Annotated in this window: 56 protein-coding genes and 2 pseudogenes (1 of these 58 cut by a window edge); 23 read left to right on the forward strand and 35 right to left on the reverse strand. The window is 68.5% G+C overall.

Features of this window, described 5'->3' with window-relative positions:
* A pseudogene (locus AB0C30_RS57060) lies at positions 1–327 on the forward strand (hypothetical protein); the annotation flags it as partial.
* Positions 328–887: 560 nt separating this feature from the next.
* Here AB0C30_RS57060 and AB0C30_RS57065 read toward each other — a convergent pair.
* The 4 genes from AB0C30_RS57065 to AB0C30_RS57080 all read right to left on the reverse strand — a co-directional run bounded on the left by AB0C30_RS57065 (position 888) and on the right by AB0C30_RS57080 (position 4,629).
* Positions 888–1,814 carry a nucleoside hydrolase gene (locus AB0C30_RS57065; protein WP_357961245.1) on the reverse strand — a complete coding sequence of 309 codons (927 nt, stop codon included), beginning with the start codon at positions 1,812–1,814 and terminating at the stop codon, positions 888–890.
* Between the two features lie 241 nt (positions 1,815–2,055).
* Positions 2,056–3,018, reverse strand: coding sequence for a zinc-binding dehydrogenase (locus AB0C30_RS57070; RefSeq protein WP_357961249.1), 963 nt, complete (start codon positions 3,016–3,018; stop codon positions 2,056–2,058).
* Between the two features lie 44 nt (positions 3,019–3,062).
* Positions 3,063–3,893, reverse strand: a complete 831-nt coding sequence (locus AB0C30_RS57075) for a helix-turn-helix transcriptional regulator (RefSeq protein WP_357961251.1) — start codon at positions 3,891–3,893, stop codon at positions 3,063–3,065.
* Positions 3,883–4,629: a TetR family transcriptional regulator gene (locus tag AB0C30_RS57080; protein WP_357961254.1), complete on the reverse strand. Its 747-nt coding sequence runs from the start codon at positions 4,627–4,629 to the stop codon at positions 3,883–3,885. Before AB0C30_RS57080 ends, AB0C30_RS57075 begins: the two co-directional genes overlap by 11 nt.
* A gap of 81 nt (positions 4,630–4,710) precedes the next feature.
* Between AB0C30_RS57080 and AB0C30_RS57085 the strand changes: the two genes are divergently transcribed.
* On the forward strand, positions 4,711–5,640 hold the full coding sequence (locus AB0C30_RS57085) for an oxidoreductase (protein ID WP_357961257.1): 930 nt from the start codon (positions 4,711–4,713) through the stop codon (positions 5,638–5,640).
* A gap of 64 nt (positions 5,641–5,704) precedes the next feature.
* On the opposite strand, the gene AB0C30_RS57090 is transcribed toward AB0C30_RS57085, so the two are convergent.
* From AB0C30_RS57090 to AB0C30_RS57100, 3 genes are all read right to left on the reverse strand, one after another.
* Positions 5,705–6,001 carry a hypothetical protein gene (locus AB0C30_RS57090; RefSeq protein ID WP_357961260.1) on the reverse strand — a complete coding sequence of 99 codons (297 nt, stop codon included), beginning with the start codon at positions 5,999–6,001 and terminating at the stop codon, positions 5,705–5,707.
* Between the two features lie 175 nt (positions 6,002–6,176).
* Positions 6,177–6,374 carry a hypothetical protein gene (locus AB0C30_RS57095; protein WP_357961263.1) on the reverse strand — a complete coding sequence of 66 codons (198 nt, stop codon included), beginning with the start codon at positions 6,372–6,374 and terminating at the stop codon, positions 6,177–6,179.
* Positions 6,375–6,481: 107 nt separating this feature from the next.
* Positions 6,482–7,036, reverse strand: a complete 555-nt coding sequence (locus AB0C30_RS57100) for an isochorismatase family cysteine hydrolase (RefSeq protein WP_357961265.1) — start codon at positions 7,034–7,036, stop codon at positions 6,482–6,484.
* Between the two features lie 117 nt (positions 7,037–7,153).
* On the opposite strand from AB0C30_RS57100, the gene AB0C30_RS57105 reads away from it, so the two are divergent.
* The gene (locus AB0C30_RS57105; protein WP_357961268.1) at positions 7,154–7,711 is read left to right on the forward strand and encodes a DinB family protein; all 558 of its coding nucleotides are present in this window, start codon (positions 7,154–7,156) and stop codon (positions 7,709–7,711) included.
* A gap of 132 nt (positions 7,712–7,843) precedes the next feature.
* Here the strand turns inward: AB0C30_RS57105 and ald are convergent, their stop codons facing one another.
* A complete protein-coding gene (gene ald, locus AB0C30_RS57110) occupies positions 7,844–8,965 on the reverse strand; it encodes an alanine dehydrogenase (protein ID WP_357961271.1) in 1,122 nt (373 codons plus the stop codon).
* 208 nt (positions 8,966–9,173) lie between these two features.
* Between ald and AB0C30_RS57115 the strand changes: the two genes are divergently transcribed.
* Entirely contained in the window at positions 9,174–10,148 is a 975-nt protein-coding gene (locus tag AB0C30_RS57115) for an excalibur calcium-binding domain-containing protein (protein ID WP_357961274.1), read from the forward strand.
* Between the two features lie 15 nt (positions 10,149–10,163).
* Here the strand turns inward: AB0C30_RS57115 and AB0C30_RS57120 are convergent, their stop codons facing one another.
* The 3 genes from AB0C30_RS57120 to AB0C30_RS57130 form a co-directional block, all read right to left on the reverse strand.
* Complete coding sequence (locus AB0C30_RS57120) at positions 10,164–11,549, reverse strand: NCS2 family permease (RefSeq protein WP_357961277.1); 1,386 nt, start codon at positions 11,547–11,549, stop codon at positions 10,164–10,166.
* 107 nt (positions 11,550–11,656) lie between these two features.
* Entirely contained in the window at positions 11,657–11,887 is a 231-nt protein-coding gene (locus tag AB0C30_RS57125) for an EF-hand domain-containing protein (protein ID WP_357961280.1), read from the reverse strand.
* Positions 11,871–14,084 (reverse strand): molybdopterin cofactor-binding domain-containing protein, encoded by a 2,214-nt coding sequence (locus AB0C30_RS57130; protein WP_357961283.1) that lies wholly within the window; start codon positions 14,082–14,084, stop codon positions 11,871–11,873. The genes AB0C30_RS57125 and AB0C30_RS57130 overlap by 17 nt, the downstream gene beginning before the upstream one ends.
* A gap of 93 nt (positions 14,085–14,177) precedes the next feature.
* Here AB0C30_RS57130 and AB0C30_RS57135 point away from each other — a divergent pair, with 93 nt between their 5' ends.
* The 5 genes from AB0C30_RS57135 to AB0C30_RS57155 all read left to right on the forward strand — a co-directional run bounded on the left by AB0C30_RS57135 (position 14,178) and on the right by AB0C30_RS57155 (position 20,463).
* The gene (locus AB0C30_RS57135) at positions 14,178–15,659 is read left to right on the forward strand and encodes a helix-turn-helix domain-containing protein (protein ID WP_357961285.1); all 1,482 of its coding nucleotides are present in this window, start codon (positions 14,178–14,180) and stop codon (positions 15,657–15,659) included.
* A gap of 263 nt (positions 15,660–15,922) precedes the next feature.
* On the forward strand, positions 15,923–17,206 hold the full coding sequence (locus AB0C30_RS57140; RefSeq protein WP_357961288.1) for a helix-turn-helix domain-containing protein: 1,284 nt from the start codon (positions 15,923–15,925) through the stop codon (positions 17,204–17,206).
* Positions 17,207–17,250: 44 nt separating this feature from the next.
* Positions 17,251–17,892: a copper resistance CopC family protein gene (locus AB0C30_RS57145; RefSeq protein ID WP_357961291.1), complete on the forward strand. Its 642-nt coding sequence runs from the start codon at positions 17,251–17,253 to the stop codon at positions 17,890–17,892.
* On the forward strand, positions 17,889–19,865 hold the full coding sequence (locus AB0C30_RS57150; RefSeq protein ID WP_357961293.1) for a cytochrome c oxidase assembly protein: 1,977 nt from the start codon (positions 17,889–17,891) through the stop codon (positions 19,863–19,865). The genes AB0C30_RS57145 and AB0C30_RS57150 overlap by 4 nt, the downstream gene beginning before the upstream one ends.
* A gap of 208 nt (positions 19,866–20,073) precedes the next feature.
* A complete protein-coding gene (locus tag AB0C30_RS57155) occupies positions 20,074–20,463 on the forward strand; it encodes a hypothetical protein (protein WP_357961296.1) in 390 nt (129 codons plus the stop codon).
* On the opposite strand, the gene map is transcribed toward AB0C30_RS57155, so the two are convergent.
* A complete protein-coding gene (gene map / locus AB0C30_RS57160; RefSeq protein WP_357961299.1) occupies positions 20,450–21,298 on the reverse strand; it encodes a type I methionyl aminopeptidase in 849 nt (282 codons plus the stop codon). The genes AB0C30_RS57155 and map overlap by 14 nt on opposite strands.
* A gap of 32 nt (positions 21,299–21,330) precedes the next feature.
* Between map and AB0C30_RS57165 the strand changes: the two genes are divergently transcribed.
* Positions 21,331–21,507 carry a hypothetical protein gene (locus AB0C30_RS57165; RefSeq protein WP_357961302.1) on the forward strand — a complete coding sequence of 59 codons (177 nt, stop codon included), beginning with the start codon at positions 21,331–21,333 and terminating at the stop codon, positions 21,505–21,507.
* Between the two features lie 30 nt (positions 21,508–21,537).
* Here the strand turns inward: AB0C30_RS57165 and AB0C30_RS57170 are convergent, their stop codons facing one another.
* Positions 21,538–22,869, reverse strand: a complete 1,332-nt coding sequence (locus AB0C30_RS57170) for a S41 family peptidase (RefSeq protein ID WP_357961305.1) — start codon at positions 22,867–22,869, stop codon at positions 21,538–21,540.
* A gap of 88 nt (positions 22,870–22,957) precedes the next feature.
* Between AB0C30_RS57170 and AB0C30_RS57175 the strand changes: the two genes are divergently transcribed.
* The 3 genes from AB0C30_RS57175 to AB0C30_RS57185 all read left to right on the forward strand — a co-directional run bounded on the left by AB0C30_RS57175 (position 22,958) and on the right by AB0C30_RS57185 (position 25,377).
* A complete protein-coding gene (locus tag AB0C30_RS57175) occupies positions 22,958–23,611 on the forward strand; it encodes a response regulator transcription factor (RefSeq protein ID WP_357961308.1) in 654 nt (217 codons plus the stop codon).
* Entirely contained in the window at positions 23,608–24,669 is a 1,062-nt protein-coding gene (locus AB0C30_RS57180) for an ATP-binding protein (protein WP_357961311.1), read from the forward strand. Before AB0C30_RS57175 ends, AB0C30_RS57180 begins: the two co-directional genes overlap by 4 nt.
* Positions 24,670–25,026: 357 nt before the next feature.
* Positions 25,027–25,377: a hypothetical protein gene (locus AB0C30_RS57185; protein ID WP_357961314.1), complete on the forward strand. Its 351-nt coding sequence runs from the start codon at positions 25,027–25,029 to the stop codon at positions 25,375–25,377.
* Positions 25,378–25,511: 134 nt separating this feature from the next.
* On the opposite strand, the gene AB0C30_RS57190 is transcribed toward AB0C30_RS57185, so the two are convergent.
* A complete protein-coding gene (locus AB0C30_RS57190; protein ID WP_357961317.1) occupies positions 25,512–26,156 on the reverse strand; it encodes a cyclase family protein in 645 nt (214 codons plus the stop codon).
* A complete protein-coding gene (locus tag AB0C30_RS57195; RefSeq protein ID WP_357961319.1) occupies positions 26,153–26,404 on the reverse strand; it encodes a hypothetical protein in 252 nt (83 codons plus the stop codon). Before AB0C30_RS57195 ends, AB0C30_RS57190 begins: the two co-directional genes overlap by 4 nt.
* 73 nt (positions 26,405–26,477) lie before the next feature.
* Here AB0C30_RS57195 and AB0C30_RS57200 point away from each other — a divergent pair, with 73 nt between their 5' ends.
* The gene (locus tag AB0C30_RS57200) at positions 26,478–27,431 is read left to right on the forward strand and encodes a LysR family transcriptional regulator (RefSeq protein WP_357961322.1); all 954 of its coding nucleotides are present in this window, start codon (positions 26,478–26,480) and stop codon (positions 27,429–27,431) included.
* Positions 27,432–27,474: 43 nt separating this feature from the next.
* On the opposite strand, the gene AB0C30_RS57205 is transcribed toward AB0C30_RS57200, so the two are convergent.
* The 9 genes and pseudogenes from AB0C30_RS57205 to AB0C30_RS57245 all read right to left on the reverse strand — a co-directional run bounded on the left by AB0C30_RS57205 (position 27,475) and on the right by AB0C30_RS57245 (position 35,730).
* Complete coding sequence (locus AB0C30_RS57205) at positions 27,475–28,692, reverse strand: cytochrome P450 (RefSeq protein WP_357961325.1); 1,218 nt, start codon at positions 28,690–28,692, stop codon at positions 27,475–27,477.
* Entirely contained in the window at positions 28,596–29,921 is a 1,326-nt protein-coding gene (locus AB0C30_RS57210; protein WP_357961328.1) for a cytochrome P450, read from the reverse strand. Before AB0C30_RS57210 ends, AB0C30_RS57205 begins: the two co-directional genes overlap by 97 nt.
* Positions 29,918–30,496 (reverse strand): ATP/GTP-binding protein, encoded by a 579-nt coding sequence (locus tag AB0C30_RS57215; protein ID WP_357961331.1) that lies wholly within the window; start codon positions 30,494–30,496, stop codon positions 29,918–29,920. The genes AB0C30_RS57210 and AB0C30_RS57215 overlap by 4 nt, the downstream gene beginning before the upstream one ends.
* Positions 30,477–30,824 carry a DUF742 domain-containing protein gene (locus tag AB0C30_RS57220; protein WP_357961334.1) on the reverse strand — a complete coding sequence of 116 codons (348 nt, stop codon included), beginning with the start codon at positions 30,822–30,824 and terminating at the stop codon, positions 30,477–30,479. Before AB0C30_RS57220 ends, AB0C30_RS57215 begins: the two co-directional genes overlap by 20 nt.
* On the reverse strand, positions 30,821–31,231 hold the full coding sequence (locus tag AB0C30_RS57225) for a roadblock/LC7 domain-containing protein (RefSeq protein WP_357961336.1): 411 nt from the start codon (positions 31,229–31,231) through the stop codon (positions 30,821–30,823). Before AB0C30_RS57225 ends, AB0C30_RS57220 begins: the two co-directional genes overlap by 4 nt.
* A gap of 55 nt (positions 31,232–31,286) precedes the next feature.
* On the reverse strand, positions 31,287–32,855 hold the full coding sequence (locus tag AB0C30_RS57230; RefSeq protein WP_357961339.1) for a hypothetical protein: 1,569 nt from the start codon (positions 32,853–32,855) through the stop codon (positions 31,287–31,289).
* A 318-nt stretch (positions 32,856–33,173) separates the two neighbouring features.
* On the reverse strand, positions 33,174–34,406 hold the full coding sequence (locus AB0C30_RS57235; RefSeq protein WP_357961399.1) for a crosslink repair DNA glycosylase YcaQ family protein: 1,233 nt from the start codon (positions 34,404–34,406) through the stop codon (positions 33,174–33,176).
* Positions 34,322–34,858: pseudogene (locus tag AB0C30_RS57240) on the reverse strand (epoxide hydrolase); the annotation flags it as partial. The gene AB0C30_RS57235 and the pseudogene AB0C30_RS57240, both read right to left, overlap by 85 nt.
* Before the next feature lie 38 nt (positions 34,859–34,896).
* A complete protein-coding gene (locus tag AB0C30_RS57245) occupies positions 34,897–35,730 on the reverse strand; it encodes an NAD(P)H-binding protein (protein WP_357961341.1) in 834 nt (277 codons plus the stop codon).
* Positions 35,731–35,838: 108 nt separating this feature from the next.
* Here AB0C30_RS57245 and AB0C30_RS57250 point away from each other — a divergent pair, with 108 nt between their 5' ends.
* A complete protein-coding gene (locus AB0C30_RS57250; RefSeq protein WP_357961343.1) occupies positions 35,839–36,777 on the forward strand; it encodes a YafY family protein in 939 nt (312 codons plus the stop codon).
* Positions 36,778–36,780: 3 nt separating this feature from the next.
* On the opposite strand, the gene AB0C30_RS57255 is transcribed toward AB0C30_RS57250, so the two are convergent.
* Positions 36,781–37,359: a hypothetical protein gene (locus AB0C30_RS57255; protein ID WP_357961346.1), complete on the reverse strand. Its 579-nt coding sequence runs from the start codon at positions 37,357–37,359 to the stop codon at positions 36,781–36,783.
* A 211-nt stretch (positions 37,360–37,570) separates the two neighbouring features.
* Between AB0C30_RS57255 and AB0C30_RS57260 the strand changes: the two genes are divergently transcribed.
* Complete coding sequence (locus tag AB0C30_RS57260; RefSeq protein WP_357961349.1) at positions 37,571–38,716, forward strand: lipase family protein; 1,146 nt, start codon at positions 37,571–37,573, stop codon at positions 38,714–38,716.
* 79 nt (positions 38,717–38,795) lie between these two features.
* Positions 38,796–39,014, forward strand: coding sequence for a hypothetical protein (locus AB0C30_RS57265; protein ID WP_357961352.1), 219 nt, complete (start codon positions 38,796–38,798; stop codon positions 39,012–39,014).
* Positions 39,015–39,090: 76 nt separating this feature from the next.
* On the opposite strand, the gene AB0C30_RS57270 is transcribed toward AB0C30_RS57265, so the two are convergent.
* Positions 39,091–40,074: an MBL fold metallo-hydrolase gene (locus tag AB0C30_RS57270; RefSeq protein WP_357961355.1), complete on the reverse strand. Its 984-nt coding sequence runs from the start codon at positions 40,072–40,074 to the stop codon at positions 39,091–39,093.
* Positions 40,075–40,261: 187 nt separating this feature from the next.
* The gene (locus tag AB0C30_RS57275) at positions 40,262–40,843 is read right to left on the reverse strand and encodes a TetR/AcrR family transcriptional regulator (protein WP_357961358.1); all 582 of its coding nucleotides are present in this window, start codon (positions 40,841–40,843) and stop codon (positions 40,262–40,264) included.
* A 158-nt stretch (positions 40,844–41,001) separates the two neighbouring features.
* Between AB0C30_RS57275 and AB0C30_RS57280 the strand changes: the two genes are divergently transcribed.
* A complete protein-coding gene (locus tag AB0C30_RS57280; RefSeq protein WP_357961402.1) occupies positions 41,002–42,132 on the forward strand; it encodes an MFS transporter in 1,131 nt (376 codons plus the stop codon).
* A gap of 679 nt (positions 42,133–42,811) precedes the next feature.
* A complete protein-coding gene (locus tag AB0C30_RS57285) occupies positions 42,812–43,246 on the forward strand; it encodes a VOC family protein (RefSeq protein WP_357961360.1) in 435 nt (144 codons plus the stop codon).
* Positions 43,247–43,380: 134 nt separating this feature from the next.
* Here AB0C30_RS57285 and AB0C30_RS57290 read toward each other — a convergent pair whose 3' ends face one another.
* The 4 genes from AB0C30_RS57290 to AB0C30_RS57305 form a co-directional block, all read right to left on the reverse strand.
* A complete protein-coding gene (locus tag AB0C30_RS57290) occupies positions 43,381–43,827 on the reverse strand; it encodes a hypothetical protein (RefSeq protein ID WP_357961363.1) in 447 nt (148 codons plus the stop codon).
* Positions 43,828–43,947: 120 nt separating this feature from the next.
* Positions 43,948–44,451 carry a hypothetical protein gene (locus AB0C30_RS57295; protein ID WP_357961404.1) on the reverse strand — a complete coding sequence of 168 codons (504 nt, stop codon included), beginning with the start codon at positions 44,449–44,451 and terminating at the stop codon, positions 43,948–43,950.
* Complete coding sequence (locus AB0C30_RS57300) at positions 44,339–44,617, reverse strand: tyrosine-type recombinase/integrase (protein ID WP_357961366.1); 279 nt, start codon at positions 44,615–44,617, stop codon at positions 44,339–44,341. Before AB0C30_RS57300 ends, AB0C30_RS57295 begins: the two co-directional genes overlap by 113 nt.
* On the reverse strand, positions 44,601–45,056 hold the full coding sequence (locus AB0C30_RS57305; RefSeq protein ID WP_357961369.1) for a hypothetical protein: 456 nt from the start codon (positions 45,054–45,056) through the stop codon (positions 44,601–44,603). The genes AB0C30_RS57300 and AB0C30_RS57305 overlap by 17 nt, the downstream gene beginning before the upstream one ends.
* Positions 45,057–45,155: 99 nt before the next feature.
* Here AB0C30_RS57305 and AB0C30_RS57310 point away from each other — a divergent pair, with 99 nt between their 5' ends.
* A complete protein-coding gene (locus AB0C30_RS57310) occupies positions 45,156–45,377 on the forward strand; it encodes a hypothetical protein (RefSeq protein ID WP_357961372.1) in 222 nt (73 codons plus the stop codon).
* A gap of 82 nt (positions 45,378–45,459) precedes the next feature.
* On the opposite strand, the gene AB0C30_RS57315 is transcribed toward AB0C30_RS57310, so the two are convergent.
* Together AB0C30_RS57315 and AB0C30_RS57320 are read right to left on the reverse strand one after the other, a co-directional pair.
* Complete coding sequence (locus tag AB0C30_RS57315; protein ID WP_357961375.1) at positions 45,460–46,692, reverse strand: hypothetical protein; 1,233 nt, start codon at positions 46,690–46,692, stop codon at positions 45,460–45,462.
* 161 nt (positions 46,693–46,853) lie between these two features.
* Complete coding sequence (locus AB0C30_RS57320) at positions 46,854–47,675, reverse strand: oxidoreductase (RefSeq protein ID WP_357961377.1); 822 nt, start codon at positions 47,673–47,675, stop codon at positions 46,854–46,856.
* 188 nt (positions 47,676–47,863) lie between these two features.
* Between AB0C30_RS57320 and AB0C30_RS57325 the strand changes: the two genes are divergently transcribed.
* Both AB0C30_RS57325 and AB0C30_RS57330 read left to right on the forward strand, forming a co-directional pair.
* Entirely contained in the window at positions 47,864–48,571 is a 708-nt protein-coding gene (locus AB0C30_RS57325) for a helix-turn-helix domain-containing protein (RefSeq protein ID WP_357961380.1), read from the forward strand.
* Between the two features lie 105 nt (positions 48,572–48,676).
* The gene (locus AB0C30_RS57330; RefSeq protein ID WP_357961383.1) at positions 48,677–49,741 is read left to right on the forward strand and encodes a metallophosphoesterase; all 1,065 of its coding nucleotides are present in this window, start codon (positions 48,677–48,679) and stop codon (positions 49,739–49,741) included.
* A gap of 98 nt (positions 49,742–49,839) precedes the next feature.
* Here the strand turns inward: AB0C30_RS57330 and AB0C30_RS57335 are convergent, their stop codons facing one another.
* Both AB0C30_RS57335 and AB0C30_RS57340 read right to left on the reverse strand, forming a co-directional pair.
* The gene (locus AB0C30_RS57335) at positions 49,840–50,103 is read right to left on the reverse strand and encodes a hypothetical protein (protein ID WP_357961386.1); all 264 of its coding nucleotides are present in this window, start codon (positions 50,101–50,103) and stop codon (positions 49,840–49,842) included.
* Between the two features lie 103 nt (positions 50,104–50,206).
* Positions 50,207–50,635, reverse strand: a complete 429-nt coding sequence (locus AB0C30_RS57340) for a hypothetical protein (protein WP_357961389.1) — start codon at positions 50,633–50,635, stop codon at positions 50,207–50,209.
* Positions 50,636–51,540: 905 nt separating this feature from the next.
* Between AB0C30_RS57340 and AB0C30_RS57345 the strand changes: the two genes are divergently transcribed.
* A protein-coding gene (locus tag AB0C30_RS57345; RefSeq protein WP_357961391.1) for a polymorphic toxin-type HINT domain-containing protein crosses the window boundary here: on the forward strand, positions 51,541–56,053 show its 5' portion. It continues 2,075 nt past the right edge of the window; the window shows 4,513 of its 6,588 coding nt (coding positions 1–4,513); the start codon lies at positions 51,541–51,543; its stop codon lies beyond the right edge, outside the window.

A 56,053-nucleotide genomic window follows, 5' to 3' on the forward strand; every position in this document is an offset into this window, starting at 1 on the left:
ATCCGCCACCTCATGGAGGAGATCATGAAGTCCGCGTCCACCAAATGGCCGGTCTACAGCCCCTTCGCCCGCGAACACTACGGCCGCGGCAAAGCCGAAGGCAAGGCAGAAGGCAAGGCGGAGGGCAAGGCCGAAGGTAAGGCAGAGGGCAAGGCGGAAGAGGCTGGTAGGTCGGTGCTGCTCGTGTTGGCTGCCCGTGGCTTCGACGTTCCCAACGACATCCACGCCCGGATCGTCACCTGTACGGACCTCGCCCAACTCGAAACCTGGCTCGCCCGAGCGGTCACCGCACAGACCCTCCAAGGGTTGTTCGACGAAGTGGGCTGAGTGCCGGGCCGCCTGGTCGGTGCCGGCTCGATCACCTGCCTCCCTGCGATGACCTTGACCGGATCCCGGGCTCTGGGCCAGCGGCTGCTTCGGCAGGCCTACCGACTCCCGCAAGGTGCGGCATGGAGTGGCCAGGGCGTTCGGCGTGCTCATCCGCTACAGCCATAAAGCCACCGCTCGACGCTGCCACTACCAACGGATCCCAGCCATGATCGCGAAGTGTCACTGAAGTAGTAGTGCTCATCCGCGACAGCGAAAACAGGGCTCTCTTTCTGTGGCGAGCACGGTATTCTCGCGCGCCAATATCACGGGCCGCTCGTTGACGGCCTCCGCACTCGCGGACGCGGCGAAATATGCGACCGGTGACTCGGCGGACACTTCCGGCGAAACCAAACGTTGGTCGGGCTTATCTCTCGCTGGTACATGCGTCACCGTCGAGGTCGTCCAGTGCTTGACGCGACCGGACATGATCCGGCAGCCCAGTAGTTTCACTCCGCCCACCCCGATGAACGGCACGTGCACCCATAGCACGTCGCCTTGCTTGATCGAGCGGGTTCGGTCTACTGCTGTTGCGCCCTTTCGACAGCATCGATCCAGGTCTCGTTGAAGGTCCGGTCGTCCAGGTCGGTGAGCACCTGCGTCCGCCGCCCGTTCGGGTCGCTCGTGAAGCACAACTGCTCTGCTTCGAGGACGGTCCGCAGGCGTTGTTCTTGGACGATGGCCCCGCCCCAGCCGAGCGCCACGGCGCACGCGACCGGGTCCCAGTGGATGTTGATCAAGTCATCGGGCAGTCCCGCATGGGCGCGGCCGAGTTCCGTCATACCGCCATCTATGGCGTAGGCCCTGCATTGGCGGGCGATTAGTTCGCCCAGGGGGCCAGAGGCGGCCACGCGGGGCAGGTGAGCGGCCCGCAGGTGCGCTTTGACGGCGATGGGGAGGGTGACCAGGGTGAGCTGGGCGTGCTCGGCCAGCAGCTGGGCGGCTTGGGTGTCGCACTGTGTGTTCCAGTCCATCTCCGGGCCCCACGCGGGCAGTCCGGGGGCGAGGGTGTGCAGCCATCCGCCCATGGCCACCACCTGCACCCCGTCTAGACGACCGGGCCGGGCCTTGTGCAGCAGAGCCAGGTTGGTGAAGGGCCCGATGGCTGCGATGGTGGCGCCGAGATCGATGCTGCGCTCAAGCAGGTCGATGGCTGCTTCCGGTGGTGCGGGACGGGGGGCTACGGGAACGCCCCAGTACCGCTCGTGATCGAGTAGGGCGCCCACAGGCCCGCCCGTGGTGAGCGATCTTCCTGCGCCGGCGACGACCGGGATGTCCAGGCGCCCGACCAGCTGGAGACAGTGCGCGACGTAACCGGCCCGCCGGCCATCAGGGTCAGCGGTCGTGGTGATGCCGACGATCTCCACGCCGGGCCAGCCCAGAACCATCGCCAGGGCGCAGAGGTCGTCGGGATCCCCGCCCAGGTCGGTGTCGATGTGCAAGCGCATGTCAAGAATCCTGTCGTCCGTCGTGCCTGCCTGCCACGGCTTTTCCGATCGGTCGTCATGGAGACCCGCGAGTGGCTGGAGCACCGCCAGCGGCCGAACCGGCAGGCCACGCATGTGCAGCGGGTCTGTCCCGTGGGGCCGAAAGCCGTGGGGTGGGGGTACAAGCGGGGACGTACAACGGGCGTCGGAGCGCATCCACAGAGAACCGCCTCCGACCTGCTCATGTTCTTTGAGTTAGGCGTCAGATTCGTTCGACTTCGAGCACGAGCTTGCCGGTCGTACGGCCGGACTCGATGCGGCGGTGCGCCTGTGCGGCCTGCTCCAGCCGTAGTGACTCCACCTGCACCCGAAGCTCCCCGCTAGCGGCCGCCGCGACAGCCCGATTCAGCGCCCGACCCGCCTCTGCCGGGAAAGCGGCGGAGAACGCGGCCAGGTTGAACCCGGAGACCGTCTTGTTGGTGAACCACAGTTCGTCGGCCGAGATCCCGACGTCCTCGGCGCCGGAGGCGTTGCCCATCACCACCATCCGGCCCATCGGCGCGAGCAGGTCCAGGCTGGTGCGTCGGGCCGCACCGCCGACCATGTCCACCACGATGTCGAACCGACCGGCCTCGGCCACCTGCTCGCGCAGGACGACCTCGTCATAGCCGAACGCCTTGGCGGTCTCGATCTTGGCGGGGCTGCCCACGGTGCCCACCACGCGGCCCGCGCCCAGCAACCGGGCGGCCTGGCCGAGCTGGCTGCCCACGCCTCCGGCGGCGGCGTGCACGAGCACGGTTTCGCCTGGTTCGATGCGGGCTACCCGGTCGAGTACGAGGAACGCGGTGGTGCTGTTGGAGGGCAGCGCCGCCGCGATGCCCAGCCCCAGGTCGTAGTCGTCCAACGGGGCCACCAGGTCGGCGGAGGTGGTCACCACCTCCGCGTAGCCGCCGCTGTCGACGATCGTCAGCGCGGCGACCGACTGGCCCACCCGCAGCCCCTCGACGCCGGGGCCGAGCGCCCGGATGCGGCCGGACACCTCGATGCCGGGCACGAAGGGCAGTGGTACGTCCACCACGCCCTGCCGGTAGAGGATCTCGGCGAAGTTGGCGCCCGCGTAGGCCACGTCGATGGAGACCTGCCCCGGCCCGGGCTCGGGGAGCTCGACCTCGTCGAGGCGGAGGACATCAGCACTGCCGAATTCGGGAATCGTGATTGCCTTCATGCCCTCCATCGTGGTGGGACGGCTTCCGGCAAGGCAGTGTCAGCTCATCCTGGGTGTGCCACCACCAGGCTTTCTACTTTCTCCTTGGTGTCGGTGTCGGGATGCGGTGTGTGCAGTACCACGTTGAGGTCCGTACGATCCGGCAGCCGGAACAGCGAATACTCGAAGGTGAGGTTCCCGGCTTCGGGGTGGGTGATCGCCTTGATCCCCTGGGAGCGGGAGCGTACGTCCGGCCGGGCCCACAACTCGGCGAACTCCGCACTGGCGCTGCACAGCTCTTCGGCGATCTGACCGAACACCGGATCGTCGTGATAGCGGGCGGCGCTGGCGCGGAAGTCGGCCACCATGTCCGGGGCGAACTCGTGCCATTCGGTGAACCTGCCCCGGTAGATCGGATGGGTGAAGAACGCCACCATGCAGTTCCGGACATTGTCATCGAATCCGAACACCCACCTGGCCGCGTCGTTCATCGCCACCAGGTTGTAGTGCCGATCCAGTACGTGCGCCGGATTGGGCATCCATGCCTCCAGCACCGCGCGCAACTGCTCGCTCACCGGCGCACCCGGCCGGCCTGCGGGGTCCGGTGGATTCAGCCCGGCGAGCACGTAGAGGTGCGCCCGTTCCGCCTCGTCAAGTTTCAGCACACGGGCGACCGCGTCCAGCACGGCATCGGAGACCTTGATGTCGCGTCCCTGCTCCAACCAGGTGTACCAGGACACACCCACCCCGGCGAGCACTGCCACCTCTTCCCGGCGCAGTCCCGGAGTGCGGCGGCGTCCTCCTTCGGGCATGCCGACGTCGGCGGGGGAGAGAGCCTCCCGCTTGGCGCGCAGGAACTCTTTGAGCTGGTCACGGCGGCCTGGACTAGCAGTCACAAACACACCATAAGCGACTATAGGCACCGGCCTCCGCGGCCGAGATCGTGGATGCTGCTGTCTGGTCCTTCTGGTGGGATTGACCGCAGTGCCGCGGCGCATCCAAGGTTCGCGGTCCAGAGCCTTCGCCATCGACGGTGTCCAGCGCCGGCGCGATCACGGCGAAAGCCTGGTCGATCAGGGCGGTGGGGGCCTCGGAACCGTCGCTGTCGCTCCACCGCCGCAGCACGGCGTCGAAGGCGGTCAGTGCCATCCCGGCCGCCATGTGCGGATACAGGTCGGTCGCGGAGTCGAGCCCCAGCCGGTGGGCCAGTTCCGCCGTCAACTCCGCACGCCACTGCGCCTGGCGCTCCAGGAAACGGGCGAGCAGGGCCGGTGTGTTCAGAATCAGCTGCACCACGCGCAGCGCCCGGTCGGCATGGTCGGCGCAGGCATTGACGGAGACCCAGACGGTGTGCCGCAGTGCGGCCGATGGCGGCTCCTCGGCGGGGCGGGCCGCCAACTCCGCACGCATGCCGGCGCCCATCTCGGCCAGGAACTGGACCACCACGTCCTCCTTTGAAGCGAAATATCGGAAGAACGTGCGTCGGGAAACGCCCGCGGCGGCCACGATCTCGTCGACCGTGACCGCGTCGAACCCTTTCCGGGTCAGCAGATTCAGCGCCGCCTGCGTCAGCTCGTCAGAGACAAGCTGACGTTTGCGCTGGGCCAGGCTCACTTCGGGGCGGATGGTCACCGGCCCATCTTACATCCCATGCCGCTAGTGGCACGGAAGCGCGACTTGACACTCAGTGCCTACAAGGGCAGCGTGTGCCGCGTGACAAAATCCTGGACCTCCGCGCACATTCCGGACCAGACCACACGGACGTTCGTCGTCACCGGAGCCACCAGCGGCCTCGGCCTGGCGACCACCCAAGCGCTCGCCCGCAAGGGCGGGCACGTCATCCTCGCCGTACGCGACGAGCCCAAGGCCCGCCAGGCGGTCGCGAAGATCGTCGCTGAGCAGCCGGGCGCCCGCCTGGAGGTACGCCGCCTCGATCTGGCCGATCTGGACTCCGTCCGCGCCTTCGCCGACGGGTTGCGCTCCGACCACGCGCGGCTGGACGTGCTCATCAACAACGCCGGTGTGATGGCGCCACCCCGTACCCTCAGCGCGCAGGGCCACGAGCTGCAGTTCGCCGTCAACCATCTCGGCCACTTCGCCCTCACCGGCCTGCTGCTCGACCTCTTGGCCGACGGCGACGACCCCCGCGTGGTCACCGTCAGCTCGACCAACCACCGGCAGGGCCGCCTGTTCTTCGACGACCTGGCCGGCGAGCGCACGTACGCGCCGATGAAGTTCTACAACCAGTCGAAATTCGCCAACGCGGTCTTCGGCTGGGAACTCCACCGCCGCCTGACCGCCGCAGGCAGCCCGGTGGCCAGCATGCTCGCCCACCCCGGCTACGCCGCCACCAACCTGCAGACGAGCGCACCGGTCGGCATGGTGAAAATGCTGTACGGCCGGATCCTCACCCCGCTCGCACAGCCCCCGGACCGGGGCGCACTGCCCCAGCTGTACGCGGCCACCGCCCCGGACGCGTCCGGCGGGCAGTTCTTCGGGCCGGACGGCATGGGCGAACTGCGTGGCGCGCCAACACGGGTGCGACTGGCCCCGGCCGCCGCCGACGCCGAGACCGGACGCCGGCTGTGGGAGTTGTCGGAACAGCTGACCGCTGTGCGGTACGCGCTTCCGGTCACTGGCTGAGTCTGAGCGACACCCCTGCCTCTACAGCTCGCGATCTTCGGGGCCAAGGCAGCGCTTCGGGTTCCTACCCTCCAGGTGGGTTATGGCGTCGACCATGTCGGGGAACGCGTCGAACGGCGGCGAGCCGGCCGGTGAGCGCATGGTCCGGCGCCAGGAGGTGCTCCACCTCCGCTTCGGTGCGTGAGGTCAGCAGCATGAGGCTGCGTCCTGCGGCGGCGAGCTCATCGAGCGCCCGGAGGTTCTCCGGTGCCACGACATCCAGCCGCCCGACCACCACGTACTCCCGGAGCGCCGCCTGATAGACAGGAGCGAAGGTCGTGAGGTCAAGGCCGGGCGAACGCTGTGGCATCGCTTCGAGCAAGGGCTGCCCCACGTGGACAGGTGCACGGCTCGGGGCATCGGCTCGCGGCCGATGCGCGCCAAAACCTCGTTTTCCAGTTCGAACACACCGCCTCGGTGAGGAGGCGCGCGCGTCCGGTCCCAGGTGAGCCGCGACGGCACGGGCTGGATCTCCGGCGTTCACACCGGAGAGCGCGTCAAGGGTCGACGGTCTCCTCGGACGTGCGGTGGTCGATCCGCAGGTCGGGTGTTGATTCCGCGTACTCCTCGCGGGCGTCGGAGTCGGCGAGGATGCTTGCCGCCTGCTTCTCGGTGTCGTCGCTGCCTGCCGCCTGTTCCTCGGGCAGCAGGTGCTCGGCGCGTCGTCGTATCCGCTCTGCCATGGGCTCGTGCATCACCCCGGCGTACCCGCCGGGGTGTCAGGAAAACAGATGTCAGGGACGCGAACAGCCTCGGATCACCGGGCCGCCCGGCACCCAGGTGCCAGGGAAGCGGCCTCGGATCACTTGGTCGTCGCCACCCACTCGGCCACGGTGGTGACGTCCGCCTGGCCGGGGAACACCTTTTCCACGAGCACCCGGTGCACCTCGGGATCGGAGTCGAGGCAGGCGTCGGACAGGACGGTGAGCTGGAAGTCCAGGTCGGCCGCCTGGCGCAGGGTGGACAGCACGACGCCGCTCGTGGCGATGCCGGTGAGGACCAGGTGATCGATGTCGCCTGCCCGCAGGACCATGTCGAGGTCGCTGCCGGCGAAGGCGCTGACCCGCTTCTTCGTGACGACGACGTCGCCAGGTTCCGGTGCCACGTCCGGATGGATCTCCATGGCCTGCTCGTTTCCGCCGATTCCCCCCATGCGGGCGATCGCGCCGAACATCTTGTTGCGGGGACTGATCTCCGCATATCCGGGACGGAACCCGACGGCCGCGTAGATCACCGGGAGGCCGGCGGCCCGGGCGGCGTCGATCGCCTCGCGCAGGCGCGGCAGGTAGGCGGGGTCCGGGTAGCGGTCCACGATGACCCGTTGGACATCCATCACCAGGAGAGCGGTCTTGGCCACTGTCGTCCTTCCGTGAGTTACAGCGAATGGCCATGAGTCTAGGGACCGTTAATCAGTTGTCGGCCGCCAGGCGCTTCGCCCAAGATGGCGGCCATGGCAACGACACGACGAGCCGACATGTTCACCGCGGACGGCAAGCCATCTGACGACGACCCACGTGAGAACGGGCCAACGTTGGGCGACGAGCGCACCACGCTGATCGAAAACCTGCGCTGCGCACGCCTCACCTTGGAGATGAAATGCGCGGATCTCGATGCGGAGGCGATGGCGCGGCGTTCCGTTGAGCCGTCGACGATGTCGCTCCTGGGCCTGGTGCGACACCTGGCCGAGGTGGAGCGTGGGACGTTCCGGGTGCTGATGGCCGGACAGGACGTCCCCAAGCTGTTCACCTCCGAGACCGACCGTGACGGTGACTTCGACGGCGCTGTCGCCGACCCCAAGGTCGTGGCGGAGGCGTGGGAGGCATGGCGTGCGGAGGTGGACTTCGCCGAGCGGTTCATGGCCGAGGCGCCCAGTCTCGACATCACCGCCGACGATGCCGCGAATCTGCATGGCAGCGGTGGAGGGTTGATGTCGCTGCGCGAGGCGGCGCTCGGAATGATCTGGGAGTACGCCCGCCACATGGGTCATGCCGACCTGTTGCGCGAGCGCATCGACGGCCGCATAGGTCAGTAGTCGTGAGTACATCGCCGCGGGAGTGTGCCCCTGGTCCAGGAGGTCAGGGCGCTCCAGTGGTGGACCATGAGGATCGCCAGGCCGGCGTCGAAGGAGTCGCCCGGCACCGGGAGGTGCTCGGCGGTCGCCTCGTCATGCTCGGGTCAGTACGTCTTCCAACGGCGTCCATGTGAACCCGTGGGCCTCCGCCACCGGCCGGCTGGTCAGGCGGCCCTCGTGCGTGCTCAGTCCCAGCGCGAGCGCCTGGTCCTGGCGCATGGCCGGTGCCCAGCCCCGGTCGGCGATGGCCAGCGCGTACGGGAGCGTGACGTTCGTCAGGGCGAACGTTGAGGTGTACGGGACCGCGCCCGGCATGTTGGCCACGCAGTAGAAGATCGACTCGTGCACCTGGTACGTCGGCTCCGCGTGCGTGGTGGGCCGGGAGTCCTCGAAGCAGCCGCCCTGGTCGATCGAGATGTCGACCAGCACGGAGCCGGGCTTCATCCGGCTGACGAGCTCATTGGTCACCAGCTTGGGCGCCTTCGCGCCGGGCACCAGGACCGCGCCGATGACCAGGTCGGCCTCGCGTACGGCGCTCTCGATCTCCAGGGTGTTGGAGGCGACCGTCTGGCAGTGGCCCTGGTAGATCATGTCGGCCTGGCGGAGTTTGTCGATGTTCTTGTCGAGGAGGAGCACCTCGGCCTGCATGCCGAGCGCGATGGCGGCGGCGTTCATGCCCGACACGCCCGCGCCGATCACCACGACGTGGGCCGCGCGCACGCCTGACACGCCGCCCATCAGCACGCCTCTGCCGCCCTGCGAGCGCATCAGATGGTACGCGCCGACCTGCGGCGCGAGTCGTCCCGCGACCTCCGACATGGGGGCGAGCAGGGGGAGGGCGCCGTTCGGCGTCTGTACGGTCTCGTAGGCGATCCCGGTGACGCCCGAGTCGAGCATCGCCTTGGTGCAGGCCCGGGAGGCGGCCAGATGGAGGTAGGTGAACAGGATCTGGCCCTTGCGCATCCGGTGGTATTCCTCGGCGATCGGCTCCTTCACCTTCAGCACCAGGTCGCTCTCGGCCCAGACGTCGTCGACCTGGTCGAGTATGACGGCACCGGCCGCCGCGAAGTCGGCGTCGGGGATCGACGAGCCGAGGCCCGCGTCGTGCTCGACGTGGACCTGGTGGCCGTGCCGTACCAGCTCGTGGACGCCCGCGGGGGTGAGCGCGACGCGGTATTCGTTGTCCTTGACCTCGCGGGGAACGCCGACCTTCATCGAGACTCCTTGAGCGTGGAAACCCCTGCCTTCAGGCGGCGTCACTTTCTTCTCGACCGCCGTAAGGATCCATCGACAATCTGCAGCCCTTTCTCCCATCTTCCCCATTTCTTGCTGGACGATGAGGATCGTTCACCTGATTACCCCGCTACAGCCGGTCCTCGATAGGCTCACCCGCAGCCCGAACGTCAGGATGGGGTCGCCAACGATGGAGAAGCCGGAAGAGCCGCCACCCGCGGAGCCCGGAGAGCCCGGAGAACCCAAGGCCAGCAGATTCACCACCATCGTGTTGATCGTCTCGCTGGTGATCGTCGTGCTCATCTCCGGCGTGCTGGGGACGGTCGCCGTCCTGATGACCAGAAGCCCCGACGCGCCGCTCCTGGGGGGCGTCCCTCCGCAGCGGCTGGCGACGCCGATCCACTTCGCGCCGGTCAGAGACACCAAGCCGGCGCCGTGCCCGGGTGTCACGGCCGTGCTCGACAAGGCGCAGACCACCTGTTACCTGCTGGAGGACGGGGTCACGGTCAACGCCGTGCAGCGGATCGAGGCGGTACGCGAGAAGGACGGCACCTACTCGGTGCGCATCGCGATCGCGCCCGCGTTCAAGCAGAAGGTGTCGGACCTCATCGACGAGCTGGTGACGAACCAGCGGCAGGTGGCGGTCGTCCAGGTGCCCAAGACCGTCCTGGCGGCACCGATCGTCACGCAGCCCATGGACGGCGACAGCCTGAGCATCGTGGGCTTCGACAAGGCGGCGGCCGAGGCCCTGGCCGCGAGTCTGCTCGGCTCCACGCCGTCGCCCGGAGCACCGACCGGCGGAGCGCCGACCAACGGAGCGCCGACCGACGCCGCCCCGACCGCGGGGGTACCGACGGGTGGAGCGCCAACGGGTGGAGCGCCGACGGGTGGAGCGCCGACGGGTGGAGCGCCGACCACCACGGGCCAGTCCCCCACGGGCACGACGGGCGTGCCCAACGCGGGAGCGCCGACCTCGGGCGCCTCCGCCCCGGCCAGCCATGCCACCTCTCCCGTCCGGGGCACCCTGGACCCCCACTACGCGAGCTGCAAGGCGGCCGTCGCCGCCGGCGACGGCCCGTACACCAAGGGCGTCCACCCCGAGTACGCCTGGTACCCCGACCTCGACAAGAACAACGTGGCCTGCAACACCGCCGACATCCGCTGACAGCCGGCCAAGCAGCTACCCGAACAGCTCCTCCAGCGCAGTGATCCCGAAATAGGCCAGGAAGATCAGCGAGACCACCCACAGCAGCCACGGAATCTCGCCGAACTTCCCCCGAGCCGCCTTGATCAGTGTGTAAGAGATCACCCCGGCCCCCACCCCGTTCGTGATCGAGTACGTGAACGGCATCAGCGCGATCGTCAGGAACGCGGGCACGGCCAGCTCCAAATCCTCCCAGGGCACGTTCCTGCTCTGCGTCATCATCAGCGCCCCGACCAGCACCAGCGCGGGCGCCGCCGCGGCCGCGGGCACCATCCCGGCCAGCGGCGTGAACAGCAGGGCCAGGCCCAGCAGCGCTCCGGTCACCACGCTGGCCAGCCCGGTCCTGGCCCCCTCGCCCACACCGGCGGCCGACTCGACGAAGACGGTGTTCGCCGACGAACTGGTCGCCCCGCCGATCATGCCCGCGACGCCGTCCACGGTCAGGATCGCGCCCAGCCGCGGCACCCGCCCCTGCTCGTCCACCAGCCCGGCCTCGTCGCTGACGCCGATGATCGTGCCCATCGCGTCGAAGAACCCGGACAGAATCAGCGTGAACAGCACCACGGCCGCAGTCAGCGCCCCCGCGCTCACGAACCCGCCGAACAGGTCGAACCGTCCCACCAGCCCGAAGTCGGGCGCCGCGACCAGCGACTTCGGCACCCGGGGCGTCACCACGCCCCAGGTCCTGGGGTCGATGGTGGCCAGTGAGTTCACGACCACGGCCAGGACAGTAGTCACCGCGATGCTGATGAGGATGGCCGCCGGAGTCCTGCGTACATACAGGACGATCATCAGGAGCAGCCCGAAGCAGAACACCGTGACCGGCCAGCCCGCCAGGTGCCCGGTCGCGCCGAGCTGCACGGGCGTGCCGGAGCCCGCCGCCACGAAGCCCGCGTCGACCAGGCCGATCAGCGCGATGAACAGCCCGATCCCCACGCTGATCGCGTGCTTGAGCGCCAGCGGGATCGCGTTCATGATCAGGGTACGCAGGCCCGTCACGGCCAGGATGACGATCGCGAGTCCTTCGAGGACGACCAGGCCCATCGCCTGGGCCCAGGTCATGTGGGGCGCGGCCTGGTAGGCCACCACCGCGTTCAGGCCGAGCCCGGCCGCCAGCCCGAACGGCGCGTTGCCGATGAAGGCCATGAGCAGCGTCGAGACGGCCGCAGCCAAGGCGGTCGAGGTGGTGAGCTGGACGATCGAGAGCCTGGCGCCGGTGATGTCGCGGGCGCCGGCCAGGATGATCGGGTTGAGCAGGATGATGTAGGCCATCGCCATGAACGTGGTGATGCCGCCGCGCACCTCACGCCCGGCCGTCGTCGACCGGCCGGAGAGCTCGAAGAACCTGTCGAGCACGGCCATTCCCCCTCGCGATCAAGGGGGAGTGCCGGGTGCCCTACCCGGCCGGGAACGTGATCATCCCTCCGGCCGGTCCCACAAGGCGCCGATCACGCCTCGCAAGGCATCGATCACGCCTCGTGCTTGCCACCACCCACCAGGCCGACGAACTCCTCCAGGCCGATCCGGCCGTCGCCGTCCTTGTCGATGGCGTCGATGAACGCGCTGATCTCCGCGTCGGTGACGCCGTGCCCGCCGAGGGCCGCGTTGACCTGCCTGATCTCGCTGGTCGACAGCAGGCCGTCGCCGTCGGTGTCGAATCGCTCGAACTCTGCCTTGGCCGCGTCACGTGCGCTGGTCATCGGATTCCTCCCCGTAGTCGCTCCGCCCATTAACCAAGGCGATATCTTCCGGTCTGATGGGAACGCGCGTCAACCGCAGTCCGGTCGCCGCCCGCACCGCCGCCGCGATGGCGGGTGTGGACGAGAGCGTGGGCGGCTCACCCGCGCCACGCAGTCCGTACGGGGCGGCGGGGTCGGGATTTTCCAGGATCTTCAGCGCCATCGGCGGCATGTCGAGAATGGTGGGAATCAGGTAGTCGGTGAACGACGGGTTCAGCAGCCGCCCGTCACGCATCTGGATCTCCTCCATCAGCGCCAGCCCGAGCCCCTGCGCCGAGCCGCCGTGGATCTGGCCCTCCAGCGCCTGCGGGTTCATGATCCGCCCCACATCCTGTACGGCGGCCAGCTCGACCACCTTGACCAGGCCCAGCTCGACGTCCACGTCCACCACGGCCCGGTGTACGCACAGGGCGAGCTGGGTGTGCGAGTCACCCTGCCCGGTCTCGCGGTCCATCGGGAACGTGGGCCGGTGCCGATACTCCCGCGTCTCCTCGATCGGCCCGTACTTCTCCAGCGCCTCCCTGGCCGGCAGCCCCTCGAAGCGCGCCCGTACCGCCTCGCAGGCCGCCTTCACCGCTCCGCCGGTGACGTACGACTGCCGCGAGGCCGACGACGAGCCCGCCGAGCCCACCGTGGTGTCGGCCGTCGCCACGGTCACGTTCTCGACGCCGAGCTCGGTCCTGGCGATCTGAGCCTGGAGCGTCACCAGGCCCTGGCCGACCTCGGCCGCCGCGGTGTGCACGGTGACGTGCGGCTCGCCGCCGATCAGCTCGGCTCGGACCCGGGCCGTGGAGTAGTCGTCGAAGCCTTCGGAGAAGCAGATGTTCTTGATGCCCACGCCGTACCCGACGCCTCGCCGTACGGACTCGCCGTGGGTGGTCTGCGAGACGCCGCCCGGCAGCGCGCGCAGATCGGACTCCCGGGAGGGCGGCAGCGGCATCGCGGCCAGCTCGCGGAGCATGCCGGCCAGCGGCGCGGGCGAGTCGATGATCTGGCCGGTGACCAGGGACGAACCCTGCGACACCGCGTTGCGCACCCGGATCTCGACCGGCGACAGGCCGCACGCCTCGGCCAGGAGATCCATCTGCGACTCGTACGCGTAGCAAGCCTGCACCGCGCCGAACCCGCGCATCGCCCCGCACGGCGGGTTGTTGGTGTAGACGCCGGTGGCGTCGATCCGGACGTTCGGCACCTCGTACGGGCCGGCGCCGAGCGAGGCGGCGTTGCCGACGACGGCGGGGGAGGAGGAGCAGTACGCGCCGCCGTCGAGCAGGATGTCGGCCTTGACGTAGACGAGCTTGCCGTCACGGGTGGCCCCGTGCTCGTAGCGCATCCACGCGGGGTGGCGGTGTACGTGGCCGTAGAACGACTCCTCGCGGTTGTAGACGATCTTCACGGGACGGTTCAGCCGGAGCGCCAGCATGCAGGCGTGCGCCTGCATCGACAGGTCCTCGCGGGCGCCGAACGCGCCGCCGACGCCCGACAGCGTCAGCCGTACCTTCTCCGGCGGCAGCCCGAGGCAGGGGGCGAGCTGGTCGCGGTCCACGTGCAGCCACTGGGTGGCGATGTACAGGTCCACGCCGCCGTCCTCGGCGGGGACGGCCAGGCCGGACTCGGGGCCGAGGAACGCCTGGTCCTGCATGCCGACCTCGTACTCGGCCGACACCACGACGTCCGCCTCGAAGGTGTCGCCCACCCGCACCGGCTGATGTCGTACGAAATTTCGGGACTCACGGGGGTCTGTCACGGCGGGACGGGGCTCGTACTCGACCACGATCGCCGCCGCGGCCCTGCGCGCGGTCTCCGGATGGTCGGCGGCCACCAGCGCGACCGGCTCGCCCTGGTAGCGGACCTGGTCGATGGCCAGCACGGGCTGGTCCTTCAGCTCCAGGCCGTAGAACTTCTCGCCGGGCACGTCCTCGTGCGTCAGCACCGTGAACACCCCGGGCATCGCCAGCGCGGGACCCACGTCGATCGAGCGGATCCACGCCGAGACGTGCGGGCTGCGCAGCGTCACGCCCCACGCCATGCCATCGAGCCACAGGTCGGAGGCGTAGGCGAACTCGCCCGTCACCTTCAGTGTGGCGTCCGGCCGCTGGGCGCTCTCACCCACGCCCATGGACTCGAGCCGCCGCGTCTCGCTCGACGTTTCGGTCATTCTCCGAGTAGAGCACCAGCGTGGCGGCGGTCCTATGCGCGTGACGTTAAATCCCGGTCAGAGCTTGACGGGCCGACTTGTATATTCCTCCAAGTGCGCATCAGTGACCTGCTTGCCATCGGCGAGCTGCGCCTCAGGCTCCTGACCGGCGACCCGGCCACGGAGTTCACCGGCGTGCACATCACCGACCTGCCCGAGCCGGGGCGCTACCTGTCGGGCGGCGAGCTGGTGCTCACGGGGATGATGTGGCGCACGTCACCGGACGACGCGGCCCGCTTCGTCGCCGCGCTGGCCGAGGCCGGGGTGGCCGCGCTCGGCGCGGGCCAGGCGTGGCTCGGTCATGTTCCCGACGACCTCGTGGCGGCGTGCGCGGCGGCCGGGCTGACGCTCGTCGAGGTGCCCACCGAGGTCTCCTTCCGTACGCTCGCGGAGCTCGTCGTGCCCCGCCTGTCCGGCGACGCGCGCGACGCGCTCGGCCGTCACCGCAGGCTGCTCACCGCCGTGGCCGAGGGCGCCGCGCTGCCCGAGCTGTTCGCGCTGACGGCCGCGGAGCTGGGCGTCACGGGCGCCGTCGTCTCCGCCACCGGCCGGGTGATCGTGGGCTCCGCCGAGGATCCGGTACGGCTGGCCCGCGCGTACCTGACGGCGTCCCGGCTGCCCTGCCGCGTCGGCGAGCACACGATCTTCGGCGTCGGGCGTGGCCACCGGGCCGCGGGCTGGCTGCTGGCCTGCGACGGCGACCTGCTGGACCGGCCCGACATCGGCTACGAGCTGGCGGCCTGCGTCGCGGTCGAGCACAGCCGGATGGAGGAGGGGCGCCGGGTCGAACGGCGGCTGGCCGAACAGCTCGTCACGGCCGCGCTGGCGGAGGCGGGCCCGGCCGAGCTGGACGCCAGGCTCCGCACCTGCGGGCTCGACGCCGCCGAGCCGTACGCGATCGTGAACGCCACCGTCCTCACGGCGGGCCGGCCGGGCGATCCGGACGCGGCGACGTTGGGCGGGCAGACCATGGAGGAGCTGCTGGCCCGCGAGGTCGTCGCGGCGGTATGGACGGACGGCGCGGTGGCTTTGGTGCCGCTGCGGGGCTCGACGGCGAGCGCGGTGGCCGAGCAGCTGAGTGCCGGGGTGGAGGTGCTGTCCGCGCTGCCCGGCACGCGGGTCTGCGTCGGGTTGAGCGGCGCGCTCACAGGCGCGGTGGCCGTGAAGGGCGGGGTCGAGGAGGCCGGGCACGCCAGGCGGCTGGCGGAGGTGCGCGGCGGCGGGGTGGTGACGAGTGACGAGATCTACACGCACGCCCTGCTGCTGGCCACGACCCCTGGCGACGTGCGGCGCTCGTTCGCCGGTCGGTTGCTCGGGCCGCTGCTCGACTACGACGGGCGGCACCAATCGGAGCTGGTGCGTACTCTCGGCACGTTCCTCGACTGCGCCGGCTCATGGAACGCGTGCGCGGAGCGGATGCACGTGCACGTCAACACTGTCCGTTACCGGATCAAGCGGGTGGAGGAGCTGACCGGCCGCGATCTGTCGACGATGACAGACCGGGTCGACTTCTTCCTGGCCCTCCGGGCAGGCTGAAGCGATTACGACAAGCGGCGCGATGATCACGCTGAGTTGCTGATGACATCATCCGGTCAAGCGGTCAATGATCACCTAGCAGCATATTGGGACATCAAAGCTGACAGCAGGAGACGATTGGGCGTTCGCAGTCGTAGCATTGCTTCCTGCGACCAGTACGGTCGCAGCCATGGCAGCAAGTGCGGACAAGATAAGACGCATACGCATGTGGGGTCTCCCTCGCCTATGGGTAGAGCGTTTCATCATCTCAAGGAGCGGCGACTGTGACCACATCTGACCTGGTCGGACTCCGGATTAAGACGGTTCGGCGACAGCGTGGCCTGTCGCAGGCGCAACTCGCGCACCCCGAACTCTCGGATAGCTACGTCTCCTTGATTGAGAGTGGCAAGCGTACCCCGACTCCCGCGGTCCTGGAGTTGCTGGCTCAGAAGCTGGACTGCTCGCTCTCCTATCTGGTCAACGGCGTGACGGCCGAGCAGATGGAGGACATCGAACTCGCCCTCGGCTACGCGCGGCTGGCCCTGGAGAACGGTGAAGTCTCCGAGGCCCGCACCCGCTTCGCCGAGCTGATGGCGAACAATAACCTGACAGGTCTCACGTCTCTCCGTCAAGACACCGAATTCGGGCTCGCCCTGGCCACCGAGGCATGCGGTGACCTTACCGGAGCCATCGCCATCCTCGATCGGATCAGCCAGGAGGACATCCCGGCCGACCGCCGCATCGAGGTGTCCATCGCCCTGTGCCGTCTCTATCACAGGAGCGACAGGCTGACCGAGGCCGTCGCGATCGGTGAAGGCATTCTGGGCGGCGCGAGCCGGCCGGCCTGGTCCGACCTGACCATCGAGCTGGGTGCCACGCTGCTGGGCGCGTACATGCTGCGCGGGGATCTGCTGCGCGCCCGCCAGTTCGCCGCCGAACTGCTGAACGCGGCCGACCTGCTCGGCACGCCGAGATCGACGGTCGCCGCCTGCTGGAACGCCGCCGTCGTCGCCGAGACCACCGGACACGGCGAGGAGGCCCTGGGCTTCGCCGAGCGGGCGCTGGCCGTCCAGTCGGAGTACGGTCAGCCGCGCAACCTCGCCAGGATGCGCAACGCGTACGCCGCGCTGCTGCTCAGGGTCAGGCCGTCGGCCCGCAAGGAGGCCCGCCAGCTGCTCATCAAGGCCGACCAGGAACTGGCCCAGTCTTCCGCCAGCACGGCCGACCGCGCCGGCTGCCTGGTGGAGCTCGGCCGCGCCGAGATCCTCGACGGCAACTATGAGCAGGCGATCAGGTACGTGCGGGCCGGCACCGAGTTGCTGCCCGAGACCGCCAAGACCCTGGGCGCCGAGCTGCGCCTCATGCTCAGCCGCACCTACGGTGGGGTCGGCAGGTTCGGCGAGGCGCAGCATGAGCTCGACATCGTGCGCCAGTGGATCAGCCCGCTGCCCGACACCGGCAAGGTCGCCTCCACCTGGTACGCCGCCGCCGAGACCATGGAGCAGCTGGGCGACGCCGACAACGCCGTGAAGGCCTACCAGCGCGCGCTGGCCTGCGCGGGCCTGTAGCGAGGTCAGGACCGGGCGGCGACGTCGGTAGCCTTGGGGATGTCATGAAGAGATCCCCGTTCGCGGCTCTCACCGCGTTCCTCGCCGCCCTGGTCCTGCTGGGCACCGCCGGACCGGCCCTGGCTCACGACGCTCTCAAGAGCAGTGACCCGGCCAAGGGCGCCACGGTCGAGTCCGTCGACGAAGTCAGGCTCGAGTTCACCTCGGGCGTGCGCATCCCGGTCGTGGTCGTCCGCGGCGCCGAAGGCACCGCTCACCAGAGCGGCGATCCCCGTGCCGACGGCAAGGTGGTGACGCAGGAGCTCAAGGGCGCGTTGCCCGATGGGAAATACACGATCGCCTACCGCGTCGTCTCCTCCGACGGGCACCCGATCGAGGGCGAGATCCCGTTCACGGTCAAGGGGGCGCCGTCACCCTCGCCGTCGTCCTCGCCGAGCGCGCCGTCAGCGAGCGCGCAGTCGCAGGCGCCCGTCACAGAGGCTCCGGCAGCCCAAACCCAGGCCCAGGCTGCGGCTTCGGCCGCGCCGGCCGAACAGGCGGGGGCCGCCTCGACGTCGTTCCCCGTGTGGCTGATCGTCGTGGTCGGCGCGCTCGTCGGCGTCGGCATCGGCTTCCTGCTCAGCGCGCGGCAGAAGCGGCCGACCGGCCCGCGTACAGATTCGCCCAGAGACGAGAAGAAACCGTGACCAGGGCCGCGCGTCTCGCGCTCGCGGCGGTGGGGGCGGCGCTCGTCGCCCTGGTGATCGCCATGGTCGCCGGCGGCGCGGCGTTCCCGCGGATCATCGCCGGCCTGCCCGACGCCGGGCCGATCACCCGATGGGGGCTGCCGGTCTCCAAGCTGTGGATGGACGCGGCCGGCGTGGTCACCATCGGCCTGCTGCTGACCGCCGCCCTCCTGCTGCCCAACGACAAGGGCCTGCTGGGCAAGACCGCGCTCGGCTATGTCAAGGCCGCCTCCTGGAGCGCGCTGTCCTGGGCCGCCGCCGCGTTCGCCGCGATCATGTTCGGGGCGGCCGACTTCTTCGCCCGTCCGGTCACGGAGATCTTCGAATCCAACTACCTGACCGGCTTCGCCACCCAGTTCGGCCAGGGCATCGCGCTCACGCTCGTGGTGCTGTTCGGGGTGGCCATCGCGCTGTTCTCGCGGGGTGCCATCACTGCCGGGGCCGCGGCCGGCCTGCTGGTGCTCGCGCTGGCCACGTTGCTGCCGCCCGCGCTCACCGGTCACTCCTCCTCCTCGCCCAACCACGACCTGGCCACCTCGGGGCTGGCGCTGCACCTGCTCACGCTGTCGCTGTGGGTGGGCGGTCTCGCGGTGGTGGCCCTGCACGCCGTACGGAAGCTGCCGCAGCTGGAGATCGCCGCGGCCAGGTTCTCCAGGCTCGCCCTGTGGTGCTACATCGGGGTCGGCGCGTCCGGGGTGTTCAGCGTGCTGGCCCGGCTGACCTCGGTCTCCGACCTCTGGACGTCGGCGTACGGCGTGCTGATCGTGGCGAAGATCATCGCGTTCGTCCTGCTCGGCTACGTGGGCTGGTGGCACCGGCAGCGCACACTGGCCGGGATGGGCGCCGGCCGCCATGGCGCGTTCACCCGGCTGGCCTGCGGTGAGCTGCTGCTCATGGCCGCCACCATGGGCCTGGCCGTCGTGCTCTCCCGCACCGCGCCGCCGCCGGTCAGCTTGCCCGCAGACCGGGCCTTCGACCTGCTCGGGTTCCCGATGCCGCCGCCGATCACGATCGGCAACCTGGCCTCGCTGTGGTGGCTCGACCTGTTCTTCGCGGTGGTCGCCGCCGTCCTGGGCGGCCTGTACGCCGCCGGGGTCATCAGGCTGATGCGGCGCGGCGACAGCTGGTCGTGGGGCCGCACCGCCGCCTGGTTCAGCGGGGTGGCGCTGCTGGTCGTGGCCACCCAGAGCGGTGTGGCCCGCTACGCCAAGGTCATGTTCGACGTGCACATGGTCGAGCACATGACGCTCTCCATGGTCGTGCCCATCCTCCTGGTCCTCGGCGGCCCCGTCACGCTGGCGCTGCGCGCGCTCAGGCCGGCCGCCAAGCGCGGCGACCGGGGGCCGCGCGAGTGGCTGACGACGATCCTGCACAGCGGGTTCGTCAAGGTCGTCGGCCATCCGGGCATCGCGACGGCCATCTTCATCGCCTCGACGTACGCGCTGTACTTCACGCCGCTGTTCGAGTCGGCCATGGAGGAACACCTCGGGCACATCTTCATGACCCTGCACTTCCTGCTCAGTGGCTCGCTGTTCTTCTGGACGATTATCGGGGTCGACCCGGCGCCGCACCGCCTGCCGTACGTGGGCAAGTTGCTGGTCCTCTTCGTCACGATGCCCTTCCACGCGTTCTTCGGCGTCGCGCTGATGATGACCGGCACCGTACTGGCCTCCGGCTGGTACGACCAGCTCGGCCGTACGTGGGGCGGCCCGCTGCTGGAGGAGCAGCAGAACGGTGGCGCGATCGCCTGGGGGTTCGGCGAGATCCCGACCCTGATGGTGCTGCTGGCGATCGCCATGCAGTGGTACCAGGACGACGAGCGGCAGGCGCGGCGGGCGGACCGCAAGGCCGATCGCAGCGCCGCGGGCGACCCCGAACTCGCCTCCTACAACGCCTACCTCGCCAAGCTCAACAGAAGTGACAGGGCCGAGTAGCCGTTCGGCCACGGCCTTCTATCCTCCACCGCGCGTAACCGAACCGCCGGGTAGCCTTGCTCGCAGGGGAGACGGGCATAACCTCATGAGCTGTGTGCGTAAGGCCCGAGGGGGGAAGTGCGCGCACGCGCATGGGGACATCGGTATGGGGGCCGGTGCGTGCCCCATGTGCTCAGAGAGGCGATCAGAGTTGTCGAAAGAGACGCGCATGCGCGGGGGGCAAAGCCTGGCGGAGGCGCTGGAGACCTACTTGGCGGAGTGGTCGGAGCGCACGGGCATCGCCGTCGAGACGTGGGCGCTGCCCTCGACCGACGTGCCGTCCCGCATTGGGGCGGGCGTGCTGGCCGCCATGCGCGAGGCCCTCGGCAATGTCGAGGCGCACAGCGGCGCGAGCCTTGTCTCCGTCGCGGTGACCTCGGGCAGGGACGGCCTCCGGATGACGATCCGCGACCACGGCCGGGGCTTCACCACGCTCAGAGCGGGCCGCGGCATCGCGCGGATGCGGGCCACGTTCACCGAACTAGGCGGGAGCCTGTCGGTCACCGGCACGCAGGGCGAGGGCACCACCGTCAGCGGCGTGGTGCCTAGGCGAGGGTGAGGATCTCACTGCCCGTGTCGGTCACCACGATCGTGTGCTCGAACTGAGCCGTGCGCTTGCGGTCCTTGGTCACGGCGGTCCACTTGTCGGGCCAGATGTCGTAGTCGATCGTGCCCAGCGTCAGCATCGGCTCGATCGTGAACGTCATCCCCGGCACCAGTTCGACCCGCAGCGACGGGTCCTCGTAGTGCGGCACCATCAGGCCCGAGTGGAAGGTGGTGCCGATGCCGTGCCCGGTGAAGTCGCGCACCACGCCATAGCCGAACCGCTTGGCGTACGCCTCGATGACCCGGCCCACCACATTGAGCTGCCGGCCCGGCGCGACCGCCTTGATCGCCCGCATCATCGCCTCGCGGGTGCGCTCCACCAGCAGCCGTGACTCCTCGTCGACCTCGCCCACCAGGTAGGTGGCATCGGTGTCGCCGTGGACGCCGCCGATGAAGGCGGTGATGTCGACGTTGACGATGTCGCCGTCGCGCAGCACGGTGTCGTCGGGGATGCCGTGGCAGATCACCTCGTTGATCGAGGTGCACAGCGACTTGGGGTAGCCCTTGTAGCCGAGCGTGCTCGGGTAGGCGCCGTGGTCGACAAGGAACTCGTGGCCGATCCGGTCCAGCTCGTCGGTCGTGACACCGGGCTGGATGTGCTTGGCGACCTCGGCCATCGCCTGCGCCGCGATCCGGCCGGCCACCCGCATCCGCTCGATCATCTCCGGGGTTTTGACATCGGATTCGCCGGTCTTGGGATGCTTCTTGCCGACGTACTCCGGCCGCTGGATGTGCGCGGGGACCTTTCGAATGGGCGAAACTCGCCCTGGCTGGAGCAATGTCGTCATGAAAGGCAAGTCTACGGGGCAGGATTGATCCCGTGAGCGATGGCCAGTGGTGGTTCTGCCTCAAGCACATGCGCGTCGAGCCCGACCAGGGCTGTCCTAACAAGGACCGGATGGGCCCCTACGAGACCGAACAAGAGGCGGCCGGCGCCCTGCAGCGTGCCGCCGACCGCAACAAGGCGTGGGACGAGGCCGACGAGGACGACGACTAGGCCGCAGATCCAACGTTCGGGCTCGCGGACCTACAGCGACGCGAGCGCCTTCGCCACGCCCGGGTCGCGCCCGGTGGCCAGGTCAAGGGCGGTCATCGGGGCGTAGTGATCGACCGGCACACCGATCGTGTCGATGATCTCCCGGGCCGGCCCGAGGTGCCGCACCTTGGGCAGCAGCAGAAGGCTGCCGTCGTCGAGGAGATAACCTTCGGCGGGGCCGGAGATGGCACCCGCGGTGCGGGTCCCGATGAGGGGGCCCAGGTTGTTGTCCTTGACGGCCGCGCTGAAGTCCTCGCAGGCCGAGGCGCAGCCCCGGTCGGTGAGGACGACGAGGCGCAGGCCGAGCAGCGGGACGGTGTCGTCGGTCCGGTTGGGCACGCAGTCTCCCTGGAGCGGGCAGAAGTAGCTGGTGATCTTGCCGTGGGCGAACGCGCCGAGCAGCCGGGTCACCTCACGAGGCGACCCGCCGCCGTTGCCGCGCAGGTCGAGGACCACCGCCTTCGGTGCGCCCTGGAGCTTGGCGATGACCTGGTCGGCGGCCCCTTCGAAGAAACCGGGCAGCTGGACGTACGCGACGCCGCCGGGAAGCGTCTTCGATGTCACCGCCGGAGGCTGCCTCGTGATGGGGCCCTCCTTGAGGTCGACGGTGCGGATCCGTCCCGTCGTGGGGCGCTTGAGCGTGAGCTTCACCGGGCCGGAGGTGGTGAAGGCGTCGACGATGCTCTGGTTCACGGTGTTCCCGATGAACGCCGGCACGCCGTTGACCTTGACGATGATGTCGCCGGGTCTGATGTCGGCCTTGGCGGCGGGGCTGCCGGGCAGGACACGGGTGATGAACAACGGCGGCTTGGCCGCCGGGTCGAGTTCCGGGCCGTGCTCGGCCGACACGCCCACGATGCCCGTTCCGGTCGGCCCCCCTTCCGGCGGCGGAGTCGGCCTGACCGCGCGGGCGTGGTTGTCGTGCAGCCCGGCGACCATTCCGGTGATCGCGGCGCGCAGCGCGGACACGTCACCCGCGCCGAGGACCTGCGCGAAGGCGGCCCAGTCGGTGTCGCGGTTCCCGGTCAGCTCGGGCAACCGGAGGTCGGCCCGATCGGCGTCGCGCCGCATCAGGTCCTGGGTGTAGGCGGCGAAAGCGCTCTTCAGCAGGGCCTTCGGGTCCATGACCGGACCGCTGTAGTAGTTGTCCAGCACGCAGAAGTACGCCTGCCGGAGTGTGTTCACCGAGGTGGGCGGCGCCGATTGCGGCGGCGGCGCCGTGGCGGCGGTGCAGCGGTCGTCTGAGGCGGCGGCCGGCGAGGACGCGGGTGCGGACAGGGCGCAGGCCGCCGTCAGCACGGCGGCGCAGAGGTTTTTGATCATGGCTGTCATGGTGGCCGGAAGCGGGTTGCACGGCCGTGAACGGATCCGTTAACGCCGCTGTTACCCCGATTCGGGTACGAACGTCAGCATGCGGGTCTTGGTGGCCGAAGACGAACGCGATCTGGCCGATCTCGTGGCGGTGGGGTTGCGCCGCCACGCCATGGCCGTCGACGTGGTCTACGACGGGGCCGCCGCGGCGGAGCGGCTGGCGGTGAGCGACTACGACGTCCTCGTACTGGACCGGGACCTGCCCGGGAAGCACGGCGACCTCGTGTGCCGTGATCTGGTGGCGCGCGGGAGCCGTACCCGGATCCTGATGATGACGGCCGCCGCTGCGGTGCCGGAGCGGGTGGCCGGCCTCGGGATGGGGGCCGACGACTACCTGCCCAAGCCGTTCGACTACGCCGAGCTGGTCGCCCGGGTCCAGGCGCTGGGGAGGCGCAGCCAGGCGCAGGTGCCGCCGGTGCTGACGCGGCACGGGATCGTGCTCGACGCCCACCGGCTGCAGGCGTCGCGGGACGGGCGGCATCTGCACCTGTCGCTCAAGGAGTTCGCCGTCCTTGAGGTGCTGATGAGAGCGGACGGCGCGGTCGTGAGCTCTGAACGGCTGCTCGACGAGGCATGGGACGAGAACGTCGACCCGTTCACCACGGTGGTTCGGGTCGTGGTCAGCCGCTTACGCGCCAAGCTGGGCGACCCGGCTTGCATCCAGACGGTTCCCGGCGCGGGATACGTGTTGTGACGACGATCCGGGTGCGGCTCACGCTGATCTACTCCGGACTGTTCCTGCTGACCTCGACCGTTCTGCTGATCACGGTCAACCTGCTGCTGAGCCAGGCGCTGCACAGGGGGGTCTCGCGGATCCAGGGGGCGCCACTGGCGCCACAGGCGCCGATACGGGGAGTGCCGGCCGATCTGCCGCCGGTGCTGCCCGATCTGGTGGACGACGTGATCGACTACCAGTGGGGGGTGACCGAGCTGACGGTCGGACTCCTGACGGTGGTGTCAGTGATCGTCGGCTGGCTGGTCGCCGGGCGGATCCTGCGACCCGTCCACCGGATCACCGCGACCGCGCAGCGACTGTCCATGTCGACCCTGCACGAACGCATCGCGCTCAGCGGGCCGAAGGACGAGCTGAAGGAACTGGCCGACACGTTCGACGCGATGCTCGACCGCCTCGAACTCTCCGTCGAGGCGCAGCGGCGCTTCATCGCGAACGCGTCCCACGAGCTGCGGACCCCGCTGGCCGTCCAGCGAGCGGCGATCGAGATCGGCCTGCCCGAGGACGTCGGCGCGATCCGCGACAAGCTCCTGTTCCACAACCACCGCACCGAGAACCTCATCGACGCCCTCCTGGTCCTCGCCCAGGCGGAACACGGCCTCGAGAAGCGGATCCCGGTGGCCCTGGACGAGGTGGTGAGAGTCGTCCTGGCCGAAGGAGACCCGGACGGCGTCGCCGTGACCACACGGATCGAGCCGTTCACCGTCGATGGGGATCCGATCCTGCTGAACCGGCTCGTCACCAACCTCGTCGACAACGCGGTCCGCTACAACCATCCCGGCGGAAGCGTCGAGGTGACGCTCTCCCACAGTGCTCTGACCGTCCGGAACACCGGCCCGGAAGTGCCGAGTGAGCGTATGGGCGATCTCTTCGAGCCCTTCCGGCGCCTCCACACGACCCGTGAGCAGGGTGCCGGACTCGGGTTGTCGATCGTCGCGTCGATCGCGAAGGCGCATGAGGCGGGCGTGCGGGCACGCCCCAACCCAGGGGGCGGCCTGAAGGTCGTGGTCGTCTTCTGAGTCGCCCGCTGCCACGGGCAAGACCGATTCCCTGGGACTCCCATTTCGCTTCAGCTGACAAACGCCCCCAAAACAAATCATCCCCTTAGCGGACAAGCGCTCTCAAAATACTTGTACGGCTTGCATAAGGCCATCGGTTGAAACGCCGAAGGCGATTAGCCGAAAAGGCCGCGGGCGAAACTCTGGACTTGTTGTTCGCGAAGGGCGTGGGATATAAATTCCACGTCACCGAAAAAGGGGGGCACGACGCCGATGTAAAAAATTGAAGTGTTCTCGCATCGTACGCCGGCGGTCCACGGCATCCGGTCATGGAGGCATGGGCCGTCAGAAACCACAAAAGAGGGGATGGCTAATTCCATGAAGACGAACACGCGCGTGGCCTCGGTCGCACTCATGCTCGGCCTCTTCGGTTCCGCGCTGGTGGGGGGTGCCTCGATGGCTCAGGCCACCGGTGGCTACTCCTGCTCCAACGGCCTCGCCAACGTCGTCACCTGCAACAACGTCGTCGCGGGCGTCCCGGTGAAGCTCAACATCACGGGCAACCGGACTCTCACTGGTAACGAGATCGGCGTCCTGCAGAACAACCTCAACGGGACCGCGGTGAACGTCGCGGCCATCAAGAACTCGGTCGTCAAAACCTACGCCACGTTCAGTCCGACGGTCATCATCAAGGACATCAACGTCTGCATCGCGTCCGTCTGCAAGTAATGCGCGGCGGGCTCCGCTGAGAGCCTGGACGGGATAGGAAGCAGGGGATGGTAAAGCTATGGCGGGCCGCTGACCGGGCGGCGGCCCGTCATAGTGGGCATTTATGAATGAATGCGTTAGTGAATGGGCCGCTGTTAAGGAACCACCGCATAGGCCCTGACGGGGAATGTCCCCATGCCCGCCACCATGGGCGGCGCGGCGTGGAAGCGGAAGCCCTCGTCCGGCAGCGCCGCGAGCCCGGTCAGGTGCTCGACCAGCGGGATGCCCGCCTGGAGCAGCACCGAGTGCGCCGGGCGCGGGCCGCGCGACGGGGTGTCGTCGATGTTCAGCGAGTCGATGCCGACCAGCGCCGCACCCTGCTCCGCCAGCCAGGCCGCCGACTCCGGCGCCAGATACGGGTGCTCGCGCTGATACTTGTCGGTGCCGAAGTGCCGGTCCCAGCCCGTCTGGATCAGTACGGCCCGGCCGCGCACGTCCAGGTCCTCCTCCAGGACGACCTGCCTGACGCCCTCGGCCCGTACGACCAGCCCCGGCAGATCGGCCAGCTTGCTCAGCGGCACCTGCGACAGGTCCTGGCCGTCGGGGTAGCGGTGGTAGGGGGTGTCCAGATAGGTGCCGGTATTGGCGGCCAGCGCGATCGTGCCGATGTGGAACTCCGTACCCGGCGCGTAGACCTCACGCGAGGCCTCTCTGCTGAGGTGCGTGCCGATCACCGGCCCGGGGATGCCCGGGTACGTCACCATGCCGTCGGTGATGCGGTGGCTGAGTTCGACGATCATTGAGCGAATCCGATCCTGGTGAGCTTGTAGATGGCCGTGACGCCGATGAGGGCCCAGACGAGATTCAGGCCCGCCGAGGGCCAGGCCGCGTTCGCGGCGCTGTTGACCATCAGGCCGATCGAGCCGGCCAGGTTGAGCAACTGGTAGTGGGCGCCGTCGCCGGACATCCGTGAGGAGGAGACCATGGCGTACCCGAACAGCAATAACGCGGCGCCCAGCCAGCCGAGGGCGTCAACGAGGAAGCTCATGCGCGCAATTGTCCGGACTTACTGCGCTGAAGCGCAAATAAAGATTGCTAAAGGTTGACGTAAGCTGATCTGCATGGACATCGACCCCCGCCGGCTGCGTGTCCTGCACGAGGTCGCCCGCCGCGGCGGCGTCATGCGCGCGGCCGAGGCCCTGTTCCTGACGCCGTCGGCGGTGTCCCAGCAGCTCGCCCAGCTCGAACGCGAGGTGGGCCTCGCCCTCATCGACCGCTCACAGCGCCGCGTCTCGCTCACTCCGGCGGGCCGGGTGCTCGCCGGATACGCCGAGCGGGTCGAGGACGAACTGGCCGAGGCCAGGCGCGAGCTCACCCGCTTCACCGAACGGCTGGCCGGGCCGGTGCGGATCGCCGCCTTCCCGACGGTGATCAAGCACATTCTGGTGCCCGCCATGCGCGACCTCGCCGTCCGCCACCCCAAGATCGTTCCGGTCATCCATGAGGTGTACGGCCAGCCCGCGCTCCAGGAGCTGCGGCTGGGGGCCGTGGACGTGCTGATCACCGAGCAGGACATGAGCCTGCCGGTGCCGGCGCAGCCGTCGCTGGCCGTCCGCCCCCTGTACGTGGACGAGTACCGCATCGTGGTGCCGCCCGACGGGCCCGACCTGCGTACGGTCGCCGACCTGGCGGAGCTGCCGTGGGTGGCCAGCGAGCCCGACCAGGCGTGCGGGCAGGCGCTCGATCGGCTGGCCGGGCTGCACGGGTTCGAGCCGCGCAAGGTGCACGTCATCACCGAGTTCGATCCCACGCTGGCGCTGGTGGCGGCCGGGTACGGGGTGGCGATCGTGCCGTCGCTCGCCCTGCTGGACGTGCCGGAGGGGGAGGTGCGGGTCAGTGAGATCCGGGATGTGGGGGCGCGGCGGCTGGACGCCGTTACGCGGGTCAGCCGTACGAGATCGGGGGAGCCGGACCCGGTGCAGTCGGTCGTGATCAGCGCGATCGAGGACGCCACCGCCGCGCTGGACGCCACCCTCGTCGGCCACCTGCACACCCCCGAGCCCATCGACCCCTAGCCCGGCCGGCGAATCGGTCCCGGCCGGGCGTCGCCGAGGCGGATCAGCGGTGCAGCAGCGGTAGCCTGCTCCAGCCGTGCGCGATGAAGGACGGGACGTGCGGCAACTCGCTCTCGTCCACGGCCAGCCGGAGGTCCGGGAACCGGGCGAACAGCGCGGGCAGGGCGGTGAGCGCCTCCTGGCGGGCCAGCGGAGCGCCGATGCAGCGATGCACGCCGATGCCGAAGGCCAGGTTTTCGTCGCGATCCTGGGTCGGGTCGAACCGGTCGGCGTCCGGGCCGTGCTGGTCGGGGTCGTGCCCGGCCGCCAGGTAGCTGGTGATGATCGCGTCGCCCGCCTCGATTCGTACGCCACCGATCTCGATCGGTTCGATGGCGAACCGCAGCGGCAGGTTGGCGATCGACGGCGCCCAGCGCAGCGTCTCCTTGATCACCGCCTCCCAGGAGATCTCTCCCGCCAGGACCCGCCGAAGGTGGTCGGGATGGGTGAGCAGGGCGTGTACGGCATTGCCGATCAGGTTGACGGTGGTCTCGTGCCCGGCCGCGATGAGGAGCAGCAGGGTGTCGCGCAGCTCGTCGTCGCTGAGCGAGTCGCCGCTGTCGCGGACGTTGATCAGCTCCGTGGTCAGGTCGTCGCCCGGGTGCTCGCGCTTGTAGGAGACGAGGGCGGGCAGCACGGTGCCGATCTGGGCCGCCGTGGCCGCCGCCTGCTCCGGGGTGGCGGTGGTGTCCATGATGGCCTCCATCACTTGGGCCATCGCCACCCGCATGTCCGCCGGGACACCGAACAGCTCGCAGATCACCCGCATCGGCAGCGGGTGGGCGTAGGCGCCGCGCAGGTCGACGACCTGGCCCGGCGGCACCGCGGCCATGGCGTCCAGCAGCTCAGTGACGATCCCCTCGACGATCGGCTGCATGGCCTTGGTACGGCGCGCGGTGAAGCTCGGGGCGATCAGCTTGCGCAGCCGCCGGTGCTCCTCGCCATAGGCGCTGAGCATGTTCGACACGCCGATCCAGGTCATGATCCAGGTCCAGCCCGGCTCGGTGAGCGCCTGAGGCAGCAGCCGCCAGTGCCGCTTGTCCTTGCTCACCCGCGGATCGAGGATCAGCTGCTTGAGCAGGTCGTGCCGGGTCACGGCCCAGGCCGGGATGCCTCCCGCGAGCTCTACGAGGACCAGGGGGCCGAGGTCACGTAGCCGACGGACCTCACCGGGGAGGTCTGCTCCGAAGGGGTCAAGGACGACGGAGGCTGTACTACCCAAGGGGATTCTCCAGGCTGATCTGGACGGATGGGGGTGAAGCGCACCGGTAGGTGCGCCAGCGCGCGGTGGAACGGGCCGGGCCGCCACAGGAGCTCCTCGCGCGGCACGGTCAGTTCCAGGTCGCACAGGTGAGAGGTCAGGCGTTCGATCGCGGTCATGGCGATGAGCACGGCCGGGTCGCTGGCCGGGCAGCGGTGCGGCCCCGCGCCGAAGCCCAGGTACGCGCCGCCGTCCGAGCGCAGCTCTTCGGGAATGTTGGCAGGCTCGGTGTTGGCCGCGGCGTAGGAGACGAGGACCAGCTCGGCCGGCTGGATCCAGGTGCCGTGGAAGTGCACCGGCTGGCGTACGAAGTACGGGCCGTAGTTCGCCATGGCAGGCTCGGCGCGCAGGGCTTCCATGAGGGCGTCGTATGTGCTGAGCGCGCCGTTGGTGAGCGAGCTGTAGTAGCGGTCGTCGCTGACCATCCGGGAGATCGTGTTGGAGATCAGGTTGGCCGTGGGCTCGTAGCTGGCGGCCATCACGAGCACGATGTTCTGCGCCAGCTCGTCGGTCTGCAGCGCGGCCGGATGGTCGATGAACCAGGAGGTCAGGTCGTCGCCCCGCTGGGCGTACTTGCCCTGGATCAGCTCGCCGATGTAGCGGCCGAACGCTTCGCTGCCCCGCGCGCCCGTCTCGCCGTCAGCCTCCATCATGTCCGCCAGGGCCTGGATCAAGCCGGCGCTGTCGGAGTCGGGCCGCCCGAAGAGCAGGTTGAAGATGCGGGCCGGGATGAGCCGGGCGAAGTCGGCGACCAGGTCGGCCTCGCCCTTCGCGGCGAACTGACTGATGAGCGAGTCCGACACCTCGATCACCATCTGGCGCAGCTTGTGCGGCTGGACCAGCTGGAAGCAGTCGGAGATCACCTTGCGGTAGCGGGCATGCTCGGCCCCGTCGGAGAACAGCGCGTTGGGCCGGTGGCCGAGCATGGCTATCATGCCCGCGGCCTCGGGGGTGTCGGGGAGTCGCGTCTGCCAGGCGCTGGGGTTCTTGCTCCAGACGCCGCCGACATTGGTGAGGACGTCCAGGGCGGCCTGGTAGTCGATCACCAGGTGGGCCTCGATGCCCGGGGCGATCTCCACGGGGGCGACCGCGCCGTGCCGCCGGCGGAGATCCGCGTAGACCGCCTGCGGGTCGCCGGCGTACTCAGTTCCGTACAGGCGCCCGGCGTCGGGCATATAGCGCAGAGTCATGACAGCACCAGCTCTCTGATGTGCTCCACCAGCGCGATCAGCGAGGCGCGGGCGGAGGCGGGGTCGCGGGCGTCGCACACCACCAGTGGCGTGCGCGGGCCCAGGTCGAGCGCCTCGCGCAAGGCCTCCGGCGGGTAGTCCGGCGAGTCGGGGAAGTGGTTGACGGCCACCGCGTAGCGGATGCCGGCGTTCTCCACCAGGTCGAGGACGGCGAAGCTGTCGTCGATGCGGCGGGTGTCGGCCAGCACCAGCACCCCCAGCGCGCCGCGGACCAGCTCGTTCCACAGGACCTGGAACCGGGTCTGTCCCGGTGCTCCGAACAGGTAGAGCACCACGCCCGGCAGGGTGAGGCGGCCGAAGTCGATCGCGGTGGTCGTGGTCGTCTTCTCGTTCACGCCGGTGAGGTCGTCGACCAGCGTGCCCGCCTGGGTGAGCACCTCCTCGGTGTTGAGGGGCTCGATCTCCGATAGCGCGCTCACGATGGTCGTCTTGCCCACGCCGAACGGCCCGGCGATGACCAGCTTGACCGGGATGTGTTCGGTACTGATGCCGCTGTCAAAGAGCGCGGAGGCCACTGAGCACCAACTCCAAGATCTCGATGTCGGGCAGGTCGGCGGCCGGCGGATCGCGGGTCAGCAGCGTTCCGCCCCCGACCAGCCCGGCGACCAGCAACCGCACCACGCAGTACGGCAGGCCCAGGTGCGCGGCGCACTCGTACACCGACAACGGCCCATCCCGCAGCAGGGCGAGCAGATGCGACCCCGGCGGGTCCAGCCCGTTGGTGGCGGCGTCGGGCGCGATGTAGACCAGGGTCGTGCGCTCGACGTTGATGTGCTCGGGCACGGTCAGCCTCGCGGCGGCCATGTAGTCCGGGACGACACGCCGCCGCCGTCCGGAGGTCATGTCCGGACGCCCGGCACCCTGGCCGCGCTGGCCTCGTCGAGAGCCTTGACCAGCTTCTGCACCTGCAGCTGCACCTCGAAGGCGAGCGCGCCGATGTTGACCGTGCCGGTGGCGGCGACGACGATGGCCGCGCGGTCGCCGGCCGGGGCGATGTAGTAGTAGCCGCCGCTGCCGGCGGAGATGACGATGTCCACCACCTCGCCGTCGGCGCCGTTGCTGAGGCCGTCGCACAGGGCGCGGGCCGCCCCCAGCACGGAGCTCGTCATGGCGGCGGCGCGCTCGCCGGTCTCGGCGGTCACGTCAGCGGAGCCGCCGAGGATGAGCCCGTCACGGCTCAGCACCACGCCGCGGGCGACACCGGGCACTGCCAGCAGCGGCGACAGGACCCAGGACACGTCGAGGGACAACGGGCGACCCTTGGTCTGAACACGGCTGGAAGCGCTGTGAGCATCCATGGAGCGGTCAAATCCCTTCGGTGATGTCATGCTGCTGTTGCGGCGGGAGCGCTTCGCGGCGGCCCGCCTCGGCTCCGACCTGGAAGTCTCCCCACCGCTTCTGGGCCTCCTCCGGGGTGGTGAGCAACCTGTCGTCCGAGCCGCCCTGGCTTCTGCTGGGCCTCGGCCCGGTCGGCGATTGGCGGCGGCGCTGTGGCAGTGGCGCGAGATCCCCCGCAGGGGCCTGTCGCTGCTCGGGGGTCGTCGCGGGTTCCGTACGGGGCGTCGCCGCGGGCTCGGGTCGTACGGAGGAGGTGACGGGCTCCAGCCGGATGGCCGGGGTCGGGGCCGGTGCTGGGGCCGGGACGGCTGCCACGTGCGCCGACCGGAGGGCGGTGGCGGCGGCCGGGACGGCGGCGCGGATCGGCTCGGGCGCCAGCACCGACGGACGGCTGTCCTCCGGCATCTCCACCAGCAGGGCGGTGGGGATGTTCAGCACGGCCTGGACGCCGCCGAAGGCGCTCTTCTTGACCGTGACCTGCATGCCGTAGTGCGCGGCCTGACGGCCGATCGCGGCCCAGCCGGTGTGGGGTGGGTTGCCCAGGTCGACCAGGCGGACCGGGTGGGTGCCGCTCAGCAGGCGGGTCGCGCGGGCGTACTGGTCCTCGTTGAGGCCGACACCGGCGTCGTCGATGACGATGGCGGCGCCGGTGTTGGTCTCGTGCACGGCGATGGTCACCTTGAGCGTGCCGTGGGAGTGGTGGACCGCGTTGGCCAGCAGCTCGGCCGTGATGAGCAGGATCGACTCCGCGGCGCGGGCGGCGACCCCGATCCGGCGTCGCAGGTGGTTGGCCGGGCCCTCGACGCGCTGCTCGAAGTTCTCCACGCGGGAGATGGCGCCCACCATCAGGTCCACCAGGTAGGTGTCGTCACGTGACAGGCCGGGCGTGGCGCCGCAGGCGATGCCGGTGACCTGCACGCGACGGATCATCAGTTCGTTGAACATGTCGAGCCCCAGCACCTCGCGCAGCAGCGCCGTGTGCTCGTCACCGCTGTAGCGCTGTTGCACGCCGGCCAGCAGGTCCTGGGCGCGCAGCGCCTGGGTCTGCACGCGGGACATCGCGCCCCTGACGACGGCCTGGGCCGCCTCGTCGATGCGCTCGCCTTCCTCGCGGACGCCGCGGGTGAGCGCTTCGAGGATGGCGCGGTGCTGTCTGTCGATGTCCGTGCCGGCCAGCGCCGGGTTCTGCACGCCGGGCACGATCACGTGCGGGGCACGCAGGTGGGACAGCAGGGCGGGTATCCGCTTCGAGATCAGGTGCTCGGTCTCGGCGTGCAGGAGGTCCTGCTGGGCGCGCGCCTCGCGGGTCTGCTCCGCGCTCTCCTGAGCTTGGCGCTCCACCTGCGCCTGCCACTGGTTCCTGGCGCTGGTCTCGCGCGTCAGGTGCTCGTGAGCCTGACGGGCCTGAACGAGCTCCCCACGGACCTGGGCGAGGTCGCGGCGTAGGCGTATGTGGAAGATGACGACGCCCGCGAGGGCGATGGCGAGAACGGCGGCGCCGATCGTTATCGGGACGCTGAAAGAGTCTGGCGGCATGACAGTCCTGGGGTCGGGGAGAGCAGGCGGGGAGGGTGTCGACCGCCGAAGGGCCCGTTAGCGGCGCGTGCCGGTCTCACGCGGCGGCCGACGGGGGCCGGGTCGGCGTGGTACAAGCCCTTCCGCGACGCCGGTACCGCTACGTGCCTGGTGCGGTTCTGCCGGAGGCATGGCGGTGCCGGGCGACATGGGCATCCTCGGTCTCAGTGGAACGACGGCCAAACGGGAAATCTAGTATTCCCGTTTGGCTGGTTTAGTCAACTATGTGTAAGGAAATCACTTCGTTCAGCAATACCATTGGCGTCCGATTTGTCGGGTTTAATGCCAATGGAGCACGATGTCGTGGACTGTGGTGCTGGGCGTGAGGAAGGCGAGTAGCCGGGCGCCTTCGGCGTCGAGTTGTTCGTGCTCGGCCGCGGTCAGTTTCCGGAATGGGCGCACGGTCAAGGTCGCGGTGTCGCGGTTGGTGGCGAGTTTCCAGGTGGCGGCTACGTAGCCGTCGACCAGTACGGACCGGGGCTGTTCGTTCGTCCTGCCGAAGCCCTGGTCGGCGTAGTTGACAGTGACCACGCGGCTGCGGTCGTCGTGGGAGAGCAGCAGGTTGTCGAAGTCGTAGAGAAAACGCACCGGGGCCGGGGTGTCCGGATCCGGCCGCGGCGCGTCGGGAAGGTCGAACAGTTCACGGCCCCGCTCGTCCCGGAAGGTGACCAGGCGTGGCCGCCGCGGCGGGATCTGTACCAGCGGCACCCAGGCGCGGGCCGCGTGGGCCAGCGCGGCCGGGTCGCGTCGCGCGGGTGGTGAGGCGTGGCACGAAGGGTCCTCAAGGGGTGGGTAGCCGGGCGCCGCTAGCGGAGCGGGCGGAAGAAGGTCCGGATGTCGGCGGTGAGCAGGTCGGGTGCTTCCACGGCGGCGAAGTGGCCGCCGCGGTCGAATTCCGACCAGTGGGTGATGTTGTTGCCGTATTCGGCGTGGCGGCGGATGGGCAGGTCGTGGGCGAACACGGCGACGCCGGTGGGTGTGGTGGCCGGCTCGGTGTGCCAGGTGCTGGCGTGCATGTTCTCGTAGTACAGGTTGGCGACGGAACCGGCGGTGCCGGTGAGCCAGTAGAGCATCACGTCGGTCAGCAGCAGGTCCCGGTCGATGGCGGCCTCGGGCAGGTCGGCGGCGGGGAAACTCCACTCCTTGAACTTCTCGACGAGCCAGGCGAGCTGGCCGACCGGTGAGTCGGTGAGGGCGTACGCCACCGTCTGCGGCCGGGTGGCCGAGATCTTGAAGTAGCCGCTCTGGTCGTCCATGAACTCCTTCACCCGCCCCAGCCGGGCCCGCTCGGCGTCGGTCAGCGTGGCCCGCTCCTCGTCCGAGACCTCCCCGAACGGGATGAACCCGAAGGAGGCCGCGTTGACATGGACACCGATGACCTGCCCGGTGGCGGTGCGGCCGAGTTCCGGGGTGACCAGGGCGCCGAGGTCGCCGCCCTGCGCGCCGTACCGGTCGTAGCCGAGCCGGCTCATCAGCCGCGCCCACGCCCGCGCGATCCGGCCGCTGTTCCACCCGGTCTCTCGCGTGGGGCCGGAGAATCCGAAGCCGGGCAGCGACGGGATGACCAGGTGGAAGGCGTCGGCCGGGTCCCCGCCGTGCGCGGCCGGATCGGTCAGCGGGCCGATGACCTTGAGAAACTCGACCACCGATCCGGGCCAGCCGTGGGTGAGGATCAGGGGCAGGGCATCCGGGTGCGGGGAACGTACGTGCATGAAGTGCACCCGTTGCCCGTCGATCTCGGTGGTGAACTGCGGGATGTCGTTCAACGCGGCCTCGTGCCCACGCCAGTCGTACGAGGTGCGCCAGTACTCGGCCAGCTCCTTGAGGTAGGCCAGGGGAACGCCGCGGCTCCAGCCGACGTCGGGCAGTTCGCTCGGCCACCGCACGGCGGACAGGCGGCGGTGCAGGTCATCGAGATCGCACTGGGGGACATCGATCCGGAACGGCATGATCGTTTCGCTCATGTCTGACACGCAAGGTCTCCTTGAATGATGTCTCGTGGCTAGAACGCGGCAGCGTGGTCGAGGACCCACTCGTGGTAGCCGCGCGCGGGACGACCGGTGACCTTCTCGATGTCGGTGGTGGTGGGCGCGACGCGGCCGACGGAGGCGGCCCAGGTGGCGAGAATGCTGTCCAGGATCGGGCCCGGCACGTGGGCGCTCATCGCCTGGCGTACGGTCTCGGCGGGTAGTTCGGCGTAGCTGATGGGCCGGCCGAGCGCCTGACCGAGGATGGCGGCCTGGTCGGCGTGGCTGAGGGACTGAGGCCCGGTCAGCCGGTAGACCTGACCGGCGTGCCCGTCCTCGGTGAGGGCGGCTACGGCAACCGCGGCGATGTCGGCTTCGTGCACCGGGGCGGACGCCGCGTCGGCGTAGGCGCCGCGGATCACGTCCCCGGACCTGGTCTGCCCGGCCCACATGAGGCTGTTGGCGGCGAACACGTCCGGGCGCAGGAAGGTCCACGCCAGGCCGGAGCCGCGCAGGGCGTGCTCGATCTCGGCGTGGTAGGCGGCGATCGGCCCGTCCTGGACCTCCGCGTCGTCATCGACCCCGCCGGAGGACAGCAGCACGACCCGGCGCACGCCGGCCCGCTGGGCGGCGGCGACGAACGCGGGCCCACAGCCCGGTACGGCGAACAGGAAGACCGACTCCACACCGGTCAGGGCCGCGTCCAGCGACGCCGGGTCGGCCAGGTCGCCGGCGACGACGTCGACCTCGGCCGGCCACACCGCCTGCTGCGGGGACCGGCTCAGGGCACGTACGGCGTGGCCTTTGGCGACCAGCACGTCGAGTACGTGGCGGCCGACGTTTCCGGTGGCGCCGGTGACGAGGATCATGAAGCTCTCCTTGGTTTCGAGGGTTCCCGGGCGACCCCGGTACGAGGAACACTAGGAACCATTGAGGACAGGTCCGGTCCTCATACCTTCGGAGGGAGTTGCGCGCGGATGTTGGAAACCTCGGCGCGGCTGCTGCGGCTGCTGTCCCTGCTCCAGTCCCGCCCCGACTGGTCAGGCGCGGAGCTGGCCGAACGCCTCGGTGTCACCACCCGTACCGTCCGCCGCGACGTCGACCGGCTCCGCGACCTCGGCTACCCGGTGGAGTCCGCCACCGGCATCACCGGCGGCTATCGGCTGGGGGTCGGCGCGGCCCTACCGCCGCTGCTGCTCGATGACGACGAAGCCGTCGCCGTCGCGGTCGGCCTGCGCGCCGCCGCCACGGGCACGGTCACCGGGATCGAGGAGACCTCGCTCCGCGCCCTCGCCAAGCTCGAACAGGTTCTGCCCTCCCGGCTGCGCCACCGCGTGGGCGCGATGCAGTCGGCCATCCTGCCGCTGACCGGCCCCGGCCCGACGGTGGAGCCCGATCTGCTCACCGCCCTGGCCGCCGCCTGCCGCGCCCACGAGGGCATCCGCTTCGGGTACCAGCAGCGCACCCGCCGCGTCGAGCCGTACCGCGTCGTCCACACCGGCCGGCGGTGGTACCTGCTCGCCTTCGACCTCGACCGCGACGACTGGCGTACCTTCCGCGTCGACCGTATGGACTCGGCTCCACAACCCGGGCCGCGTTTCACGCCTCGGGCCGAACCCGCCGAGGGCGTACACGCCTATGTCTCCAACGCCCTCACGAGTTCCCCGTACCGGTATCGAGCGACCATCCTGTTCCACGCGCCGCTCGACGTCGTCGCCGAACACACCTCACCTACCGCTGGCCGTCTCGAACACCGCGACGCGGACAGCTGCCTCTTCTACGCCGGCGGCGACTCCCTCGACACCATCGCCCTCTATGTCGCGCTCAAGGGCATCGACTTCCAGGTCCTTGACCCGCCCGAGCTCAAGGACCATGTACGGGCACTCGCCAGAAGGCTCACCAACGCCGGGGAATGAGCTTCAGTCGGCGACCTGGGGACCGTTGACCTTCTCCAGCAGGCGGGCCAGGCGCTCGCGCAGCCCCGGGCGCGCCGGCAGCTCGCCCGCGGCCATGCTGACCAGGTGCTGGGCGCCGTCGAAGGTCACCGGCCCGAGCCGTGGCACGGCGATCGCGTCGTGCGCCAGCCCCTCCAGCGCCGTGTCGCCGCCTTCGAGCGCCAGGATCGTCGCCCCCGTACGGCGGGCGTCGTTGACCCGTTCGAGCAGCGGCACGGGCGCGTCCTGCTCGGCCACCACGAACAGCGTCTCGCCGCGCCCCGCCCGCTGAATCCGGTCGAGGCCGACGCGCAGGTGGGCCGGGGCGTCGGCGGGCGGCTTCCAGCGGACCAGGGTGGGTGCGAGCTGCGGCAGCTCGGAAAGCCGGGCCTCGTCGGCGAGGTGCGCGGTGAGATGCCACGGCTCGTCGTCGGGCGTGCCCACCAGCATCAGGCCGCCGGGCGAGCGGGTGGTCCGCAGCGCCAGGCCGAGCTCGCGGGTGCGCTCCACCCAGCCGGTCTCGGCGAGTAGTTCGCGCAGAAAGGTCACCGAACCAGCATCCATCCGTCCATGGTGCCCGACCGTCGCAGTGGAGTTCACCGTTTCGGGGCGGCCCGGTGATGCGGTCGTGGCCAGTGTTATGTGGCGCGGGAGGCAGTCTGACAACGGCTCGGATTCGCCGTCGTTTCGGGCCTTGACACGAGGTTACTGCCGGGTAACGATCGGCTCGCGGCGCCGCCTTCCCCTGAGCGAACCCCACGGAGAGGGGTGGCACATGAGGTTACGTGTCCGCGTCAGCATGACCATGATCCTCTTACTGATCGCGTCCTTCGTCGCGGCGCCGCCTGCCCGCGCGGCCGCGGCGGGGGACGTGGTCACCGCCCAGCCCACCACCGTCTACCTGCTGCCGGGCAAGCTGCTCGAAGTCCCGGTGAACGCCTGGCACCTGCTCTACCGCTCGACCTCCGCCACCGGCTCGCTGAACGCCGTGTCCGGCACCCTGCTCGTGCCCAAGGCCAGCTACCCGCTGGGCAAGCGCCCGATCATCGGGTACGCCGTCGGCACCCACGGACTCGGCGACCAGTGCGCGCCCTCGGCCAGCATGAGCCGGGGCGGCGAGGCGGAGCTTGCGCTGGTCAGCCTGTTCCTGCTCAAGGGGTTCGCGGTGGCCATCACCGACTACGAGGGCCTCGGCACGCCGGGAGTGCATACGTACATGGCGGGGATCTCGCAGGGTCACGCCGTACTGGACTCGATCAGGGCCGCCACGCGCGTGTCGGGCTCGGGCCTGTCCACGGGCGGGCCGGTCGCGGTCATGGGCTACTCGCAGGGCGGCGCGTCGGCCGCCTGGGCGGCCCAGCTCCAGCCGTCGTACGCGTCGGAGCTGCGGCTCAAGGGCGTGGCCGCGGGCGGAGTCCCGGCGGACCTGCACGCGGTGGCGGACCACCTCGACGGCGATGCCAACTTCGGGCTGGCCGCCGCGGCCGGGGTCGGCTTCGACGCCGCCTATCCGGAACTCGACCTCGAGGCCGACCTCAACGACCGCGGGCGCTCCCTGCTCGCGGACGCGGCGGACGACTGCGTGGGCGACCTGGACAAGCTCGCCGGCCTGCGCTTCTCCGACCTGAGCCCCGTTGACCTGATGAACCAGCCCAAGTGGCTGGCCCGGCTCGCCGAGAACCGCCTCGGGGCGATCGCGCCGCGTGTCCCGATGTTCATCTACCACGCCCAGGGCGACGAGATCATCCCGCAGGCGATCTCGGCCACGTTGCGCTCGGAGTACTGCCGGGCGGGCGTCAACCTCCGCTGGACATCGCTCCCGGCTCCGAACCATGTGACGGGGGCCATCGAGGGCGGGCCGCTGGCCATCGAATGGCTCGCACTCCGCATCCTCGGCCTCCCAGCCTTCGGCAACTGTTAGCGGCCTTGTCGCAGTTTGGCGGGCGGGCGCGTAGGTAACCATAGGTAGTGGCTCAATAACCCTCTGTGATGGGAGTCCTATGCGTCGTCTGCTCCTCACCCTCACCCTCGTCTCCGCGGCCGCGGCAGGTGCGCTGACACTCGCCCCTGCCGCAACCGCTCAGGCCGCCGCCCGCGAGTACATCACCGTCACCCAGTGCGTGTTCGCGGGCGGGGTGGTCGTCCCTGACTGGCTGAGCCCGACCGGGCGCACGTGCGTCGGCGGCGGTTACAACGGCTACCCGGTCTTCCCCTACTGATGCGAACGGGTCCCTGATACGAACGGGTCCGCCCCTTATCCCGGGGGCGGACCCGTGGGCATTTGAGTGTCAGGGTTTAGGAAGTGCGGTGCTGGTGCTGCTCGGGCAGGTGGCTGTCCGGGTGAACCCACAGGAAAACGTTGTTGTCCGGCCGCGACGCCTGCTCCCACTGCTGCCGGAAGAACGCGAGGACCTGCTGGTCGGAGTGGCGCAGGCTGAAGTGGGTCAGAACGAACAGCGTCTGCGGATGGGCCTCGACCACGGGCCGCAGCCGGCTCCAGACCGTATGCCCGATCCGGTCCGCGCGCTCCAACTCGGTGTCATCCAGAAACGTGCACTCGGTGATGATGACCGGGTATTCAAACAACCACGGGTTGCGGGCGAACACATTCACATGAGTGTCGCCAAGAAAGGCGAACAGCGGTCGCCGGACCTCGTGGTCGACTGCGACCCCCTCTTTGCGCTTGCGCGCCATAATCCGGCCGAACTCACCGCCCTTGTCCTGCTCTATCAAGGCCTGCCGCAACTGCTCGAACTCCGGCCGTAGCGCCTTGCTCCGTTCGGAGAAGGCGTACCCCACACAGGGCACCTTGTGCTCACACTCCACCACCCGCACGTGATGTCCCCGGCGTCCGAAGCTGAACTCGTCGCCGCGCCGCACCCCGTGCAAGCGGTGTCCTGCCGCCAGAGCGGGATCGAACCCCGCTCCGTGATTGAGCTCCGCGGACGCGCGTAAGTAGGACTCCACGTACGGCACCGCCTCGGCGGGCAGGTAGATGTCCGTCCCGGCGGGATTGGCGGCCAGGTAGTCAAGGTCCTTGGCATGGTCATGGTGGGTGTGGGTCAGGAAGACCGTGTCCACCTGCCGCCCCTCGCACAGCCCCGCATCGAGGCTGCACCGCAGTTCGGGGATGTGGAAGAACGTCTTGTCGTTCGCGCGAGAGTAGCCGGTGAGGGTCAGCTCGCTGCCGGGCATCCGCCAGGTCTTCCACTGCCGGAACGGGTGCCCCTGCTCAAGGCGCGCGGGGTGGTCGGCCGGGGGCGGGTCCAGCTCGGTCATTTCTCGCTCATCCCATTCCTCCGACCGCACTGCGCCCATTCCACATCCAAGCCCTCGGTTCGCCTGATCTTCTGCAGAACCTTGGCACAGCACCCCTCGCAGGGGTACCGAATTAGAGACGCCGGCGTAGCGGTGGCGGCACGCAGCGACCTGCACGGAGATCTCGGCCGAGGTGCCCTTCTGCCGGTCAGGTCGCAGATGTCGCGAGCGTTTTGATGGTGAAGTCGATTGCTGTGGCGAGTCGTTGGACGTCGTGTCCGGTGCGTTCGCGTACGCGTAGTCCGAGCACCGTCGTGAACAGCAGCTCCACTGCGGCGTCGACGTCCAATGCGGCGGGCAGGTCGCCGTCGCGGATGCCGCGGCGGAGCAGTGACGCCAGGGTTTTCCTGGTGACTTCGAACGCGGCCTCGGTCCTCTGCTGGACCTCGGGGTCGGTGGTGCCGAGTTCGGCAGCCGTATTGACCACGAAGCAGCCGCGACCGGCCTCGTGGCTGATCATCCAGATCAACCACTCTCGCAGGACTTCGAGGCTGGGACCGGCGGCGTTGAGCTGCTCTTCGGCTTGCGTGGACTCCGTCGCCCGATAGTGGTCCAGCGTCCGCAAGAACAGTGTGCGCTTGTCGTTGAAGGTCCGATACAGGCTGCTTTGCTTGAGTCTGAGCTCGGCGCCCAGGTCGCGGACGGACGTGGCGTTATAGCCGCGACGCCAGAACAGGTCGGTCGCCTTGGCGATCACGTCTTGCTCGTCGAACTCCCTGGGCCGTGCCATGCTCGCCACTCTACCAAGGTTGTGGAGCGATCGCTCCCGTATTAGGGTGCCGTCATATGGGAGCGATCGCTCCCGAATAAGAGGGGAGACACGACGTGACGGCAACGGACCCTACGACGGCCCGGCGAGACGCGTCAGCGAAGAATCATTGGATCGCGGTGTCCGCCGTGGCCTTCGGTACATTTCTCCTGGTGACGGCCGAGCAGCTCCCCATCGGACTGCTCACCCCCGTCGGCTCGGCGCTGTCGGTCTCTGAGGGTGCGGCGGGCTTGATGGTCACGGTCCCCAGCATCGTCGCCGCCGTCGCGGCACCATCGGTCCCGGTACTCGTCGGCAGGATGGATCGCCGGCTCTTGCTCGTCGCCTTGATGGGACTCATGACGCTCGCCAACCTGGCCTCCGCCCTGGCCCCGAACTATCCGCTTCTGATCACCGCCCGCGTGCTGGTCGGGGTGGCGATCGGCGGATTCTGGGCCATCGCCGGCGGCCTGGCCGTCCGGCTCGTCCCCGCCCAGCTCGTGCCGCGGGCCACGGCGATCATCTTCGGCGGTGTCGGGGCCGCGAACGTCTTCGGCGTCCCTATCGGCACGGTGATCGGCGGGCTGGCGAGTTGGCGGATCGCGTTCGGCGCCTTGAGCGCCCTCGCACTGGTCGTGCTGGTCGCCTTGCTGGCTGTGCTGTCACCGTTGACCGCTGCTCAACCCGTCGGCCTGCGGCGGCTGGCCGACCAGTTCCGCAACCAGGGCGTCCGGATCGGCATCCTGGCGACCTTCCTGATCGTGACCGGCCACTTCGCGGCCTACACGTTCATCAGCCCCGTGCTGCAGGATCTGTCCGGCATCGACGCGCAACTCGTCGGGCCACTGCTGTTCGGATTCGGCCTGGCAGGCGTCGCAGGGAACTTCATCGCGGGTGCCGCCGTGGCGAAACGGCTCCATCGGACGGTCCTGTCCATCTCCGCCGCCTTGGGGGTTACCGTGCTGCTCTACCCCTTGGCAGGGCTCACCGCCGCGGGCGGGGTAACGCTGCTCGTCGTCTGGGGCCTGGTGTACGGCGGGGTCTCCACGAGCCTCCAGACATGGATGATCAAGTCCGCGCCACAAGCGGTCGAGGAAGCCTCCGCTCTGTGGGTGGCGGTGTTCAACCTCTCGATCGGTCTCGGCGCGCTGGCCGGCGGCACAATCGTCGATGCCCTGCCGCTGCAGGGCATCCTCTGGCTCGCCGGCGTGCTCGTCCTGGCGGCCGGTCTGGCAGTGTGGAGTGCGCGCCGGAATCACAGCCTTCGGTGACACCCATCTCGCCAATTTGCGGCGATCACGTTTGCCGCGCATCAGACCCAGTACCCGTCGACTGGTTATCCCGCACGATGCTGGAGGGCAGCGGCGCCGCCGGGCGACGCTCGCGGCGTAGCCAGGGCGGGTGCTCCCTGCGGCTTGGGCCCATTTCGGTGGCGGTCGAGATGTGCAGGCCGAGGAGCTTGCTGACCACGACTGGGGGCAGTTGTGAGGCGAGGTCCATAAGGGCGGTACTGCGTCCGGGGCGGCTGTGTGCTCCGACCGCGTTGAGCAGCTGGTTCAGACGGGCCGGGTGTATGTGCTGATTGGCGTACCGGCCGGGGAAGAGCCAGCGGTGGCCGGTTTCCCCGAGGACGGCCGCACGGTGATCAGCGGTGGCCAGTTCGCGGAGGAGGTCGGCCAGGGGTGCGGGCACATTGACGGGCCGCCGTTGCATGGCGCTGATCAGCCTTACCGACCGTCCTCAGACGCTTTGAGTCCCTGACCTCGGCATTCACGTTGCGTATGTGTGCGTGACGTGGCGACGTAGCCGGCGTTATGTGACTGAGTGTTTCAGTTGGCGGATGAGTGCTTCAGCTGGCGAGACCGGCGCTCGAATCCTTGATCATTTTTGTCGATGTCAACCCCTGAGAGCGGTTACAGTGTCTATCGCCAACCGTGAGGGGATTGTCCAGTGGCATCCGTTAAGCAGATTCAAGTTGCTTTTGATTGCGCCGAACCTGAACGCGTCGCTCGCTTCTGGTGCGAGGTGTTGGGGTACGTCGCGCCGCCCCCGCCGGAGGGGTTCGCCACTTGGGACGATTACCACCACTCGTTGCCGCCTGAGGAGCGAGACTCGTGGTTCGCTTGCAGTGACCCCTCAGGTGTGGGTCCGCGGCTGTACTTCCAGCGCGTCCCCGAAGGCAAGGTCGCCAAGAATCGGCTGCACCTTGACGTGCGGGCCGGCACCGGCCTCGTGGGCGCAGAGCGCCTGGCCACCCTTGAGGCCGAATGCGCACGACTGGTCGCGCTCGGCGCCGTACGCGTGCGACTACTTCCTGCCGATGAAGACAACGAATCGTGCATCGTGATGCAAGACATCGAGGGCAACGAGTTCTGCCTCGGCTGAGACCCTTTTCGGGAGAGAGGCCGCGAACCGCGCCAGCTCGCCGGGGTCCCACCCGGCAGAGCCGGTCTCCTGGATAAAGCCAGGACTGAGCATGGAGTTGGCGTCTCCCGCCAACTCAGGCGCTCAGTCACACGTTAACGCTGTCCCCGGAGGTCGAGGATCTTGGCTTCGAGGTCGGCGATGCGTTTGTCGAGGAACCGGTTGTTCGATCGGTCGGCTTGGAGCTTCTCGTTGAGGCTTCGGTTGTCGTCGGTGAGTTCGCGGACGCGCCGCTTGAGGCCGCTGTTCTCGGTGGCGACCCGTTGAACAGTCTCCTCGGTGTATTCGGCTTGGAGATCGCGGATCTGGCCGAGAAGGATGGCGATGCGGTCCCGTTGGGCGCCGATCTCGCCATATGCGGCCTTGAACGCGTCTTCAGCGTTCACCGCCCGCTGCCGCAAGGACGCTTCAACCTGGTCGCCGTGATCAGTCTGCGCCTGGCGCCTCTTCTGTCCCGCAGCGGCGATGGCCTGCGTCATTAGGGCATTGGCGACGGTGTTCTGGTAGCGGAAAGTCCGGGAGACGCCCGAGCGTTGGGCCACCGCGGGATAGCGGGCTGCGTTCTCGGCGCAGCGTGCGCAGGGTTTCCTGGAGTTGGTCGAGTTTGGCCTGGGTGCTGAGCCGCCGGGCCTGATTCGCCGCCTGGGTGCGTGCCGTGGTGGTCATGCCTTCTCCCTGCCGATCACGGCGAGTTCGGAGATCTTGAAGCCGGTGCTCCATAGGCGGTGGAAGTAGTCCTGGGGCCGTCGCATGTCAAGCGCCAGGGCGTCCTCGAGGAGCCCGAGGCCGGCCAGCGCGCGTTCCAGCCCGTCGATGGCGCGGGCCGTCGGCTCGAAGATCTTGTGTAGCCAGTCGGCCATGTCGTCGTTGGGCGCGCGTTCGGCGAGGGAGTACCAGTGTTCGCGCTTGCGGCGCCAGTAGAGCAGGTCGGCTCCGGTCATGACGAACTTGTCGCAGTTCTCGCAGTCGAGCTTCCAGGGGCAGGCGCCGCCGTCGACGACGACTTGGTAGGTGCAGATGCCGCCGTCTGCGGGCGTGCTGCGCCGGTTGAGGTCAAGGACCAGTGCCCTGGCCTCTTCGGGCGGGAGTGGCGTGACGCCGCGGGAGACCAGTTCCCCCTGGCCGGGTCGATCCGGGGCCGGTGACCCAGACGTTGTGGAGGACATCGTCGATCTCAGAGAGGGCGACCTTGGCGTAGTGTTCGGTCATCCTCTCCGAGACGTGGCCCAGGTAGCACTTGATGTGGTGCATGCTCGCGCCAGCGGCGAGGAGCTTGGTGGCGAATGTGTGGCGGGCCTGATGTGGGACTCCTGGATCAAGGTCGAGGCTCACGACCCAGAGCCGAAAGAGCCCGAGGAACCAGCCTTAGTGATGCAGAACACCAGCCTGGGGTTTCCAGGAAGGCGCCGAGCTTCTGGATCGCCTGGCGTGCGGAGTAGTAGTAGGAACGGCCGCGTGCGGGGTCCGCTGATCGCAGCTCGTCGGCAAGGAAGTCCCAGAGCAGGTTCCTTAACCACTTCTGGGTGATGTAGGTCAGGTCGAATCGGGTCACGAACCTGTCGATCTTTACGCCGAAGTGCGCTTGAAGGTATTGCCGGATCTCCTTGACGATCATCCGTTGGTGTTCGCCGCTCCCCTCGAGATCGAATTCATCGAGTGATCTGAGGCCGCGGCACTCGGTGGTGACCTTCTGGATGGCCCACATCCACCAACGTGGCTGATCCGAGGCCAGGATGTGGCAGTGCAGTCCCCACTTCAACTCTGCCTTCACCTGGGGATGCAACCCGAAGAGGCTCAGCCTGCCGGCCCTCGGGACAGGGGCAACGGTCCGGCACCACCTGCGAGTGGCCGCGATCATCATGGCAAGACCTTGCTCTACTACCTCGACATCTCCTGGGAAAAGACGCTCCGTCGGCATGAGACGCGGCCTCAGCGTTCCCAGTTCGGCGCAGGCGAGATGCGCCAGTGGTACATCGAGCGTGACGTGCTGCCGGACGGCTGCGAGTGCGTCATCGGGGAGGACAGCTCCATGACGGAGATCGTCCAACGAATCCTGGTGGACGCCGACCTTACGGCTGACCAGCCCCTTTAGAAGGCCACTCCTTCGACATCCTCGACCATGCTGACGAGTCGCGAGAGGCCGTTACGACCGCAGCCGACCGGGGTGCCGGCCGTCAACCGCCGGGCTTGGTGAACTCCACGCCGTCGAACCGGAACACCGTAACGCGGCCGGGGTAGTCGCCGACCGCCAGAAGCCTGCCGTCGGCGGAGAAACCAACCCCCTGGTACCAGTTCGTCCACTCGCCTGGTACGGCGAAGCGCGGCTCCAGCGGCTGTCCGGTCGCGACGTCGTAGACAACGACCGGGCCACGAGAGGAGGCGCCGGCGAGCAGGGTGCCGTCGGGTGACAGTGCGAAGTCCCTGAACCGCGCCAGCCCGGCCCGCTCGCCCTCGATCGCCCAGCACAGGGCACCGGATTCCACCGAGATGCCGAAGCATCCTGACGTCTCGCCACTCGCGACGAGGATCTGTTCGGTCCCGTCGAACGCCAGCTTGTCGAACCGGCGGATCCCCTGGAATCCAGCTGGGAAGGGAAACGGGGCGGCGAGCACTCTCTCACCGGTGTCAACATCCCAGATCTCGAGGTCGTACTCCGTATCGCGGTTGTCCGGGTCGTGGGTGAGACCGACGAGCCGACCCGACGGCGACAGTGCGGCAGTGGTCTGGAAGCGCCTGCCCGGCGGAAAATCGAGGCACGAACCGCCGTCCGGGCCCAGCACCCGCAGTGCGTGATCGTCGTCGACGACCAGCATCCGCTTGCGGGCGCTGTCCCACGCTGGTCGGGTGTGGGGCAGGCGCTGGACGTGACCAGTGGCGAGCGCCACCGTGTAGCTCACCTCCATCATGGTGCCTGTGTCGCGGACGGTGAACGTCAGGTGCGATCCGTCCGGTTCGAAGGCCATGGAATGGATCAGTGAGTACTGATGCGCATCGGTATACACCACCTGCCGGACGCCGGTCCGTAGTTCGACTGTCTGCACATCGGAGCCGGCGTTGCCGACCCGGTCGGGGATGCGGCGGGCGACCGCGACGGTGTGGCCGTCCGGGTGCAGGGCGATCTCCACAGCGCCGTTCTCTGCCCGCGTCGTGCACTGGACGACGACGTCACCCGGCTCGGTTGTGGCGATGTCGCGGAGCAGGGCGTACCCGTCACGCATCTTCTCGGCGACGACCTTCTCCAGGGCTTCGCGTGCCGCGCGCCCGTCGTCGAACGACTTCGTACGCCCCTGAGGCTTCCCGGTACCGGCCCACCAATTCCGGTGCAGCTCAACCCCGTCGACCCGTAGTTCCAGGTACTTGGGCTTCGAGGTTCCGGGATGGGTCAGGAGAATCTGATCACGATCCACACGCGGCATCGTAGAGGTCTGCCGGCATCAGATCTCGACGATCATGCAAAGTACCGAGGACACTCGTTATCTGGCGTCGAAGCCCACGGCCGGCACGTGAGCACGAGCGCGGATGGAGCCCATCAGCTGCGTGGGTCGGGTTGGTGTGGCATCGCGGGGGCCTACTTCGCGGCGTTCATGAGGAGCTTGTCGAATTCGCGGTCCGGCAGCGTCCTGTTGAGCTCCAGGAGCTTGTCGGCCATGTAGCCGACCGCGTAGCGCGTCTCGGGCTTGCCGGCTTCGATGGCCTGCCGGATGGTGGTGGCGACTACACCGGGGTCGCTGGCCGGGGTGTTCTCGCCGAGCTGTGTCTCGGCGCGTTTGGCCATGGCTTCGGCCATCGCCCTGTACGCGGTCGTGCCGGAGATCTCGCGGAGGTCCTGCGCCGTGTGGTCTTCGAACTCGGTCTTGACGATGCCGGGCTGGATGATCACGACGTCGATGCCGAACGGTTCGACCTCCATGCGCAGGCTGTCGGAGTATGCCTCCAGAGCGTGCTTGGTCGCGTAGTACCAGCAGCCGAGCGGGAGCGCGATCTCGCCGCCGATGGAGGAGATGTTGATGATCGTGCCGGACCCCTGCTCGCGCATGTACGGCAGGGCGAGTTGAGTCAGCCGGGCCGGTGCGAAGACGTTGACCTCGAACTGGTCGCGCGCCTGGTCGATGGGGATGTCTTCGGCGGAGCCGTGCAGGACGGTGCCGGCATTGTTGATCAGAACGTCGATGCGGCCCTGTTGGCCGACGATGTCGCCGATGACACGCTCCAGGTCCTCAAGTCGGCGTGCGTCCATGGCCAGGACGTCTCCACCGGCGTCGCGGATGTCGTCCATCTTCTTTACGCGGCGTGCGGCGCCATAGACGATGTGGCCGGCGCGGATGAGTTCGAGTGCGGTGGCCTTGCCGATGCCGGCGGAGGCGCCCGTGACGAGAACGACCTTTTCCATGATGAATCTCCTCTTCGGTCGGGGGAAACGCTAGAGTTGCGTTCCGATTTGCGACAACTCGCAAAACTCATATGCACAGGTCGGAGCCCATATATTGGTGCGATGAGTTTGTAGCTGAGTGCAACAGAGTTGCCAGGGCGTCGCATCCGCGATCGGCCGGCGCATCCTCGACCGGGGAGAGGGATGACATGACAGGGGGCCGGTTGACCGCCGAGGATCGTCGCCGCATCGCCGAAGGGCTGGCGGCCGGCTTGACGTACGCGGAGATCGCTCGCCGGCTGGGACGTTCCAGGTCCACCGTCACCCGCGAAATCGCCAGGAACGGTGGCGCGCACGGCTACCGGGCGGCCCGCGCGCAGCATGCGACGAGCTGGCGCGCCCGCCGCCGCAAGCGCGCTCCCCGCGCCGAGGTTCCGCACACCACCGACAACCGTGACGTCCACACGGCTCGGGAGTTCGAGGAGCAGTTCGTCGCCATGATGATCGAGGCCGGGATGGCGCCCATGACGGCCAGGGTGTTCGCCGCGCTGATCATCAGCGAGGGCGGCAGCCTGACCGCCACGGAACTCACTCAGCAGCTCCAGGTCAGTCCGGCGACGATCTCCCATGCCATCAAATGGCTTGAGCAGAGGGGGATGGTCGCCCGGGAGCGGGAGGCGGGCCGGATGCGGTACTTCGTCGACGTCGACGTCTGGTACCACACCTGGGCGGCCAGTGCCCGGTCGGTGATGATCTGGGCGGACACCGCCCGACGCGGCGCCGAGATCTTCGGCATCGACACACCCACCGGTGACCGGCTCCAGACCTCCAGTCAGTTCTTCGAACTCCTCGGCCGCGACATGGGCCAGGCGGCCGAGCATTGGCGGGCGGCCCTCTCCATGCGCCGCCAGCGATGAACTCCGGTTTGTACGAGCACGAATTGCGGCGACCTTCACCAGGGGAGCGGTTCATCGCGCAAAATCCTTTGTACGCCGAACCGATGCCTCTTTAGGATCGCCCGCATGCGGCGCACGATCATCATCGGAGACATCCACGGCTGCTTCGACGAGCTGCTCGAACTGCTCGAGAAAATCGGCATCCGAACGGACGACCTGCTGGTCAGCGTCGGCGATCTGGTCGACCGCGGTCCAGCGCCCGGTGACGTGGTCAGGCTTTTCCGCGAGCGCCCGAATTCCGTTGCGGTCATGGGCAACCACGAGCGGAAGCACGTACGCGGGATCTTCTCCTACGCACAAGAGATCACCCGCTTGCAGCTTGGCGACCACTACGCCGAAACGGTCGACTGGATGCGGACGCTGCCGTACTACTTCGAGAACGAGCACGTCCGTGTTGTCCACGCCGCAATGCTGTCCGGAATTCCGCTGGCCGAGCAGAGGGAGGAGATCCTCTGTGGCTCGACGAGAGGCGAACGAGAGCTAGCGGCGCTGTCCCCGGACAGCCACTGGTACGACCACTACACCGATGCCAAGCCGGTGGTGTTCGGCCATCACGTGACCGGCCGGGAACCGATGATCCTCGACGACCGGATCTTCGGCCTCGACACCGGTGCCTGCCACGGCTGGAACCTGACCGCACTGTGTCTCCCAGAATTCACGGTCCACTCGGTAAAGGCGCATGCGGATCATTGGTCGACCATCAAGCGCCAGTGGCAGTTACCCGTCCTGAAGTCCAAGCCTTGGCATGACTCCACCTGGCTGGAGCTGGCTCAGGCGATAGAGCGGTTCACTTCGGTATCTGACACCGCCACACGCAGGTGGCTGGAGGCGCTGCAAGAGTGGGCCGCGAATCTGCAGTCGGCATTCCCCGCCCTGGTCGCCACGGCGCATCGGGTCGCGGACGAGCTCACCGTGGAAGAACTGCGCCGACATCCTGCGGCGAAGGTTCTCTTCCAAGCCCGCAACGGCCACCTCGACCAGACCAGCCTGGCCAGGCAGTGCCCGACACCACGCCGAACGATCGACCTGGCGGCCACGTTGGGGCTGGTGCTGGACGAGCTGCCGTGCCGTTTCGTCGGTGACGTCCCCCGTCCCAAGGGCGCGACCACCTTGCCGACTGAGAATGCTTGAGCCCAGGGGGCAGGCGAACGGGCCGAGCATGGCTCGGCCTTGGCCATCTCCAAGATCGCGCAGATGGCCAAGGCCGAGTTATCGAGCTATGGGGTATGTCATGGAGTGGTGAACAACCACCATTGGGCGGTGCCGTTCTGCGAGCAGAACCACGAAATCCATTGATGGGCCTGCTGGCCCTGTAGTCCGGATACCGCGCAGACTTCGAAGCTGGCATAAGGGCCGAGGACGGTCTGGGCGTGAACAGCGCCGGCGGCCGTCCTTTGGCTGGCCGCCATCGCAGGGGCACCGGCACCCAGCAGCAGACTGGTCGCGGCGGCAGCGCCGACCAGCCCGGCAAGCAGGCGGATTCGGTAACTCACGATAAACTCCTTCTCCCGATGTGTTGCCGTTTCCGGCGAAGATGCTTCTTGCCACTCGATCTGTTATCGGTGGATGGCTGCTCGGTTCAGAAGCCGACGGGCCTCAGCAGGAGATCACTAGGGAGAACGGTCGATCGTCGTCGACGGTCATCGGATTCTGAGCCGATGGCGTCGCCGTGCGAACGAAAAGCGTCCTTCCATTGACCGCGCCGACCAGGATCGACGCACTGCCCGGCCCGGGATCATTGCCACCCGACGTGTTGATCGTTCCGGTCAGTGCGCATCTGCTGATGTCGGAGTCCGTCGTCAGGTTGTAGCGGCCCCCGCCGAACTTGTTGACGTTCCTGATGCCCGAAGCAGCGAGCAGGGTTCCGTTTGAGCTGACTTTGGCCCAGAGGATTCCCGGGGCGGCCCGGTTGGCAGACCGCGCTGCGGAGTTGGTTTCCGCTATTGCGCTTGAGGTGGCGAACACGCCACTAGCGATGATGGCAGAGGCCGCCAGCATCATCGGGAGTCGCGCTGACTTCTTCATGTCTACCTCCATGAGAATTGTTATGAATTGGATACGGCTTAAGCTATTGAGCGCAGGCGTTCACCCATGACGGTGCCAGCCACGTAGATGGAGCCGTCAGCGGCGGCGCGTTCGCCGTAGCCACGCCAGGCCGCCGGTCGCCGATGCGCGAAACCCCCGACGGAGTGATTTTGTTCGTCCTGCTCAACGGATTCCTCCTTGGCTGGATGCTTGCTCCGACTGTGCATCGCGGCGGCATACGAGGGGGATCCCTAGATTCAGTGATTGCGATGGCGCGCATTCGCTCAATGCGGGTTTTTGGCTGGAAAGCCAGGAAAAGGCGGTTCGATATCCGTTTCGTGCTCAATGAGACCGAAAGGTTGTCTGGCAGACCGTAGCGACTGTCGTTCACCCGCATGTGTCGGACCGGCCGGCTGCATCGAAGACCTGGAGGCTCGATGCAGTAGTGGCTGGACAGACAGTCCGGTTTGCCGTAGTGGCTGCATGCCTCCACATTTGCGCGATATATCGCCCTGAGCTGGGCAAATGACAAATCGACACCCACGCTCTCGTAGCCGTAGAGCTACGAACCGTTGCGACTGTGATGTAGATCACATGTGCGTTTTTCTTCAGGAAAGCGCCTTCCCTGACATGTCGGTTGACCAGTGAACATGAAGTGCGTGGCTGGCGGGCCCTGACTGCTGGTGTCGGGTAAGTGACGCTCCCGTTGTTGACCGATCTTGGTTTGTCGATCACATTCCGAGTGATCGTTCTTATGTCTGCCTTAGGTGCGCCAAGGCCCCGTTTCCCGGGGTCTGCGTCAGCGTGCCCTGAAGGGATGCGGTATGCGGGCTCGACGTGTACGGATGTGGTTGGCGGCATTGATCGTCGGGCTTTGCGCGATGGTGCTGATTTCGAGTGTCGGGGTGCCGGATCAGCTGGTGGAGCGGGCTGCCGCTGCCGCGCCGGACCCTGAACAGTCCGTGGACGGCCGCCCTGTACCGAAACGCGAGGTCCCCAAGGGTGCGGAGGAGTCGGCGCCGAAGGTGGAGCGGCGTAAGCCGGTGTGGCCGAAGGCGGGAACGGCCGAGGTGGAGGTGTCGGCCGTCGGCAAGGTGGCCGAGGCCGGGACGTTGCCGGTCAAGGTGGGCCAGGTCAAGGGCGGCGGGTTGGACAAGGTCAAGGTGGAGACCTTGTCGCCGGAGGTTGCCCGTGCTCTGGGCGGGGTGGGGATCGCCGCTCGGATGGTGCGGGCCGATGACGGGGCGGCGCCGGGCAAGGTGCGGGCGGAGTTTTCGTACGCGGGCTTCCGGGACGCGTTCGGTGGGAACTTCGTCAGCCGGTTGCGGCTGGTACGGGTGCCGGCGTGTGCGGTCCAGGTGCCGCGGCCGAAGACGTGCGTGGTGCGCCCAGTGGTGGTGCCGTCCACGAACGACGCGAAGGCCGGGACGCTGACCGCGCAGGTCGAGGCGGCGCCGGCCGGCGCGAGTGCGGCGGCGGTCAAGCCGACACCTGCGGGCAAGGATCGTAAGGCGTGGGCTGCCCAGGTAGTGCGCGATCGGCTGGCGGCGCAACTGGCCGCCGGGTCGGTGTATCTGCTGTCGGTCGGCATGACGGGGCCGAACGGCAACTGGGGCGCCACCGATCTGAAGCCGTCGGGGACATGGCAGGCGGGTACGTCGGGTGGTGGGTTCGACTATGACGTGCCGTTGCCGGAGGCGCCGTCGGTGGGCGGTGACGGGCCGGATCTGTCGCTGCAGTACGACGCGTCGTCGGTGGACGGGCAGGGGCAGTGGTCCAACAACCAGTCCAGCGTGGTGGGTGCGGGCTGGGATCTGAGCGCCGGATTCATCGAGCGGCGCTATCGCCGCTGTTACGTCGACAACGCCTACGACGAAAACACCGCAGAGCTGATCTGGACCGCCAAGGAGCTCGGGATCGGCGGGGAGGCGTTGTGCTGGGAGTCGCCGGATGACACCGACGAAGACAGCTCCACCAATGACCGGTCGCAGTCGGAATTGGTGCTGTCGGCGGGTGGCCGGTCGGCGCAGATCGTCAAGGACCGCAATGCGGGCGGGGGCTGGAAGACGGTTCCGGATTTCGGCTGGAAGATCGAGCAGGTCGCCGGGGGAGCCGACAGCCAGCCGTATTGGAAGGTCACCAGCCAGGACGGCACGGTGTGGCGGTTCGGCTACACCAAGGACGCCCAGTGGCAGGTGCCGTACGTGGGCAACGACTCGGGCGAGCCGTGCTACGACCGCTACCTCAACAACGACATTCCGCCGACCTGCACCGGCGTGTGGCGATGGAACCTGGACCAGGAGCTCGACTCCAACGAGAACGTGATCGACTACTCCTACAACCGGGAGAGCAACTACTTCTGCCTGCCCTCGTGCGCGCACGAGCTGTACCGGGTGCTGCCCTATGACCGGGGCGGCACGCTGGCCAAGGTGCAGTGGGGCCACAACACCCAGGTGCCCGGCAGCGTGCCGACCGCGCGTACCACCTTCACCACCGCCGATCGCGGCGGCGTGGACGTGCCGACCGACCTGCAGTGCGCCCAGGCCGCCGGCTGCGCCAACAGCGCGATCGGCTTCTTCTCTACCCGCAAACTCACCTCGGTCCTGACCGAGTCGCTCAACCCCACCTCGAACGGGTGGGACCCGGTGGACCGCCTGGACCTGGCACAGACGTGGATCTACCAGCGCACCGACTTCGGGCCGGCCGACGATCCGGCGCTGTGGCTGGACACCGTGCAGCATGTCGGGCTGGCCACCGCCCAGGAGGTGGCGTTGCCGCCGCTGGACTTCGACGCGGTGATGCTGTCCGGCAAGATGGACTACGACTCCATGTCGGACTGGACCGACCTGCTGTCATGGCGGATGGTGCCGCGCATCGCCGCGATCGGCAACGGGATGGGCGGCCGCACCGAGGTCACCTACGGGCAGGCCGATGCGTGCGGTGGCGGCAAGGGTCGTGACGGCTCCAATTACTTCACCGACAAGAGCGGCGATTGCTACGACGTCGACATGGGCAGCGACCCGGACTCCGGGTATGAGAGCTGGTCGCGCTTCTTCAAGCAGCTCGCGGTCAAGGTCGTCGAACGGGACATGGTCGGCGCCTCGCCGGACATGGTGCATCAGTACGAATTCCTCGGCAAACCTCGCTGGACCAAGCCGGTGCAGTTCGCTGAGCCCGGCCAGGCGCCGCCGACCTCGGACTGGCGCGGCTACAGCCAGGTCCGCACCATCGACGGCTCCGGTACTGACCCGTCGGCCTACACGGTCACCACCCGCACCTTCCTGGGCGGCACCGGCGAGACGCTCACCGACTTCGACGGCGGCACCGTGGTGGACAAGCCCATTCTGCAGGGCAATGTGCTGCAGGAGCAGTCGTGGAAGATGACCGCGCTCAGCCCGCGCGCCTATACCGAGGTGGATTCCACCCGGTGGGAGTACACGATCCAGACCACCGGCAACGGGCCCGGAACCATGGATCCTGCGCTGGTGTTACAGACCCGCGAGCGAGCGCGGGAGAAGGTAACGGGCGGCACCTGGCGCTACACCGACTCCAAGACTGCCTTCAACGCCGACGGCCTGCCTAAGCAGGTCAACGACTACGGCCAGGACGGAGTCAGCACCGACAACTCCTGCACCACCACCAGCTATGCCCGCAACGCCGATACCGGCCAGTGGCTGGTCAACTTCCCCTCCGTGGTGGAGGAGCGGTCTGGTGACGACTGCACGGCGGGCGCGCTGATTGGTAAGACGGTCAACCTGTACGACCTGGGCACCGATCCGGCGACCAACAAGCCCAGCGACGGCAACCTCACCGAGGTCCGCTCCTACGCCAACGCGTCCACCATCTCCACCGCCAAGGCCACCTTCGACGAGTACGGCCGGCAGCTGACCAGCGTGGACCCGCTCGGTAAGACCACTTCGACTACGTACACCCCGCCCGTCGGCTGGCCCAGTACCGGCATCACCACCACCAACCCGCTCGGCCACACCATCACCGCTCGGCTCTCGCATCGCCTGGGCGACGCGGTCGCGGTCACCGACGCCAACGGCAAGACCACCGAGATGGACTATGACGCGCTCGGCCGTACCACCGCGTTGTGGAAGCCGGGCCAGCCGCGCAGTGGCGGTATCCCAAGTGCGACGGTGGCCTATGACATCGCCTGGAATGGCTGGTTAGGTCAGCCGACCGCGCCGATCAAGACGACCGTCAAGCAGCTGCTGACCGGGACGAAGTACACCAGTGCCATCAGCTACGAGGACGGTCTAGGCCGGGCCCGCGAGGCGCAGACCGACTCGCCGTCCGGCGGCCGGATCGTCACCGCCACCACCTACGACGCGCGCGGCCTGACGAGCGCGGTCTCCGAGCCGGTGCACAACACCGGCCAGCCGGGCAGCGGGCTGCTCAATCCCGCGCTGACCGGGCTGCCGCAGTGGACCAAGACCGTCTACGACGATCAGGAACGCCCGGTCGCCTCGATCGCCTACCACCTCGACACTGAGCTGCGCCGCACCAGCACCGCCTACCCCGGCGCCGACCGTACCGAGGTCACCCCGCCCGTCGGCGGCAAGACCGCCACCGTCACCGACGCCTTCGACCGCGCCATCAAGGTCGAGGAGTGGGCCGACGCCACCGCCCACCAGGACTCCAGCTACAGCTACGACCTGCACGACAACCTCACGAAGATGACGGACGCCAACGGCAACGTCCGCACCTACACCTTCGACTGGCTGAACCGGCGCACCGCCGCCACCGATCCGGACGCGGGTGCCTCCAGCTACGGCTACGACCTGGCGGGTCGGCTGGCCTTCAGCATCGACGGCAAGAACCAGAAGATCTCCAACAGCTACGACGACCTCGGCCGACGCACCATCCAATGGGCCGGGGAAGTGTCCACCGGCACCAAACTCGCCGAATTCAGCTACGACACCGTCGCCAAGGGCCAGCCCGGCGCCGCCACCCGCTACACCGCTGGCCAGGCCTACACCCAGACCGTCACCGCCTACGACAGTGACTATCGGCCGACCGCCACCAAACTCACCATCCCGGCCAGCGAAGGCAACCTGGGCCGCGACTACACCTTCACCTCGGCCTACGACGCCGCAGGCAACCTGCGTGAGCAGAGCCTGCCTGACGCGGGTGGGTTAGCCGCCGAGAAGCTCACCTACGCCTACACCGACCTCGGCTTCGCCAAGGGACTGACCTCCGACTTGGGTGGTTTCACCTACGTCAAGGACACGGCCTTCACCCCCACTGGCAAACTCGCCACCCGCTCGCTGGGCGCCGCCGGTCAGGTCAAGCGCACCCTCGAACGCGACACCACCACCGACTGGCTGTCGCGGGTCTCCACCCAGACCAAGGCCGACACCAGCACCCCCGACACCGTCCAGGACGACCGCTACAGCTACAACGTCGCCGGCA

It is taken from the genome of Nonomuraea sp. NPDC048901 (assembly GCF_040649695.1).
Lineage (GTDB): Bacteria > Actinomycetota > Actinomycetes > Streptosporangiales > Streptosporangiaceae > Nonomuraea.

Excerpts from the sequence above, each read along its gene's own strand:
- AB0C30_RS57065 (WP_357961245.1), bottom strand. The coding sequence starts at position 1,814 with ATGCGCTTGCACATCGACACCGACCTGGGCGGGGATCCCGACGACCTC.
- AB0C30_RS57070 (WP_357961249.1), bottom strand. The coding sequence starts at position 3,018 with ATGAAGGCAATCACGATTCCCGAATTCGGCAGTGCTGATGTCCTCCGC.
- AB0C30_RS57095 (WP_357961263.1), bottom strand. The coding sequence starts at position 6,374 with ATGCACGAGCCCATGGCAGAGCGGATACGACGACGCGCCGAGCACCTG.
- AB0C30_RS57105 (WP_357961268.1), top strand. The coding sequence starts at position 7,154 with ATGTTCACCGCGGACGGCAAGCCATCTGACGACGACCCACGTGAGAAC.
- ald (WP_357961271.1), bottom strand. The coding sequence starts at position 8,965 with ATGAAGGTCGGCGTTCCCCGCGAGGTCAAGGACAACGAATACCGCGTC.
- AB0C30_RS57115 (WP_357961274.1), top strand. The coding sequence starts at position 9,174 with ATGGAGAAGCCGGAAGAGCCGCCACCCGCGGAGCCCGGAGAGCCCGGA.
- AB0C30_RS57120 (WP_357961277.1), bottom strand. The coding sequence starts at position 11,549 with ATGGCCGTGCTCGACAGGTTCTTCGAGCTCTCCGGCCGGTCGACGACG.
- AB0C30_RS57125 (WP_357961280.1), bottom strand. The coding sequence starts at position 11,887 with ATGACCAGCGCACGTGACGCGGCCAAGGCAGAGTTCGAGCGATTCGAC.
- AB0C30_RS57130 (WP_357961283.1), bottom strand. The coding sequence starts at position 14,084 with ATGACCGAAACGTCGAGCGAGACGCGGCGGCTCGAGTCCATGGGCGTG.
- AB0C30_RS57145 (WP_357961291.1), top strand. The coding sequence starts at position 17,251 with ATGAAGAGATCCCCGTTCGCGGCTCTCACCGCGTTCCTCGCCGCCCTG.
- AB0C30_RS57155 (WP_357961296.1), top strand. The coding sequence starts at position 20,074 with ATGCGCGGGGGGCAAAGCCTGGCGGAGGCGCTGGAGACCTACTTGGCG.
- map (WP_357961299.1), bottom strand. The coding sequence starts at position 21,298 with ATGACGACATTGCTCCAGCCAGGGCGAGTTTCGCCCATTCGAAAGGTC.
- AB0C30_RS57170 (WP_357961305.1), bottom strand. The coding sequence starts at position 22,869 with ATGATCAAAAACCTCTGCGCCGCCGTGCTGACGGCGGCCTGCGCCCTG.
- AB0C30_RS57175 (WP_357961308.1), top strand. The coding sequence starts at position 22,958 with ATGCGGGTCTTGGTGGCCGAAGACGAACGCGATCTGGCCGATCTCGTG.
- AB0C30_RS57185 (WP_357961314.1), top strand. The coding sequence starts at position 25,027 with ATGAAGACGAACACGCGCGTGGCCTCGGTCGCACTCATGCTCGGCCTC.
- AB0C30_RS57190 (WP_357961317.1), bottom strand. The coding sequence starts at position 26,156 with ATGATCGTCGAACTCAGCCACCGCATCACCGACGGCATGGTGACGTAC.
- AB0C30_RS57195 (WP_357961319.1), bottom strand. The coding sequence starts at position 26,404 with ATGAGCTTCCTCGTTGACGCCCTCGGCTGGCTGGGCGCCGCGTTATTG.
- AB0C30_RS57200 (WP_357961322.1), top strand. The coding sequence starts at position 26,478 with ATGGACATCGACCCCCGCCGGCTGCGTGTCCTGCACGAGGTCGCCCGC.
- AB0C30_RS57210 (WP_357961328.1), bottom strand. The coding sequence starts at position 29,921 with ATGACTCTGCGCTATATGCCCGACGCCGGGCGCCTGTACGGAACTGAG.
- AB0C30_RS57220 (WP_357961334.1), bottom strand. The coding sequence starts at position 30,824 with ATGACCTCCGGACGGCGGCGGCGTGTCGTCCCGGACTACATGGCCGCC.
- AB0C30_RS57230 (WP_357961339.1), bottom strand. The coding sequence starts at position 32,855 with ATGCCGCCAGACTCTTTCAGCGTCCCGATAACGATCGGCGCCGCCGTT.
- AB0C30_RS57245 (WP_357961341.1), bottom strand. The coding sequence starts at position 35,730 with ATGATCCTCGTCACCGGCGCCACCGGAAACGTCGGCCGCCACGTACTC.
- AB0C30_RS57250 (WP_357961343.1), top strand. The coding sequence starts at position 35,839 with ATGTTGGAAACCTCGGCGCGGCTGCTGCGGCTGCTGTCCCTGCTCCAG.
- AB0C30_RS57255 (WP_357961346.1), bottom strand. The coding sequence starts at position 37,359 with ATGGATGCTGGTTCGGTGACCTTTCTGCGCGAACTACTCGCCGAGACC.
- AB0C30_RS57260 (WP_357961349.1), top strand. The coding sequence starts at position 37,571 with ATGAGGTTACGTGTCCGCGTCAGCATGACCATGATCCTCTTACTGATC.
- AB0C30_RS57265 (WP_357961352.1), top strand. The coding sequence starts at position 38,796 with ATGCGTCGTCTGCTCCTCACCCTCACCCTCGTCTCCGCGGCCGCGGCA.
- AB0C30_RS57270 (WP_357961355.1), bottom strand. The coding sequence starts at position 40,074 with ATGACCGAGCTGGACCCGCCCCCGGCCGACCACCCCGCGCGCCTTGAG.
- AB0C30_RS57275 (WP_357961358.1), bottom strand. The coding sequence starts at position 40,843 with ATGGCACGGCCCAGGGAGTTCGACGAGCAAGACGTGATCGCCAAGGCG.
- AB0C30_RS57295 (WP_357961404.1), bottom strand. The coding sequence starts at position 44,451 with ATGTCCTCCACAACGTCTGGGTCACCGGCCCCGGATCGACCCGGCCAG.
- AB0C30_RS57320 (WP_357961377.1), bottom strand. The coding sequence starts at position 47,675 with ATGGAAAAGGTCGTTCTCGTCACGGGCGCCTCCGCCGGCATCGGCAAG.
- AB0C30_RS57325 (WP_357961380.1), top strand. The coding sequence starts at position 47,864 with ATGACAGGGGGCCGGTTGACCGCCGAGGATCGTCGCCGCATCGCCGAA.
- AB0C30_RS57330 (WP_357961383.1), top strand. The coding sequence starts at position 48,677 with ATGCGGCGCACGATCATCATCGGAGACATCCACGGCTGCTTCGACGAG.
- AB0C30_RS57340 (WP_357961389.1), bottom strand. The coding sequence starts at position 50,635 with ATGAAGAAGTCAGCGCGACTCCCGATGATGCTGGCGGCCTCTGCCATC.